Origin of the sequence: Rhizobium sp. BK376 (assembly GCF_004341625.1) — a bacterium.
GTDB lineage: Bacteria > Pseudomonadota > Alphaproteobacteria > Rhizobiales > Rhizobiaceae > Rhizobium.
Window position 1 is genome coordinate 115,343 of the sequence record NZ_SLZG01000006.1, and the last position, 56,973, is coordinate 172,315.

A 56,973-nucleotide genomic window follows, 5' to 3' on the forward strand; every position below is an offset into this window, starting at 1 on the left:
TGCGGCAGGCTTGATGATGACGGGGCAGCCGACGGCGATCGCCGGAGCGATCTGGTGGATGATGAGATTGAGCGGGTGGTTGAAAGCCGAGATCGCCGCAACGACGCCGATCGGCTCCTTTGTGGTGAAGGCCAGGCGGTTGACGCTGGCGGCGGTCAGCCCCATCGGGATTTCCTTGCCGCCGAAATTGCGGAGTTCGTCAGCCGCATTGACGAGCCCGTCTATCGCCCGCGTCACCTCGATGATCGCATCCGTCAGCGGCTTGCCGCCTTCGCGGGCGATCATCACGGCAAAACGGTCGCGGTTGTTTTGCAGCAGTTCCGACGCCTTCCTCAGGATCGCCATACGCTGATGCGCCGGCATCCAGGCATCGCGATCGGAAAAAGCTTTCGCGGCTATATCAAGCTTGCGTTCGAGAGCGGCCGCATCGTCTGCCGGCACCTCCGCGATGACGGCGCGATCAAATGCCTGGTGAACCTTAATGGTAAGTGACATTTCACGACTCCAATATTGCAGGGAGCCGCTCGCGAAGCTCCTTCACTAACACACGTTCGTTTTCAGAATAGTCGACGGGAACGTTCACCAGATGGACGCCACCGCCCGTGAACGCATTTTCAAGAGCCTGCTTGAACTGACCGATGTCATCCACCCTGGTGCCCTTGGCACCATAGGATTCGGCATATTTCACAAAATCAGGATTGCCGAACGTCATCCCGAAATCGGGGAACTCATCGACGGCCTGCTTCCAGCGGATCATCCCGTAAGCGTCGTCCTCGATGACAAGGATGACGAGGTTCAATTTCAGCCTGACGGCGGTTTCCAGTTCCTGCGAATTCATCATGAAGCCGCCGTCGCCGCAGATCGCCATTACGCGCCGCTCCGGGTAGAGCATCGAGGCAACCATGGCCGATGGAAGCCCTGCCCCCATCGTTGCAAGGGCGTTGTCGAGAAGCAGGGTGTTCGCCATCCGCGTCCGGTAGTTTCGGGCGAACCATATCTTGTACATGCCGTTATCGAGCGCAAGGATGCCGTCATGCGGCATGACTTCACGGATGTCGTGGACGAGGCGTTGAGGCGTAAAGCGATCCTCCGTCGCCCTTGCCGCAATCCGCTCGAGAATGCGCTCCCGCAAGTGGATGAGAGCCCCAGCGTTGGGCAGCTTGCCTTCGAGGCGATCGGCCAGAGCCTTCAGTGACGGGCCCATGTCGCCGATGACCTCAGCCTGCGGGAAATAGACCTGTTCGACGGTCGCCGGCTGATATCCCACATGCACGACTTTCGGACCGCCCTTGCCCATGATGAACGGAGGCTTCTCGATGGTGTCATGGCCGATCGTAACGATGAGGTCCGCCTGCTCGATCGCCTCGTGGACATAGTCGCGCTCCGAGAGCGCGGCAGTGCCCATATAGAGCTCGGTTCCCCCCGGAACCGTCCCCTTCCCCATCTGTGTCGTGAAGTAGGGAATGCGGGTTCGGATGACGAACTGCGCGATATCCGAGGTCGAGCGGGGGCGCGAAGCCGCCGCTCCAAACATCAGCAATGGACGCTTGGCGGCTGTGATCAGCGCGGCTGCGCGGTCCAGCGCAACGTCGCTCGCCGTCGGCAGTTCGAGCTGATGCGGCGCTATAAGTGCTACTTCTTCGCATTCTTCGGCCGCGATATCTTCCGGAAGCTCGAGGTGAACCGGTCCGGGTCTTTCTTCCTGCGCAATTCTGAATGCTTCCCTGACCATGGTCGGGATCATCTGCGGCGAAACGATTTGTCGCGTAAGTTTGGTGAGCGGCTTCATCGAAGCAACGATATCAACCACCTGGAATCGTGCCTGACGGGACGACAGGATGCCCTTCTGGCCGGTTATCATCACCATCGGCATCGCGCCAAGCAGCGCGTAGGCAGCGCCCGTCGAAAGGTTTAGCGCTCCCGGCCCAAGCGTGGTCAGGCACACGCCTGGCTTTCCCGTCAGACGACCGTAGGTCGCTGCCATGAATGCAGCGGCCTGTTCATGCCTGGTAAGCACGAGCTGAATTGATGATTTGCGAATGGACTCGACGACATCGAGGTTCTCTTCGCCGGGAATACCGAAGATGCGGTCGACGCCCTCGTTCTCAAGTGCGGCGACGAGGAGATCAGAGCCTTTGGTCATGGATGAATGCCCGTGCTGGTTAGCGGCCGGTCCCTGGAGGCGACCACAATCGGAAGGTTGCGAACCTGAACATAGATACTTTTGCAAGCCGTTCCAATGGCACTTTGGTGCACCGTAACTTTAATCCGGCAACTGCCGGTTCCCGGTCTATCCACCGGGCAAGCGCTGGCGTTGACAAAATGCTCTTTGATTGGAATTTCTTACTGACTTTGAAACGGAGCAGCCGTTCACTATGCAAATGCGAGATGACGTTGCAGTGCTGGTCGACAGACTTTTCCAGGAGAAGGCCACCTGGCCGGCACTGATCAAAGAGATCAGGGCCGCATCGGGGGTGGATATCTCTACGGCCGAAAAGATCGCGCTCTCGCATGAAGGATGGCGACGGCTATGCAACTATCTGATCAATCATGACAGCGCTTGCAGGAAGCAGGCAGTATGGCACATGAAGCATCATGGGCCAGATTCGCTGATCGCATTAATCAGCGGGAATTTCGTCATCATAGAGTCGAAAGTAAGTTAGTAGAGGCTCGGAAAGGTGCCGCCGCACGGTTTCCCTCTGACTCACACCCGCCGCTAGCGTCCCTTAACGCAATTTGTCGCATGGCTCCGGTTTCTGAGCATATTCTTCCATAATCGTTCCCAAACTTAGCAAACCACGTTACGTTCGTAACCGACTCGGTTGTGCTGGCGACGTTGCGCCGCAGCAACGAGGACCAGCAACAACGACAATCCCTCATGCCCAAAAGAATCTCTCCGCTCGTCGCGTTCCAATCGAACACATTTCGTCTGCTTTGGTCGGCAACGCTGATTTCAAATCTCGGCGGCCTGGTCGAGGGCGTCGGTGCCGCCTGGCTGATGACAAGCCTGGCGACCTCCCACGGGATGGTGGCGCTCGTCCAGTCCTCGACCACCCTGCCTGTCATGATCTTCTCGCTTGCCGCCGGCGCTCTTGCCGATAATTTCGACCGAAGGCGGATCATGCTGATCGCCCAATTGCTGATGCTGTCCGTATCGGCGACGCTGGCGATACTTTCCTATTCCCATGCCCTGACGCCATGGCTGCTCCTCTGCTTCACTTTCCTGATCGGCTGCGGCGGCGCTCTCCACAATCCGTCCTGGCAGGCATCCATGGGAGATGTCGTGCCGCGGGAGCATCTGCCGGGCGCCGTCGCGCTGAACAGCATGAGCTACAATCTTATGCGCAGCATCGGTCCGGCGATCGGTGGCGTCATCGTTGCTACGGCAGGCGCGCCTTTCGCTTTTCTGTTCAACGTATTCTGCTATTTCGCGCTCATTTTCGCTTTGTTACGCTGGAAAACCAACGCCTCGAGAAGCACGCTCCCGCGCGAACCCTTCGGTGGCGCAATGTCGGCGGGATTCCGCTATGTCCTGATGTCGCCGAACCTTCTGACGGTCATGTGCCGCGGATTCGTCTTTGGTTTGACCGCGATTGTCATCCTGGCGCTGCTGCCTCTCGTGGCGCGCGACCACATCAGGGGCACGGCAATCACCTACGGCATCATGCTCGGCTTTTTCGGCCTCGGCGCAATCTGTGGCGCGATGTTGATCGGGCGCATTCGCGATCTCCTGAGCAATGAATGGGTCATCCGCGGCGCCTTCTTCACGCTCGCAGTCAGCTGCGCCTGTCTGGCGCTGAGCCATCAGCTATGGCTGAGCTGTCTTATTCTCATGCCCGCAGGGGTCGCCTGGGTCCAGGCTTTCTCCCTGTTCAATGTCACGGTGCAGCTATCCACGCCGCGCTGGGTCGTCGGACGTGCGCTCTCGCTCTATCAGACGGCGACCTTCGGCGGCATGGCGGCGGGAAGCTGGGCCTGGGGCGCGCTCGCCGACATTCACGGCGTGACCGGCGCGCTTCTTGTCGCCAGCTGCGCACTGGCAGTCGGCGGGCTGCTCGGTCTTGTCCTGCGCCAACCCGATTTTGAGTCGCTCAATCTCGATCCGGCAAACCTGTTCAGCGAACCGCAATTGCAGCTCGATTTGCGATCGCGGAGCGGACCGATCCTCGTCATGGTGGATTACAATATCGACCAGGAGGACATTACAGACTTCCTCTCGATGATGGCCCTGCGGCGCAAGGCGAGAATTCGCGACGGCGCGAAGCAATGGGCATTGCTCCGCGATCTCGAAAAGCCAAGCGTCTGGACGGAAAGCTATCACTTACCGACATGGGTAGACTATGTGCGACACAATCAACGTCAAACCTATGCCGATGCGGAGATCGCCGAAAGGCTGAACGCGCTGCACTGCGGTGAACAGTCGCCGATAATCCACCATATGATTGAACGGCAGACCGTACCCAGGCACGACGACATGCCGCTGAAGCCTTATCTTGACGCGACCTGATCGCGCGACAGCATCCGCTTCAGCCCGCACATTTATTCTTGAAACACACCCATTAGCCGCGGCGGAAACCTTGGGGGGCCGTGGCCAATCGATTCGAACCGTCAGGCCCGTGTGAGAACGTGGTTCGACCTCAGCCAGAAGGGAGGCAGATAGAGCGGCGTATTGGCAAGCGGCAGGATATTCTCGTTGACCGACACGCCAAGCGCGTCCGCCATGAAGGCCCGGCGAGCGGAAATTCGGGCGTGCATTTCGGGATAGCGCGTGCGGATGGCCTCCCGCAGATCGGTATCGGCGAAGGCAACGGCGTCCTCGCAATTCAATGCCCAGCCGGCCGGCATCGGCACGGGAATAACATCCACCTGAAACGGCATGCCGGATCGCAGCTTCTCCGTCGAGCCTGGACGCACAGGAGAATGCAGCCACTCCTCGTGGCTTCCGAGATGGCCTGGATTCAATGCGGAATCGAGCCCGGCAGACTTCAGCTTCTCGGTGACCGCGCTGAAAAGCGTGCCGCCTTCGACACCGATATCGGCCGTCTCGTACCATGTGATCAAGGCCTCGAAATAGGCCTTGGCGGGCGTCAGGAAGCTCTCGTCGTGATCGGTCAGCAGACCCGCGCGCGAGGAGAGCGCACCCCAGAAACCAAGGGCAGTCGTTACACCGTCGCCCTTCTTCATCCGGCGAGCCGTCGGGCTGCGCAGCCCGACGATGTTTTCTCCGGCACTGACCGATGCAAACATGGTGTGGACGTTCAGCGGATCACCCTCGTAGCCGAGACGTCGGAGCGCCTCGAACTCGCTATCGCCCTCGCGCACGCCTGCCACAACGCGCCAGAGTGCAGTAGAGCAGCGCGCCGCCGCCCATTCGAACGCAGCGAGCTGGTCTAGATCGACAACCGCGCGCAGACCTTTCTCCGCATGCATGAGGACAGGGGTCGCGTCCTTCAGCGTGCTGTTCGGCCCGATCAACCGTCGAAGGACCGCGACGACAAAGTCCGGCACGAAGAACAGGTTGGAGTGATCCTGATCCTCGTCTGCGCCGAGATATTTCCAGCCGACGAGCCCTATCGAGTCGCCCGGTTTCAAGCCGGCGTCGCGGAGGCGATCGCTGAGACGTGGATCGTCCGCACGCGTCTGGCCCATCAAGCTGAAGGTCTGGGCGCGTAAGACCTCGATGCCGGGCAGGCCGGCAAGCACCGTGTAGGAGACCGATTCATTGCCCGTGATGATGATCCGCTTGCCGTTCGGTCCGAGCAGCAACAGAGCTTCCTCGAAGCGCGGCTCGAAGCCGGAGAGGAATATGATATTTCCGAAATGCTCACGGTCAGCATAGACGACAAGCCAATCCGTGCCGGACGCCTTCAACGCCGCATCGGCGCGGGCGGCATAGGTCTGCGGCGGTATCTTCGGCTGTTCACCGAGCGGTCCAAAATCCGGCAAGGCGACCGGGGCAAGCTTAATTGGCATATTGGTTCCTCCCTTTAGGCGATCTTCGAACTTTGATGAGATGTAGCGGATAGCGAGGCGCGAGTTGCTTTCCGCTGTTTCTCTATGGATGAATGCGTGTTTCCGGTGACGGAGATACTGGTGCGTGTGCTATCACGCCATGACAATTGAGAAAGCGTAGCATGAACGACAGACCAGGCCGCCACTCCGCTCCGACGATTGCCGATGTTGCGCAGCTTGCGGGTGTCTCGCGCGCGGCCGCAAGCAGGGCGCTTTCGAACGAGCCGAGGCCGATTTCGGCCGAAAAGCGCGAGCGCGTGATCCAGGCCGCAGCCTCGCTCGGTTACAAGCCGAACCTGCTCGCGCAGAGCCTGACCACCAAGACGGTCAATCTGGTGGCTGTCGTCGTCAACCATATTCACGATCTTTCCGATCTCGATCTTTTCGACCGGCTGATCGACCAGATCCAGGCGATCGGCAAGCAGGTCGTCATCATCCGCATCGGCTCGGTCGGCCACGTCGAGGAATTTTTGCGCAACGGTGTCGCTTATCATGTCGACGCGGCACTGGTCTTTTCCGATTTCGCTGATGCGGCGACCGTGCGGCGCATGTTCCGCTCTGATCTCGTGGTCATGCTGAACGGACTGCACGACAACCTTTCGCCCGTCGTCATTCCCGACGAGGGCAGCGGCATTGCGGAAGCAGTTTCCGATGCAGCCGCCAAGGGCGTCAAGCGCGCCGGGCTTGTGACCGGCCGTGCATCCTCGCCCGTCGAGCAGGCACGCATAGCCTTTTACAAACGAGGCTTTGCCGAAAACCACATAGAGCTGGTGAGGACGGTCCAAGGCGATTATTCCTATGAGAGCGGTCATGCCGCCGCGGCTATCCTTACCGGCGATGACTGTCCGGAGGCGATCTTCTGCACGTCGGACGCGATGGCAATGGGTATTCTCGACGTATGCCGCGCGGATTTTCCCAAGAACAAGCCAAGCCGCTTCAGGCTTTACGGGTTTGACAATCTGTCGCTGACGGATTTCGACGCCTATCCGATTTCCTCCATCGGCTACGACAAGAATGTCTATGCGCGCCAGATGGTCGAATTCATCGCCAATCCCGGCGAATTCCACGCCGGCCAGCCGCCTGTCATCGTACCGACGCGCTTCTTTCCGCGATTGACGTCGTAGAGGGACAGGCCGCCCGAAAGCGGCCTGCCCCTCACATTACCACTGCGGGTTCAATGCCGGCGGGTTGGATTCCGGACCCCACCACTTCTTGTAATTTGCCTGATAGGCGCCCGACTGAATGTAGTCGGAGACGAACATGTCGAGCCAGCGGACGAACTCCGGGTCGCCCTTGGCGACGGCAATGCCGATCGGATCGTTGGAATAAAGACCCGGCAGGGTCACCAGCGACGGGTTTTTGGTGGCAAGGTAGTCGAGCAGCGAAGAGTCCTCGATTGCCGCATCGACACGCTTCTGCTGAAGCTGGAGAACGCCATCTGGCGCGAACTGATCGACATAGACCAGCTGCGCATCCGGCACGGCCGTCTTCAGGAAGGTTTCACCCGTCGTGCCGCGACCGACGACGACCTTCTTGCCGGCGAGATCCTTGAGATCCTTGATGCCGGCATCCTTCTGGACGATGACACGCAGGCCGGCGCGGTTATAGGGAATCGAGAAATCGACGACCTTGGCGCGCTCGAGCGTGGCCGAGGTATTGGCGATCGCCACGTCGATCTGGCCTGACACCAGCATGGAGATACGCGCATCGCCGGAAACGTCGGTGAATTCGACAGGCACGCCGATCTTCTCCGCCAGCCGCTTGGCGACGTCGACGTCATAGCCGACAGGATTGTTCTGATCGTCGCGGAAGCCGATCGGCTCTCCGCCAAGCGAAACACCGATACGGATCGTACCGCGGGAGCGAATATCGTCCAGCATGCCGGCAACGGACGGCAGTGCCGAACCGACAACGATTGCCAGCGCTGCCACAGCAGTGAGAATGCGTTTCATTGATTGATTTCCCTCTTTTGTTTATGCCGATTTCGCTGCCCGCAGTTCAGGTTCGGGCATCGAGTCCTCCCAGAGCCAGTAGCGAATCTCGCCCTCGCATCTGAAATTCACCACCTCATGGTTTCCCTTTGCATCGACGGCGTGAATGACAACGCCTGCCAAGAAGCCGGAGGTCAGTTCGTTGAGCTCCTCGACCGCCAGCTTGACGGCGTCGGAAAGCGAATAGCCGAATTTGAGCGCGAGAACGACCGTCCGTGCCGTCGAGCAGCGCATGGTCATCTCGCCGGTATGGGTGCAGGCCGCCGCGCCGTAACGGCTATCGGCATAAAAGCCGGCGCCGGGAATGGGGCTGTCGCCGAGGCGACCAGGATATTTCCAGGCCCAGCCGGAGGTTGACGTGGCCGCATGAATGCCGCGCGCCGGGTCGGCCGAGAGGAAGACGGTCGTATCACGCACGCGCTCGGGATCGGTGATCGCCCGGCTGAGCGGCGCGAGCGGGATATCCGGGAACTTCGCTAGATCCTCCGGCGACAATTCCTTTTCGAGCCGCTCCCACCAGACGCGCTTGCTATCGGCAAACAACACGTCATCTTCGGCGAAACCGATTTCACTTGCAAACCGCCGTGCGCCATTTCCCGTCAGCATGACATGCGGCAGGCGCTTCATCACTTCGTGTGCAAGACGGGCAACGGGAAGCGTGTTCGGTACGGCGCCGACGGTGCCGACATCACGCGTGTTGCCGTCCATGACGGCCGCATCGAGCTCCATGTCGCCGATCATATTGGGCCAGCCGCCGTAGCCGACGCTGCGTACCTTCACTTCGCTTTCCACCTTGCTGATGCCGGCGACCATGGCGTCGAGGCTGATGGCGCCATCTCGCAGCATCTGCACCGTTGTCGGGAAACCGGGCCAGGCTTCTTTATTGGCCAAGAGCAGCATGAATACCTCTAATCTTTGCGCATTTTGGAAAGGAACTGGGCGATGCGCGAATTCGCCATGCCGCCTTCGGCGGAAAAGAAATCCTTGGTGGGCAGGTCGACGAGCAGCTTGCCCTTGTCGAGGAAGACGACGCGGTTGGAAATCTGCCTGGCAAATTCGACCTCATGGGTGACGAACAGCATCGTCGTCCCCTCAGCCGCCAGCTTGGCGAGGATCGTCAAGACCTCTGCCGTCATTTCCGGATCAAGCGCGCTCGTCACTTCGTCGAGCAGCAGATAGCGCGGCTGCATGGCCAGCGCCCGGCATATGCCGACGCGCTGCCGCTGACCGCCGGACAATTGCGCCGGATAGGCCTCGGCGCGGTCACCGAGGCCAACGGACTGTAAGAGCGCACGCGCCGCAGCTTCGGCCTCGGCCCGTGGCTTCTTGAGCACCTCGATCGGCGCCAGCGTGATGTTTCCAATCACTGTCATGTGCGGATAGAGATTGAAGAGCTGGAACACCGTGGCGGAGCGCTTGCGCGCTTCGGCCAGCTCATTCGGCTTGCTCACATCGAAATTGTCGACGGTGATGGCACCGCCATTCAGCTTCTCCAGCCCGTTGATACAGCGGATCAGCGTCGACTTGCCGGAACCCGAGGATCCGAGGATAGAGACCACTTCGCCGGGATTGATCGTCAGGTTAACTCCGTCAAGAACGGTAGCGGAGCCGAAGGATTTCCGGACATTTTCGACTTTCAGCATATCAGAGCCCTCTCCAGGCGGCATGCGCCCTGAGCCGGTTTTCAAATCGGGTGCCGAGCTTGGCAAGAAGCTTCGCGCAGACATAGTAGAGCAAGCCAACGGCGGTCCACACGATGAAGGGCTTCAGCGTGCGCATGTTGAGGATGTTGCCGATCTTCGTCAGATCGACAACGCCGATGACAGATATCAGCGAGGTGACCTGCAACTGGTTGACCATGAGCGCCGTCAACGGCCCGATGGCAAAGGCCATAGCCTGCGGCGCTACGACATGGCGCAGCACCTGCCATCGGGTAAGGCCGAAGACACGTGCGGCCTCGATCTGGTCGCGGCCGATCGATTCGATAGCCGAGACCGCGATGACATAGACGAAGGCGGCAGTATTGGCCGAAAGCGTGATCGTAGCAGCCGTCGCCGGCGTGACGCGGATATGAAGAAGGCCGGGAAGCCCGAAAAAGACGAGAAAGAGCTGCACCAGCACCGGCGAATTCTTCAAAAGCTCGGTCAGGAAGCCGATGACCGCAGTCAATATCGGAATGCGATAGAAGCGGCAGACAGCGAAGATGGTGCCGATGAGAAGCCCGATCGCCGACGTGACAAGGAACAGACCGACGCTGACGCCAAGCCCCTGCAACAGCAGCCAGATATCATAAGGCGTGAAATCCGAGAAGCGCATCAGTCCACCGCCTCCATCATGTCGCGGTTGAGACGGCGGTGAAGCAGCGCAATGCCGAGCGAGACGAGATAGGTCAGCGCGGCGTAGGCGACCAGAAGCACGACATAAACCTCAAAGGGCCGATAGGTTTGCGAGACCACAATCTGCGCCGAGCCCGTCAACTCGTTCAGCGTAATGGTCGAGAGGATCGAGGAAGTCAGGATCATGTTGATCAGCACCGAGCCGAGCGGCCGGATCGACGTACGCAGCGCGATCGGCAGCACGATCTTCGTGAAGATGATCCGCCGCGAAAGACCGCTCACCTCGGCAGCTTCGATAATGCCTTGGTCTATTGCGAGAATACCGGCGCGAATGACATCCGAGGCATAGGCGCCACCCGCAATCGAAAGCGCGATCACCCCCGTTGTAAAGGCGTCGACGTAGATCCCGATTTCGGGCAGGCCGTAATAGAAGAAGAACAGCTGGACGATGAACGGGACATTGCGAAAAATATCGACATAGACGAAGGCGGCGTTACGGACGGACTTCGAGGCTGATGTGCGGGCAATGGCGACAAGAGCGCCCATCACGACGCTGCCTATCAAAGCCAGCGCGCAGGCTTCCGCTGTCAGAAGCGCACCCTTGGCAAGGAAGCCAAGATGGGGCCAAAGAATCGAAAGGTCGAACCGCACGATCTCCTCCTCGATCCCGATTGAAACCGGTTTCACCGTGGCTGGCGCCAATGCTTATGTCAAGACATCGGGCGACAAATGCGGGCTGTTTTGAACGGGATTTCGACGATTCTGCGATCAGATGCAAAGCCTGAGGCGCAAGAGGCAGAGCCATCCAGAAAGACTTGCGACGAGGGACCAAAATCCCGCGCCGCTGCAATCGATAGATGGAATCGGAAGCTACAGCCTCCTCTCCCTCGGTCAGTTTTCCGAAAAGATCGGATCCTGCGTGAACTGGCCGCCCTGATATTTGGCGATCGGCGCATCCGGATCCGGCCTCGGAACGGTGGCCTCAAGCTCGGCGCGGAAACGTTCCGCATTGTCCTTCGGACGCCAGCCGAGGAAGCTTGCTGCGGAATTATCCCACCAGCGGCTATTGTTGTCCGACACACCCCAGATAACAGGGCAGCAGAGCATCGGCGCGCGGAAGACGCAGCCGATCAGGTCGGTGAAATCGTCGTAGGACATCCAGGTGGAGAGCATGCGGTAGTTGGTCGGCTTCTCCATGCAGCTGCCGATCCGGACGATCGCCGTCTCCTGCCCGAATTTTTCGAAATACATTCTCGCAAGTGCTTCGCCGAAGCATTTCGACACGCCGTAAAGCCCGTCCGGCTTCATCGGATCGGTCACGTCGAGATGCTCGTCCTGTCGATAGAAACCGACTGTGTGGTTGGAGCTTGCAAAGAGAATGCGCGGCTTTCCATGGGCGCGTGCCGCCTCATAGAGATTGTAGAGCCCAAGAAGATTGGCGTTGAGAATCTTGGAAAACTTGTCCTCGACGGAGATGCCGCCGAGATGCAGGATCGCATCGCAGCCCTCGACGAGCCGATGAACGGCCTCTGCATCGCCGAGATCGCAGGTGACGATCTCCTCGTTGGGACCAGCCTCCCCGAGATCGACGATGTCGGAAAGACGCAGCGTTTCGGCCATGGATGCCAGCCTGTTGCGCATAGCACGGCCCAATCCCCCGCCTGCACCCGTGATCAGCAAACGTCGCACAATAATCCTCCTTCGAATATGCAATCTTGTTATCTGAACTCATCATACATGTTGATACGCCTCCGTCAACAAACTGACGGTGCAGAGGTTTATGAGATCAACTTGACATATGAGTTCCCCCAGTGTTTTCCTTCTCAGCCACACTGGGTTTGGGAGAAGCAAGCGTGGCCATCCAGGCAAAGCCGCAGACGGAATCACGATCGAAGACCCTGGTTGCGCGGCTAAGCGACACCCTACGCCATGCCATCGTCACCGGACAATTCCCGCCGGGCGGGAAACTGCCGAGCGAATCGCAGCTGACGGAGACGCATGGCGTCAGCCGGACAGTGGTGCGCGAGGCGATCGCGGCCCTACGCGCTGACGGCCTGGTGGAAGCCCAACAGGGTGCCGGCGTCTTCGTTCTGGAGCAGCCGGCCCAACCTGTCCTACAACCCGACCTAGCCCGGGTCTCCTCCATCATCGAATTGCTGGAGTTGCGAACCGCTGTCGAAGTCGAGGCAGCAGGGCTTGCAGCGCTTCGACGCTCGCCGGCGCAAGAGGAGACGATCTTCGAGCACCATCACGCGCTGCGCCAATGTCTTGAGGCCGGAGCTCCGACCAGCGAGGCCGATTTCGCGCTCCATCTCGCCATCGCCGAGGCGACGAACAACCCGCGCTTCCGGGAGTTTCTCGCCATGATCGGCCCGCGCGTCATTCCGCGCGCCGCTGTCCGCGACGGGGATACCGAAGCGGACCAGATCAACTATATCCGGCTCATCGACGCCGAGCACCACGAGATCGTCGTTGCCATCTCGGACGGCGACGAAGAGGCGGCCCGCAACGCGATGCGGCGCCACTTGCGCGGCAGCCAGGAGCGCTATCGCGCCCTGCTCCGCGAGCAGCGGAAACCTGTATGATAAATTATTGACAGGAATCTTGCGTGCCTATATGACAAATCCTGCCTGAGGAGGCAGAAGAGGAAAGCCAAATGACCCCGCAAGAAATCAAGGAAGCGCTCGGCGCAGGCCTTTTGTCGTTCCCCGTGACGCATTTTGACGACGAAGGAAAGTTTCGTCAGGACACCTACCAGCGCCACATTGAATGGCTTGCCGGCTATGATGCTCCTGTCCTGTTCGCCGCCGGCGGCACGGGCGAATTCTTCTCGCTGTCTCCCGATGAAATCCCCGGCATCGTCAAGTCAGCCAAGGAAGCGGCCGGCAAGACGGCGATCGTTTCCGGCTGCGGCTTCGGCACCCATGTCGGCGTCGAGCTTGCCCGCAATGTCGAAAAAGCGGGCGCCGATGGTATCCTGCTTCTGCCGCACTACCTGATCGATGCCCCGCAGGAAGGGCTCTATGCCCATGTGAAGCGTATCTGCCAGTCGGTCGGCATCGGCGTCATGGTTTATAACCGTGACAATTCGGTGCTGTCAGTCGATACACTGAAGCGTCTTTGCGACGAATGCCCGAACCTCGTCGGCTTCAAGGACGGCACGGGCGATATCGGCCTCGTGCGCCAGATCACGGCGACCATGGGCGATCGCCTGACCTATCTCGGCGGCATGCCGACGGCGGAACTTTACGCCGAAGCCTATCTCGGCGCCGGCTTCACCACCTATTCTTCGGCCGTTTTCAACTTCGTGCCAGCCCTCGCCGTAGAGTTCTACAAGGCGTTGCGCGCTGGGGAACGTGCCCGTTGCGAGGAAATCCTGAAGGACTTCTTCTATCCCTTCATGGCGATCCGCGCCCGCCGCAAGGGCTATGCGGTTGCCGCCATAAAGGCGGGCGTGCGCCTGCAGGGTTTTGCCGCCGGCAAGGTTCGCCCGCCGCTCGACGACCTGACAGCGGAAGAAGACGCCATGCTCGACAAGCTGATCGCGCCCTGGAAGCGCTAAGACCATGAAGATCTCAGCCGTCCGCACCCATCTCCTCGACTACAAGATGCCGACGCCGTTCGAAAGCGCCTCCATGCGCTTCGACCGTCGCTCGCACATCCTGGTGGAGATCGTCTGCGACGACGGCACGACGGGCTGGGGCGAATGCCTCGGTCCGGCGCGGCCCAATGCGGCCGTGGTCGAAGCCTATGCTTCCAGGCTGATCGGTGCCGACCCACTCGAAACCGAGAAGATCTGGGCCACTCTCTACAATGCGCTACGCGACCAAGGCCAGCGCGGCCTGACGATCACGGCGCTGTCGGGCATCGACATTGCGCTCTGGGACATCAAGGGCAAGCATTTCGGCGTGCCGGTCTCGACCCTCCTCGGCGGTCGTTTTCGCGAGAGTGTGCGCGCCTATGCGACGGGCAGCTTCAAACGCGACGGCGTCGACCGCGTCGAGGACAACGCTGCCGAAACCAAGCGCCACGCGGAGGCAGGCTTCCACGCCGTTAAGATCAAGATCGGCTTCAATGTCGAAGAGGATCTGCGCGTCATCCGTGCTGTGCGCGACGCGATCGGTTCCGATCTCAGGCTGATGATCGACGCCAACCATGGCTATGATGCGATGGAGGCGGTCGAGCTCGGCCGCCGCGCGGCGGAATACGGGATCGACTGGTACGAAGAGCCCGTCGTGCCTGAGCAGCTCGGCGCCTATCGCCAGGTTCGCGCCAACCAGCCGATCCCGGTTGCCGGCGGCGAGACCTGGCACACGCGCTGGGGCATGCGCGAGCCGATCGAAACTCGCGCCGTCGACATTGTCCAGCCGGATCTGGCCGGCGTTGGCGGCTTTACCGAGGCCAAGCGTGTCGCGGATCTTGCCGCACTTCATGGCATTCGCGTCGTGCCGCACGTCTGGGGCACGGCCGTTCATATTGCGGCCGCCCTTCAATTCATGGCGGCCATGATCCCGAGCCCGGTTCGGGTCAATCCGATCGAGCCCATTCTCGAATTTGACCGGACCGACAATCCCTTCCGTCAGGCGATCGTCAAGACGCCGATCGAGCATGTGGGCGGTGTGGTTGCCATCCCTGACGGCCCGGGCCTCGGCATCGAGATCAATCGCGATGCGCTCACCGAATTCCGTATGAAGGACGCCTGAGATGCTCGTTCGTCCCCTTACCGGCCGACTGCCTCGTCTTCCTCTACCCAGGGGTGCTGTAGATACGCAGATACACATATATCTGCCCGGTTATCCCGCCCAGCCGGGCGGTCCCGGCCTGCCAGTCGGATCGCTGCCCACCCCTGAGCAATACCGTCAGTTCATGACCTGGCTCGGCATCGATCGCGTGATCGTCACGCAGGGCAACGCGCACCAGCGTGACAACGGCAACCTCATTGCCTGCCTCGCCGAGATGGGATCGGTCGCCAAGGGCGTCGCCGTCATCGATGAGACAGTGCCGGACGCCGAACTCGATGCATTGGCCGCAGCCGGCGTCGTCGGCGCGCGGATCATGGATCTGCCGGGCGGCGCCGTCGGCCTCAGCGCGCTGGAAGCCGTCGATGCTCGGGCCAGCGCCCGCAACTGGATGGTCGCCGTGCAATTCGACGGCAGCAACATTCTCGACCACGAAGCGCGGCTTTCGAACATGCAGTCGCGCTGGGTCTTCGATCATCACGGCAAGTTCTTTTCAGGCGTGACACCCGACAGCCCGCAGATCGATGCGCTGAAGCGGCTGATCGACAGGGGCCGCTGCTGGTTCAAGTTCGCCGGCTGCTACGAGTCGTCCAAGTCAGGCGGGCCGGACTACGAGGATATCGCGGCCGTTGCGCGCGAACTTGCCGCCTATGCGCCCGAGCGGATCGTCTGGGGCACGAACTGGCCGCACAATCTTGCCAAGCAACAGGCCGACTATCCTGACGATGCCGACCTGACCGACACCGTACTCGGCTGGCTGCCGGAAGAGCATGCAAGGAAGCTGGCGCTGGTCGACAATCCGGAAGCGCTTTTCGGGCTGACGGCTTACCAGGAATAACAACATCTTACCGGAACGAGGGGGTTCCGGTGCCCAAGGGAGGAAGACATCATGACAATAGACCGCGTAGCGGGAGTTCCGCCGAACCCGATTTCAAGGGTTCGGGCGGCTGATCGCAACTAGCCGCGCCGATCCTATCCTTTCGATCATCATTGCAGCATTCCAACCGGCCGCCTGCCTCGCTGGGCGCGGAGGGGTCGGGTCATGTCTTTTCATAGGGAAAGGGGAACCATCCATGTTTCGCAATACACTCCTGAGCACTGCGTTTGCCGGCCTTCTGGCCCTCGGCGCATTTACCGCCGCAGAAGCACGTCCGCTGCGTTCGGCCGACGTTCAGCCGCCGGATTATCCGACCGTCAAGGCCGTGCAGTATCTGAGCGATGAGCTCGGCAAGGCAACCGATGGCAAGTACACGATCAAGGTGTTCCCGAACTCCGAGCTCGGCTCCGAGAAGGACACGATCGAACAGGTCAAGCTCGGCGCGCTCGATTTCATCCGCGTCAATGCCGGCACGCTGAACACCATCTGCCCGGCCATGATGGTCCCGGTCCTGCCTTTCATGTTCCATGACCAGGCACAGATGCGCACCGTTCTCGACGGCCCGATCGGCGACCAGATCCTCAGCGATTGCGATGCGCACGGCCTCGTCGGCCTCGCCTTCTACGATTCTGGTTCGCGTTCCTTCTACACGACCAAGCCGGTTCGCAAGCTCGAAGACCTGAAGGGTATGAAGATCCGCGTCCAGCAGTCGGATGTCTGGGTCGCCATGATGAAGGCACTCGGCGCCAACGCTACGCCGATGGCAACGGGCGAAGTCTTCACCGGCCTCAAGACCGGCCTGATCGACGGCGCAGAAAACAACTGGTCCAGCTTCTACAACTTCCACCACTTCGAGATCGCCAAGTATTACGAGCTCAGCGAACACTCCATGTCTCCTGACGTGCTGCTGATGTCGAAGCATCTCTATGACAGCATGTCGCCGGACGAGCAGCAGCTGATCCGCAAGCTCGCCAAGCAGTCCGTCACCTACATGCGCCAGCAGTGGGACGCGATGGAAGCGACCTCGAAGGCGAAGGTCACGGCAGCCGGCGTCGAAGTGATCACGCTCGACAAGGCACCCTTCGAGCAGGCGATGAAGCCGATCTACGATCAGTTCGTCACCGACCCCAAGCTGCAGGACATGATCAAGCAGATCAAGGCCACGAAGTAATCCTGCCCGCCGGGGTCGCACACAAGCGGCCCCGGCTTTTCCTCTTCTCTCAGTCTATTCGAGGAGAAAGCTATGGTCGCGCATGCGCATGTCACGCCCGATGGGGCCAGCATTGAATCCGGCGAGATCCGTACGACCGTCAATACAACAGGCGCCCTCGGTGTCTATTTCGCCATTCACGCGTGGCTTTCCAAGATCTGCCTCATGGTCGCGGTGGCAGGCACGCTGCTGATCGTCGCTGCGGTGCTCTACCAGATCTTCGGACGTTACATTCTCAATGACTCGCCGGCCTGGACCGAAATCTTCGCGCTGGTGCTGATGCTCTACGTGACCTGCTTTGCCGCCGCCGTCGGCGTGCGCGATGGTCGCCACATCGGCATGGATTCGCTGCTGAAGCTGGCGCCGCCCTTCTTTCATCTCTGCGCCGAGATCATCGTCTATCTCGGGATGATCGCCTTCGGCCTCGCCATGGCCTGGAGCGGCGGTGAGCTTGCCATGGAAATGGCCGCCTATATCAATCCCGGCCTGCCGATCTCGCAAGCATGGAGCTACGTGCCGCTGGTCGTCGGCGGCCTGCTGATCGCCCTCTTCGCAGTCGAGCGGATCGTTGCTGCCGTCCTGCATATCAAGGTTATCCCGTCATGGCACTGATCCTTCTTTGCGCCACCTTCATCGTCGGGCTGCTGCTCGGCATGCCGGTCATTTTCGCGATCGGGCTGTCGTCCATTGCGACCGTGCTTTACGAAGGCCTGCCGCTCGCCGTCGTTTTCCAGCGCATGGCGTCCGGCATGAGCACCTTCTCGTTCCTGACCATTCCGTTCTTCATCTTCACCGGCGAGTTGATGATGTATGGCGGCATTGCAGACCGCCTCATCCGCTGCTCGAAGGCGATGGTCGGCCATGTGCGGGGTGGTCTCGGCATGACCAACGTCGTCGCCTGCACCATGTTCGGCGGCGTCTCCGGCTCGCCGGTCGCCGACGTCTCGGCCATGGGCTCGGCGCTGATCCCGCTGATGAAGCGCGAAGGCATCGATTCCGACTATGCCGTCAACGTCACCACCTATTCGTCGCTCGTCGGCGCGCTGATGCCGACCAGCCACAACATGATCATCTATTCGCTGGCCGCCGGCGGCGTCGTATCGATGAACGCGCTGATCATGGCCGGCGCCGTACCTGCGCTCATCCTCACCATCGCCAACGTGCTGACGGCCTATTTCGTCGCTCGTTCGCGCGGCTATGCCCGCGGCGAGTTTCCGGGCTGGGAAGAGGTCTTCCGTAGCCTTGCCTCGGCAGTGCCGGGCCTTTTCATCATTGTGATCATCGTCGGCGGCATTCTCTCCGGCGTCTTCACGGCCGCCGAAGCCGGTGCAGTCGCGGTTCTCTACGCACTGCTGCTGACTATCTTTGTCTATCGCAGCCTGTCGCTCGACAACTTCCTGAAGGCGGTCGCAAAGGCCACGAAGACGACGGGTGTTGTCCTGCTGCTGATCGGCATTTCGACGATGTTTGGCTACCTGATGAGCATCTACGGTGTCGCCGACATGGTGGGCGATGCGCTGAGCGATATTTCCAGCCAGCCCTGGGTGATCTTCATCCTGGTCAATATCGCGCTCTTCATCTTCGGCATCTTCCTGGACATGGCGGCCCACATCCTGGTCTGCACGCCGATCTTCCTGCCGATCGTCACGCATTACGGCATGGACCCGGTCCAGTTCGGCATCATCGTACTCTTGAACTCCACCATCGGCCTCAACACCCCACCTGTCGGCGCTGCCTTCTACCTCGGCTGCGCAATCGGCGAAGTGCCGGTCAGCAAGGTCGTCCGTTCGATCTGGCCATTCATGGTGGCACTCTGGACGACACTGATGATCGTGACCCTCATCCCTGGCGTGTCCATGTTCGTTCAGAACCTGTTCCACTGAGATGCGAAGCCCAATGATACGAAGCCGCCCGACAAGGGCGGTTTCTTGTTTTGTGAGAGCCTGAACTCGCTACGGTTACCTGCGGCGCATCACATTGACGACGACGACTCCGAGAATCGCCATGGCGCCGCCGATCGCGCCAATCAGCGAAGGGGTTTCGCCCAGCCACAGGAAACCGACCAGCGTTGCTGTTGGCGGCACGCCGTAGAGGAAGTTGGTGGCACGCGCAGCGGACAGCCGCTTCAAGGCGATCGCCCAGGTCACATAGCCGATCGCTGTCGGAAAGATTACCAGATAGGCGACGCTCCAGTTCACGATCGCCGGCGCTGCAATGAGCGCCTTGACGGTCGTGGGAACCGCGGGGAAAAGCGGAACCGAACCGATCAGCAGAACCCAGGCGGTGACGGTCAGCGCCGGCATGCGGCCAAGAACCGGCTTCTGAAGCACGCTTGCGACCGCGGAACAAAGGGCAGCGCCGAGGATCAGGACGGCATTGGGATCAAGCCCGAACCCGCCATCCGCACCAACTGCAATCAGGGCAACGCCGCCGAAGGACACGGCTGTGCCGAACCATCCCCAGTGGCCGAAGCGCTCTCCAAGGACAAAAGTCGCGATCAACGCGGTGAAAACAGGCATCGTATTGATAATGAAGCTCGCAGGCCCGGCCGGCACGGTTTGCTCGCCGGTATTGAGGAGAACGGCGTAAGCTGCGATGAACAGAACCGCGGCGACCGAAATGCGCAGAAAATCCTGCCTGCTTGGCGCAATCCATCGGAACGCCAGATAGCCAAAGGCAATGAGACCGGCCGTCACATAACGCGCGGTCGCAAGTTCAACCGGCGTCAAAGGCCCGAGGCAGACACGGATGACGACGAATGACGAGGCCCAGAAGACGATCGTCACGACGATTGCCAAAAAGGCCACGACGTCAAATCTGCTTTTTGCCCCGGTATCACCGGTTATTGCGGTCATGCTCTCCTCCCACCCGTTTGGAAAGCTGAATAGGCGTTCGGCTACGGCTTGAAAAGCACCGCAATCAGTGATCTGATGTGCCTATGGTTCACAGCTCGCAAAGCCTGCCGCCACTCGATACGCTCGAGACCTTCGCCCGTGCCGCACGCCTCGGTTCCTTTTCGGCGGCGGCGGAGGAAGGCGGCATCACCCATGGCGCGGTCTCCCGGCAGATATCTCGGCTGGAGCGCTGGCTGGGTTTGCGGCTCTTTGCGCGACAGGCCCGTGGCGTCAGCCTTACCCCGGAGGGCATCCGCTTTTTCGCCCGTACGCAAGAGGCGCTTGCCCTGCTCGGCGACACGGATGAGCGCTGGATCCCCCGTCGGCACAAGACGACGGTTCGTCTTTCGCTGATACCGTCCGTGGCTTCCCTCTGGCTCTTCTCCCGACTGCCTGATCTCGAAGGCGATGACATTCATCTCGATCTCCTGCTCGAACACCGGCTGGCGGAGTTCAGCGAGGGAACGGACCTTGCGATCCGTTGCGGAAAGGGACCCTGGGCCGGCGTGCGCGCAGTGGCCCTGTGGCACGAGAAATCGTTTCCGGTTGCGGCTCCCTCGATAGCGAAGCGGCTCGGGCAGGGCTGCGATGCACGATCGCTGCTAACGATGCCGATCCTGCACGATTCAAATATCGAGGGCTGGCGCCGCTGGCTTGCGGCCGAGGATGTCGAGTATCTGCCTCGCGGCCAGGATCGCCGCTTCGAAGACTACAATCTCGTTATCGATGCCTGTATCCAGGGCGTCGGCATTGCCTTGGCGCGGCCTCCGCTTTCGGATGCAGCGCTTGCGTCCGGCCGCCTTGTCCCGGTTTCTGACCGGACCCTGGACTACCACGTGGCATTTCACCTTGTCCGGCCTGACGGCGCCCTGAGCGGGCCGGCGATGGAACTTGCTCGGCGGCTCCTCGTGGAAGCAGGGCATGACGAGACGGCAATCGCTGCCTTTACGGCGCCGGCCAGGGCAAGAGCATAGGTTTTCGAAGGCTCAGGATGCCAAGGAAGGTTGGAGTGTTCCGACCAGTCGCCGATGACTGCGCTTAGGCGGGATGACGTGCCCAGGCTGCCCGGCGCGTGCGAACCGTGCCGTTGGCGATATGCGCATAGCCCGCCGCAAAGGCGCGCTGTTCGTCATGCGCTTTGACGGCGTCGAGGATCTCTCGATGCTCGGCATTGGACGTGTTCAAGACATCGCCGCTGGCGAGCGCCCTGTAGCGCTGAATATGGAGCTCGCGCGCAAGCCCGAGATACATTTGTGCCAGGCGCCGGTTGCCGCAAAGCGTCGTCAGCTCCGAATGGAAGGCGAGATTGACTGGATAATACTCGCTGACCTCCCCCATCTCTGCGATCTGATCCATGCGGTCGACGAGGCCGGCAAGCGTTGCAATACCACTCTCGCCGGCATTCTTTGCCACGCCCATGACGATGCAGGCAAAGAGATAGGCCCGCGCTTCGGAGACTTCGCGGGCCTCCTCGTCGCTGAGTTCCCTGACGAAGAAGCCCCGGTTCGGGATGACCTGAATGAGGCCTAGCGCGGCCAACGCGCTGCAGGCCTCGCGGATGGGGCCGCGGCTGACCTTCAGGCGTTGCGCAAGGGCGTTCTCATTGATCCGCTCGTTCGGGGTGAACTCGCCTTCCACGATCATCCGCTCGATCTCCGTCTGGACTGCGTTCGCCAGGGAACGCGTCCTGAGGAAGTCGATAGGCGAAAGCCCGGGTGTCTTTTCGGTGCCGTTCGTCATGAGCCGTAGATCCGTCGTGAAGTTTATCGCGCGGCTTAACCCAACTTCCCTATATCCGGCAAGCCGGCAACGCCTTGGGCCATTCCGCAATCAAAGGTTATATTCCTCCGTCCAACGCCTTGCTGCCTCAAACACCGCTGTTCTTCGGTCCGGAGCCGCCAAGGACCGGGATCTTGTTGGCGATGAAGACAACGCCGAAGGAAACGATCAGAAGCAGGATGCCGAGAACCGAGATCGCGCCGTAGTCACCACTTTCGTTCAGGTCGTAGATGATGACCGAGACGAGCTTGGTCGGAGCCGTGGTCAGAAGGATCGTCGCCGACAGTTCGCGAATGGTGCCGATGAAGACGAAGCACCAGGCCGCGATGATGCTGGTTCGCAGGAGCGGCGCCGTGATCTGCCACAGGCTGCGCAAGCGTGTCGCGCCGAGGATGCGGCTTGCCTCTTCCAATTCAGGATGCACGCCGTGGAACGATGCGGAAAGCTGCTGATAGCCTGCCGGCAGTTCCAGCGTCAGGAAGGCGATCAGCAAAATCCACAAGGTTCCGTAGAGATGGAAAGTCGTATTGGCATAGGCAAGGAACAATCCGACACCGAGCACGATCCCCGGCACGGCGATCGGGGCCATGGCAAGCACTCCGAGCCACGAGGAATATCTCACCGCCCGGCGTGCCACCAGATATGCCACGACAAGCGCGATACCAGTGCCGATCGTCGCCGTCAAAATCCCGACGATAAAGGTGTTCCAGATCGCAAGCCGTGTACTTGAAAGCTCGAACAGCACGAATTCGAAATTGTGGAAGGTCAGCGAGCTCCAGGAGAGCGGCTCGGAAATATTATGCGTCAGCGCGACCTTCAGCAGAGCGAGGTAGGGAAAAATGATGGTCACGCAGAGGATCACCAGCACGAACAGTCCGGCCAGCCACTTCCACCCGCCCAGCTCGACTCGCCGCGGCACGCCGCTCTTGCCGCCGACGACAGTGTAGCCACGGCGGCCGAGCAGCCACTTCTGCAGCCAGAGCAGGAACATTGTCACGATCAACAGCGGCACGGCGCTGGCCGCGGCGAGATCAAGCCTCGGGGGGAATTGGAAATAGCTCCAGATCTTCGTCGTCAGAACATGGAAGCCAGCCGGCAGCGCCAGGATAGCCGGAGAGCCGAACATGGTGAAGGCCTGGACGATTGCGATCAACGAGCCGGCGAGCATGGACGGCAGCACCATCGGCAGCGTCACGCGCCAGAGCGTCGTTCCCGGCTTTCCGCCAAGGATTGCGGACGCTTCCTCCAGATCCGACGGCACCTTGTCGAAGGCATTCGCGACAAGTGTGAACACGAAGGGAAAGGAATAGCAGGTGATCGTGAACACAAGACCGGTGAAGGTGTAGATGTTGAACAGCGCTTCCGACTGATCGAGGCCGAAGGCCCAGCGATAGATATTGTTGAGAATGCCGCTGTTGGGCGCAGCCAGCATCGCCCAGGCAATCGCCCCCAGGAAAGGCGGCGTCACGAAGGAAGCGGTGACGAGGCTGCGAATGAGCTTTTGCCCGGGCATATCGGTGCGCGCGACCAGCCAAGCGAGCGGCGTTGCGACCAGGCAGGAAAAGAAGCCGACGCAGGCGGCCATCGCCACCGAAATCGAAAAGGCTTTGCGGATCGTTGGATCGGAAAAGAGCCGGATGAAATTTGCGAGAGTCGGCGATCCGCTCTTGGTGGTAAAAGCGTAATAGCCGAGCCAGAAAAGCGGCAAGATGACAAGCACGCACAGGACAAGCGCCAGAAAGATAAAGAGCGGCGTCGACAGATCGAACCTGACGAGGCGCTGCTTTTTAGAGGTCGCAGCAGAGAGTGCGAGGTTTGTCACCGTTTCACCTTTGGTGGTTTGCGCGTTCATCCGAGACATTGCTTGCCGATCCGAATTTTCGCGGAACATCATCGGCAGGGCCGATCGGTTCCGACACAGGGTCAGTGGCTGCTAGTGAGTACCAGGCACCGGGAAGTCGGGCGCAGTGTCGCAGGATGCGTTTCTTCCCGGGCCTGATCTCGATGGACCTTGGGGAAGGCGCCGCCTGAAGCAGACGCCTCCCCTAGAGGTCACGTTCCGAAATACTGCTCGTATTTCTGCTTGATGTCCTCGACGGCATCGCGAACAGCCGAGGGGTCGGACTCGATGATCTTGATCTGCGACAGCGGCGTGCGGGTCGACTTTTCCTTCACGTCGGGACGCACGGAGCGTAATCCGCCGATATCGTCGTTAAGCTGCTGTGCCTGCTGCGAGAACATGAACGAATAGAAGAGTTTCGCAGCATTCGGGTGCGGAGCGTATTTGAGAATGGCCGCATTGCCGTAGGCGATGGATGTGCCTTCCGGCGGATAGATTGCCTTGATCGGCACGCCCTTGTCCTGAAGAATGAAGACATTGTACTCGTTGCCGTCAGCTTCGATCGGACGCTCGCCCTGGGCCAGCACCTTCGGCGGCTCGGTCGAGGACTGGACCTGCATCACGCTCTGCTGGCCAAGTTTCTGGAAATAGTCCCAGCCGAGCAGCTGGCTGAGCGCGTAGGTCGCCGTCATGACGTTGCCGCTATAGCCGGGATGCGACTTGACGAGCTTGCCCTTGTATTTGGGATCCAACAGGTCCTTCCAGGTCTTGGGCGCATCCTCTGCCTTTACCAGGTCCGTACGATAGGCCATGACCGTAAGCGTCGCGCGGAAGGCAGCGTACATCCCGTCGGGATCGCGATCCTTTTCCGGCCAGAGCTTGGCAACATCTTCCGGAACGGCCGGCATCAGCCAATCCTGATCCTTGAAGACCAAGAAGTTCGATGCGTCAGACGTCTCGATGACGTCGGCATTGTGAATGCCGCTCGAATATTCCTGCCCGATACGCTGATAGACGCGCTCGGAACCGGCGCGCTCGACCTGCACCTTCATGCCCGGATATTTCTTCTCGAATGCCTCGCCAAGCTTTTCGGCGACCTGAACGTCGGTTGAGGTGTAGTAGACGACCAGCCCCTCCTTCGTGGCCGCACTCACCAGATCCGGCGTCGCCTGGTATGGTTCGGGCGCTGCCGCCCAGACGGCATGCCCCCATCCCAGTGACGCGATAACTGCAACAGCTGCAATCCTCATTCTCGTCATGTCATTCTCCTCCCTTAATGTACGAGCGCCCGACAACGATCAGGCGGGCAGTGAAGCCAGACTTGCTGGTTTTCCGGGATCGCGACGCTGACGGGCGCAATCGCGCGCACGGTCTCGCCGCTTGGCAGACTGATCAGGTAATCGCGGTGCGAGCCGAGATAGACCTGGCGCGCGACTTTGCCGGTCGCCCAGTTGTTGGGATCGCCAGCGGGCTTCTCAGCTGTCAGATGCATGTCGTGATGGCGTACCGAGACCGCCACCTCGTCGTTGCCCTCAAACTCGCCGCTGCCGCAATCGAGGATCAGGCCACCGCAGTCGACGCTCCTGTCACCGACGCGCTTACCCCTGAAGATGTTCGATCCGCCGATGAACTGGGCCACGAATTCGGACCGCGGCCGCTCATAGATGTCTTCCGGCGAGCCAGCCTGCTCGATATTGCCCTGCTTCATCACGACGATGAGGTTGGCAGCGGTCATGGCCTCGGTCTGGTCATGCGTCACATAAACGGTCGTGTAGCGGAATTCGTCGTGCAGACGACGGATTTCGAAACGCATCTCTTCGCGCAGGTTCGCATCCAGATTGGAGAGCGGCTCGTCGAGGAGGAGCGTTTCGGGCTCGACCACCAGCGCACGCGCCAGCGACACGCGCTGCTGCTGGCCGCCCGACAATTCGGACGGATAGCGGGCTGCAAGATTGGCAAGCTTGGTTGCCTGCAGAATGCGATTGGTGCGCGTTTCGATCTCGGCCTTGCCGAGCTTACGCAGCTTCAAGCCGTAAGCGACGTTTTCGGCGACGGTCATGTGTGGCCAGAGCGCGTAGCTCTGGAAGATCATCGACATGTTGCGCGCTTCCGGCGGCTCGCTGCCAGACGCCGATGACATGACCCGGCCTCCGACCCTGATCTGTCCATCTGATGGTTTGATGAAGCCGGCAACGAGGCGAAGCGTGGTTGTCTTGCCGCACCCCGAAGGGCCGAGCAAGCAAACGAGGGTTCCCTTTTCTATGGCAAGATCGACGCCGTTGACCGCCGTCATGGCACCATAGCGCTTGGTAAGCTTATTTAGCTCCACAAAGGTCATCGTTCCTCCCGAACCTTTCTGCAGGCAGCGCGGCCTGACATAACTCATGGTCGATTGTTTTCAGAAAATTGTCAACAGTTAACTAAACGGTCACGTAAGAATGATTTAATCTATTGGGCAAGCGGTCATCGATGGATCACCCGGCAACTAGAGCAAGACCACAAAACAACAGGGATCCCGCCCCCATCAGCGCCAGGGCTCCGAGCCGCAGCCTCTGCGCGGCAACCGCAATGACCAGCGCGACAATCCAGGCGATCCAGCCACCCCTTGCATTGCTCAGCAGGAAATAGGCACTGGAGAGCACGAGAGCGGCGGCAAGCGGCGACAGACCGTAAATCAGGGCGCGCTGCCAGATCGCGTTGGGCCTGCTATGCCAGAGATGCGCGACGATCAGAATGAGTAGAGACGAGGGCGCGAAGATGGCAATTGTCGCGACAATGGCGCCCGCCAGGCCATCAATCTTCCAGCCGATCAGCGTCACGATCAACGTGCCCGGGCCGGGCGCAACTCGTGAGATGGCAAAGATGTCCAGAAACCCCTGCTTGGTCAGCCAATGAGATTGGTCGACGACAACAGCCTGCAATTCGCCGAGGATCGAGGCGCCGCCGCCGATCGCCAGAAGCGAGAGCGGAGCAAATGTCAGACAGAGCGCGATCAGCAGATTATCGTCCTTCACGCCAGGCCCTCAGGAAACCGATACCGATGCCAACAGGCGCCAGAACGCCGACAAGCGCGATTGCGGAGAAATGGAAGACGCCGCCGGCCAGGGCTGCTATGAAAAGCACGCCGGAAAACCAGTCGCGATAGGCATGGCGGGCGGCGCGATACCCCACCGACAGCGAGAGACCCGCAGCAGCCGTCGCAAGACCGGCAAGCAACGCGCCGATGACAGGATTGGCGCTCAGCCGTAAAAGCGACCCGCCGATAAGTACGATGATAACGGCCGGCGGCACGACCACGGCGGCCAGCGCGACAAGCGCCCCGGCGATCCCGCGCTGCTGGTAGCCCAGCCAAAGCGCCAGGTTGGCGATATTGACGCCAGGCATCGCCTGGCTGACCGCAAGACCGGAAAGGAACTCGTCTTCGCTCAACCAGCGTCTGGCAACGACAAGCTCCGCATGCAGCATGCCATTGACGCCGTTGCCGATGCTTGTCACCCCGAGCTTGGTGAAGACGATGAGAAGGGTCCAAAGGCTGGGCGCTCCACCCTGCGGCGCATTATCTCTCGCCGTTCGCCCCGTCTCGTTCTCGATTTCAACCGAGATTTGCACAGAATCCGACTCCGTGGGAAAATGCGTCTCGCGCTCACCCGGCCCAGACTGGAACCGCGAGGGTTTGTTGACAGTTGCCAGTAAATGATGGATTGGCCTTTTCATGAACACTGAGCTCGAATTTTTAAAGAAGCATTCGCTAAGCAGCCTGGTCCGCCGCGAGTTGGAAAAACTGATCCTCTCGGGTGAATTCGCGCCGGGTGAAAGGCTGAACGAATATGCGCTCGCCGCGCGCTTTTCCGTGAGCCGGGGTCCGGTTCGCGAGGCCTGCCGCGCGCTTGCGGAAAAAGGCCTGCTCGACCTTATTCCCAATCGCGGCGTGTTCATGCGGACGATAGATGAAAGCAATGCGGCGGCTCTCTATGACGTCCGCGCGGGCATCTTTGCCTCCGCCGTCCGCCTGCTGGCGACCAAGATCACGCCCGAGCAACTGGCTGTGCTGGACGGGTTGCTGCAAGGCATGGACAAGGCGGCCGCCACGCAGTCGCTCGACGAATACTATCCGCTCAACCTGGAATTCCACGACTCCCTGATGCGTTTTGCCGGCAACAGCCGCCTGCACAGCCTTTACGGCGAGCTGATCCGGGAGCTGCATCTCTTTCGCGAACGAGCGCTGCTTCACGATGGCGGTCTTGCCGTATCGAATGCCGAGCACCGCCGGATTGTTGCAGCCCTGCGGGCGCGGGACCCGGCCGCCGCTACGGAGGAAGCGTTCAATCACGTGCTGAGCGGCAAGGTGCGTATGGCTATACCGGATACGCACGCGCCGAAATAACGGCGTCGTTGGCATTACAACCTCTCTCCTCCGCATAGGGACACGCAACTTTTGCCGGATTGGAACGGCTCAAATTGCGTGCCCCGTCGTCATTAGAGCGCGCTTGCGATAGCCGCTCCACATTCCTTCGTATTCGCCGAACCGCCGAGATCGCGTGTTCGCAGCGATGGGTCTGCCAGAACCTTCTCGATTGCCGCGACGATGGCAGCCGCCGCCTCGGGATGACCGAGATGGTCGAGCATCATCGCAGCCGACCAGATCTGGCCGACCGGATTGGCGATGCCCTTGCCGGCGATATCAGGGGCCGAGCCATGCACCGGCTCGAAGAGCGACGGGAACTTGCGTTCCGGATTGATGTTGGCGCTCGGCGCAATGCCGATTGTCCCGGTGCAGGCAGGGCCGAGATCGGACAGGATATCGCCGAACAGATTGGACGCGACGACGACGTCGAACCAATCCGGATGCAGCACGAACTGCGCCGTCAGAATGTCGATGTGATATTTGTCCCAGGTGACATCGGGATAGGATTTGGCCATCTCCACGACACGTTCGTCCCAATAGGGCATGCTGATCGAGATGCCGTTCGACTTTGTCGCCGAGGTCAGATGCTTGCGGTTTCGCGTCGCCGCCAGCTCGAACGCAAACTTGAGCACGCGATCGACGCCGATACGCGTCATCACGGTTTCCTGAACGACGACCTCCCGCTCCGTTCCCGGGAAGATGCGGCCGCCGATGGACGAATATTCGCCTTCGGTGTTTTCACGCACGACCCAGAAATCGATGTCGCCAGGCGCGCGACCCGCAAGCGGGCTCGGCACACCCGGCATCAGCCGGACTGGCCGGAGGTTCACGTACTGGTCGAACTCGCGCCGGAACTGCAGAAGAGAGCCCCATAGCGAAATATGGTCGGGAACAGTGTCCGGCCAGCCGACCGCGCCGAAAAAGATCGCGTCATGCGAGCCGATCTTTTCCTTCCAGTCGTCGGGCAGCATTTTGCCGTGGCTGAGATAGTAGTCTTGGGAGGCGAAATCGAACCAGTCGAACTGCATCGCAATGTCAAAGCGCGCCGCTACCTTTTCCAGAACGCGCACGCCCTCGGGAACGACTTCCTTGCCGATCCCATCACCGGGGATGACTGCGATGCGAAAGCTGTTGGATTGTGACATCGATGCTTGTCCAAGGATTTCAGTTGAATGGAAATGCTAGTTTGCCGCTGCGTTTCGCTTGCGTCCCGCAAGCTGCGCTGCAAGACGCACCGCGCTCTCAAGGGCGCCGGTAGAGGCGACACCCTTGCCGACGATATCGAAGGCGGTTCCATGCGCGGGCGTCGTGAAAACGGTGTCGAGACCGGCGGTAACCGTCACGCCGCGATTAAAGCCGCGGAGCTTCGTCGCGATCTGTCCCTGGTCGTGATACATCGCAACAACGCTGTCATACTCGCCGGCAAATGCCTTGATGTAGACGGTGTCCGATGGAAACGGACCCTTGCAATCGATGCCGGTTTCGGCAGCAGCGCGAACGGCTGGACCGATCAGGTCGATCTCCTCCCGGCCGAAAAGCCCGTTTTCCCCGGCATGGGGATTGAGGGCTGCAACTGCAATGCGGGGATTTTCGATGCCTGCGAGCTGCATCGTGCGGTTTACCAGTTCGATCGCCTCGATGATGCTGTCGTGTGTGATCATGTCGAGCGCCGTGCGCAGCGAGACATGCGAGGTGACGCGCGACATCCACTGCCCGTCGAGCACATTCATCTCCGAGAAATAGCCTTTGTGCTCCAGGAGATGGGCAAACATCTTGTGCTCGTCGGGGAACTTCCAGCCCCCGGCATGCAGAGCCGCCTTATTCAGCGGCGCAAAAGTAATCGCTTCGAATTTCCCCTCGAGCGACTGCCGTATGGCTGCCGCCAACGTATCGCCCGTCAGCTTCCCGGATTCCGGTGAAACTTCCCCACGCGGGAGCGTTTGCGGATCAATATTGCCGAGATCGATGACAGGTGTCTCCGGCGCGGTCCAATCGATCTCGGCCGCATCCGCCACCTTTTTCACCGACAGATGCACGCCGGCGTCGCGCGCGCCCATTTCCAGCACGCGCAGATCACCGAATACCGCAATGCGCGCAACATCCGTCAGGCGGCGATCGGACACCACGCGGGCGACCAGCTCCGGACCGATCCCGGTCATGTCACCCAAGAGAAGCGCAAGTCGAGGAAGTGTAGTTGGGGCGTAAGATGTGCTCGCCATGAAATGATCCCTACAGAAGGACGGCTTCGAACTCGTCTTCTGGAATGTTGAGGCGAACGAATAAAAAGTCAACTGAAAACTGTTGACAATTTTCAAGAGGACGACGACGATACCTCTGCCATCTCGTGGAGGAACGCATGGTAGATCAGATTCAGACCGCGATGCCGTCGGAAATGCCGGCTCTCGAAACCAACCATAAAAGCCTCATGGAAGGCTTCTCCTATCGCCGCATCAAGACCCGCGGCGCGGAGATCAATGTCGCGATGGCCGGCAACGGTCCACCGCTGCTGCTCATTCACGGAAATCCTCTGACGCATGTCAGCTGGCACTGCATCGCGCCGTCGCTGGCAAAGAGCTTTACCGTCGTTGCCATGGATATCAGGGGTTACGGCGACAGCTCGAAGCCAGATGGCGGGCCTGACCATGCCGCCTATTCCTTCCGCGCGATGGGCGAAGATGCCTTCGATGTCATGACCGAGCTGGGCTTCGAAAAATTTGCCCTCGCCGGTCATGATCGCGGCGCCCGCGTCGGCTTTCGAATGGCTCTCGATGAGCCAAACAGAGTGACCCGCTTCTGCGCTCTCGACATCATCCCGACCTACCACCTGCTGACGAACGTTACGCTCGGCTGGGGGCTGGAGAGCTATCACTGGTTCTTCATGGCACAGAAGGAGCCCTTCCCCGAGAAGCTCATCTGCGCCGATCTCGACTATTACATCAACTACAAGCTCAACAAGAAGGGCGTCGGCCTGCAGATCTTCACGCCCGAGGCGTTCAAGGAATATGCGCGCTGCACGACGCCGGAACAGATCCACGCCGTCTGCGAGGATTATCGGGCAACCGTCACCCTCGATCTCGCGCTTGATACCGAGGATTTCGGCAAGAAGAAGATCCAGTGCCCTGTCCTGGTCCTTTGGGGCAGCAACAGCCATGTTGGCCGCCACCTGAAGCCGATCGAGGCCTGGTCTCCCTGGGCCCCCGATCTTAGAGGGTGGGCAATCCCGACCGGCCACTACCCGGCCGAACATCGACCGGATCTGGTCTATGACGCCTTCTGGTCGTTCTTCACCGGCAAGGAACCGAAACCCTATCAGGAGTAGCAGCGGCATCCTGTCCCTTTGCGGGAGACCGTTGCAACATGCGGGTGTCCAAAAGACACCCATAAAGAAGAAGAGCGGCGCGGGACAATCAATCCCGCGCCGCTCTGTTTTTCCTGCCGGGATCGCCGAGGGAACGAGCGATCCCGGCAAGGTCAATATTTCAGGCCCCACCCGAAACTATCTGCGATCTGATCGCCGCACCCATCTGGCTCGTCGACGCCGTGCCGCCGAGATCGGGGGTGACCTGATCCCGGGTCTCGATCACGTGATCGGTTGCCCGCTTGATCAGTTCTGCAGCGGCCACCGCTTTGGGCTCCTGCTTCTTCCGGCCGAGCCAGTCGAGCAGCATCGCGCCGGAAATGATCATGGCGAAGGGATTGGCGATGCCCTTACCGGCGATATCAGGTGCCGAGCCATGAGTCGCCTGCGCCATTGCCAGGTTAGGCCCGGCGCAAAGTCCGGGCGCCATGCCGAGACCGCCGACGAGACCGGCCGCTTCGTCGGAGAGAATGTCGCCGAACATGTTTGTCGTGACCACGACGTCATACTGCTGCGGCTTCATTGCCAGCCGCATCGCAAACGTGTCGACCATGGTTTCCTGATATTCGACTTCAGGGAATTCCGCGGCGACCCTGCGGCACTCTTCTGCGAACATGCCGCAGCCGAGCTTGAAGACAGTGTCCTTGTGAACAGCCGTCAGCTTCTTCCGCCGGGCCTGGGCGAGTTCGAAGGCGGCGCGAGCCACCTTCGAAGAGCCCTGCCGGGTGATGACGCGAACCGAGATCGTCATGTCCTCGCTCGGACGGAACTCTCCCGACCCTGCAACGACGTTACGATCCGGCTGAAATCCCTCGTTGTTCTCCCGGACGATGACGAGATCGACGTCCTGGTGAACGCAAGGCAGGCTCCTGTAGGAGCGCGCCGGACGGATATTGGCGTAAAGATCGAAATGCTTGCGCAGGATGGGATGCGGGTTTATGGCCGCCGGATTTTTCGGATAGGCCTGATGGCCGATCGGTCCGAGCACCCAGCCATCCAGCTTGGACAGGCGATCCAGCGTATCGCCGGGCATGCTCGTGCCGAGTTCGTCATAGGCCTTGCGACCGATGGGCAGGTTTTCCCATTCTATGCCGAGCCCCACTCTCTCGGCCGCTGCCCGCATGACAGCCACCGTCTCCGGAACGATCTCGTGGCCGATATCGTCACCATTGAGAACACCAATCTTCAGCATCAGACTGCCCTCGCCTAATTCTTCTTCGAGAGGTTTGCGCCGGTGCGGGCAATCTCGCCAACATCCGAAAGACCTTCCAATGCCCAGCAAAGCTGAATGAGCTTGGCCGTAACATCTGCGCCAACGACCGGCTCGGACAGATGGGTGAACTTGGCTTCAAGATCGGCGTCGCTCATCGGCCGCTCCAGGCTGCCGATCGCGTGTGCGACGTGCTTTTCGATGATGGTGCCGTCACGCTTCGTCAGACGGATCTTTACTTCGTCTTCGCGAATGCTGGAGCTTGCCGAGGCAGTGATGCGATCACGCAGCGCAATGACTTCAGGGTTGGCGACCACGGCGTCATCGTATTCCGTTTCGCCGGCAGCGCCATGGATGATGGCGACTGCGCAGGAGTGATAGACGCTGAACTTGCCTTCGAGGCCGGTGCGCGGCGTCTTCTTGCCTGTCAGTTCCAGAACCAGCGGGTGAACTTCGAGCTCGATCGAGGCGATATCCTCGGCGACCAAGCCGTTCTCGTTGCGCAGCTGGACGCAGCCGTCAATCGACGGATGGATGACGATGCCGCAGGCAAAGGGCTTGTAAGTGTTGAGGCTGATTTCGAAATGATCGCCAAGTCCTTCGGTAATCTCGCCGAAATTCCGGGCCGTCGACATGACATGGGCAAAGCCGCGCGGAGCTTCGATCACGCGGTCGGAGCTGGTGAAATTGCGCTTTGCGAGAAGCGCTGCCGTCAGACCATTCTGAGCGGCACGGCCGGGGTGGAAGCTCTTGCACATGGTGCCGAACATCTCGCGGAAGCCGGAAGATTGTGTGCCGGCGATACCGAGCGCCCAGACCATCTGCTGTTCGTTCAGGCCCAGGAGCTTGCCGGCTGCGGCAGCTGCGCCGAAGACGCCGGCGGTGCCGGTGATGTGCCAGCCGATATCGTAGTGGGCGGGATAGACGGCATTGCCGATCCGGCATTCCGTTTCGACGCCGAGAATGAAGGCATGCAGGAAATCAACGCCGGATACCGGCTGATGTTCGGCCAGCGCCAGGATCGCAGCCGCCACCGGACCGGCCGGGTGGATGATCGTCTTCAGATGCGTGTCGTCGAAATCGAAGACGTGTCCGGAAATGCCGTTCAGCAGCGCAGCATTCAGGATATCGACACGCTCGCTACGGCCAAGCACCGTCGCCTGCTCCTGACCGAAGAAGGCGCCGAGCGCGTCGACCGTCCGATCGAGAGTCGGATGGATCGAACCGCCGACGGCACATCCGAGCCAGTTCAGGAATGAACGCAAAGCCTCGCGCTTGACGGCGGCCGGGACATCTTCCGGCTTGGCTTCGACAATATAGCGCGCAAGAATTCGTGTCACTTCAGTCATGGATTTTCCTCTGCAGAGAATTTCAAACAAGGGTCAAGTGGCCGGCGTTTGCGCCAGCAACGATAAGGGTCGAATGGTGCAGCTGCGGACAGCCGTTACGGCATGAAGACGCCGCCGTTGGCGTGGATCGTCTGGCCGGTGATGTAGCGGGCGTCGGGGCTTGCCAGGAATTCGACAAGCGCTGCGATTTCACTGGGTTTTCCGCGACGCCCGACCAGCGGATTGTGCACGGCGTGATGGCTGGGCTCGGCGGCGGCCGAACGTCCGCGCACGGTGCCGATCATGCCCGGAACCACACAGTTTACAGTAATGCCGTCGGATGCCAGATCATGAGCAAGCGCGCGCGTCAGCCCGACAAGGCCAGTCTTGGCAGTCACCACATGGGCGCGGTTGGCGGCGCCCGTGTGCGCCGACATGCCGCCGATGTTGATGATCGCCGCATTGTCGGATTTCGAAAGCGCCGGCTGTGCTGCCTTTGACATCAGGAAGGCGCCGTCGAGAATAATGGAAAGCACCTCCCGCCATTCCTGAAAGCTGAGTTCAGCAAAGGGCGTCTCGCGGCGCACCGCCGCATTATTGACGAGGCAATCGATCCTTCCGAAGGCATCGAGTGCGCCCGATACAATCGCGGCAGCCCCCTCTTCGGACGAGACGTCACCCTGAACGACCGTTGCCTTGCCGCCAGCCGAGCGTATTTCTTCTGCAACGCCCTCGGCCTCGCCGACCGAACTCAGCGTATTCACGACGATTGCCGCGCCCTCGGATGCAAGCCGCAATGCGATCTCGCGGCCGATGTTGCGGGCGGCACCGGTGACGACAGCAACACGGCCCTCAAGATTCCGCTCCGTCACAGCGCGTACTCCTTGAAACCGTTGACATCCTTGCTCCCGAAAATCGTATGGGAGAGCGCCAGAAAGGCTTCTGCTGTTTCACGCTTCCAGCCGCCGTAAATCGCGTTGTCGGTGAATTTCTCTTCGATTTCCGCAATGGTCAGCGGCGCATGCTTTCCGCCCCTCATGTGGGGCTGACGGATCTCGATCTCGCTTCCGTCCTTGAGATGCGCCTTGAGCTGGCCGGTGAAATTCGTCGGATATTCGTCGTTCGGATCGATGACGTAGCTGATCTTCGAAGCAAGCTCCCGTACCGCCGGGTCGAAAATCCGCTCCTCGGTGAATTGCGCAAGGCCAGCCTTGCGATCGATGAAGCCCAGCGCCATGCAGATCGGAGTCGAGAACTTGGCTGCATAGGTCGTCTGGGGGGCGTGCTTGGAAGCGAGCGGCTCCCAGAGGCGATGCACAGTGCCCTCGCCCACCTGGCAAACGATCGTTTCAATGTCCGAGGCTGCGATGCCGCGCTCTGCGAGCTGGATTGCGCAGTCGATAAACGGCTGGGTCATGGTTCCGCAGGCATAGGGCTTGAAGGCGATCGTCTCCATTACCCACTCCTGGCCGAGAGTATCCAGCACCGGCGAGAAATCCGGCGCCCTCGACGGAGCAAATGCCTGGAAGAACCCATGCGTGCCCTCGAACACCGATCGCGGTCCGAGGAAGCCGCCGCGAGCGAGCAGTGCTGCGCGGATGCCTGATTGCGCGGCGTTGCCGGCATGCATGCGCTTGGTCCACGTGCCTTCGGCCAGATATTCGATGATCCCTGCCGCCATGCTGCCGGCGATGCCGATCGCAGAAACCGTGCGCTTTTCGTCGAGGCCCAGTGCAGCGGACACGGCAGCAGCAGCGGCAACCGTCCCGATCACTGCAGTCGGATGAAAGCCGGCCTTGTGGATCGCCTTTGGCGCCACCAGGCTTAGACGGCACAGCAGTTCGACACCGACCACGATTCCTTTGAGGAGAGCTTCGCCTCCCAGGCCTTCGCGTTGGCAGGCTGCCAGAACTGCAGGAACGATAACGGCGCCGGAGTGCACCGGGCCACCTTCGAAGGTATCGTCGTAATCCTCGCCATGTGCTGCGGTGCCGTTAATAAGGGCAGCGCTGAAGCTGTCGAAGCCGCCCTCGTGGCCGATGGCTGTCGCCAGTCCCGGTTCGGCAGCGCCGACGCAGGAGGTCACATATTCCTCGCCGCGTGCGGCGACCGCCAGGCCGGCAACGTCGACAACAAGCATTCGGGCGATTTCGCGCGACTTGGGAGAGACGCGGGAAACATTGAGATTCACGATCCAATGGGCCAGTGCCTCGGCGACCGTGTCTTTGATGGGGCTATGCTGGTTCACGAGTGGCCTTTCACGATATGAGAATTTGATGCGCCCTGGGCTGCCTTTCCGCGTGCGCGGAAGTGACCAACGATAGAGCCTATGACGAAGATTGCCGCGACCCCGAGAAGACCCGCTGAAATCGGGTCGGTCAGGAAGGTCGAGTAGTCACCGGCGGACAGAACAAGGGCGCGGCGGAAATTGGATTCGATCAGGAAGCCTAGGACGACACCAAGCACCATCGGCAGGAAAGGTAGGCGGAAGTAGCGCATGGCATAGCCCAGCGCACCGAAGCAGAGCGCCACGCCGACCTGAAACAGGCTGTATTCGATGGCGTAAACACCAGAGACGAGCAGCGCGAAGATGAAGGCCATGAGATAGGATTTGGGCCTGTTCACCAGCCAGATGCAGGGCGGCATGAAGGCATAGCCGACGACCCAGAGCGCAACGACACTGATGCCGAGACCGACATAGAGGTCGAACACGATATCCGCGTGCTGCACGAAGAGCATCGGGCCGGGGATGAGATCCTGGATCAGGAAGCCGCCAAGCAGAACGGCCGTCGAATTCGTTCCGGGAATTCCAAGCCCGAGCAGCGGTATCAACGCGGTTTTTGAAACCGTGGTATTGGCGGTCTCCGGAGCGGCGATGCCTTCCGGCGCGCCATGGCCGAACTCATCCTTATAGCGGGACCAGCGGCGAGCCTCGTTATAGGAAAGGAAGGCAGCTACCGTGCCGCCTGCACCTGGAGTGACGCCTTCGATGGTGCCGACGATCATGCCGATCAGCTGCGCCGGCCAGATTCGCTTCCATATGGCGGCGCTCGGAAACTTGATCTTGGCAGCACCCGCGTCGGCCTTGTCCCAGGCCGGCTCACTGGCACTGGTCATCAGCTCGCTCAGCGCATAGAGGCCGACGAGAACGAGGATCGGCGGAATGCCGGAAAGCAGTTCCGGGCTGCCGAAGGTGAAGCGGTTGAGGCCCGTCACCGGATCGGTTCCGACCGCAGCGATCATCAATCCCAACACCGCGGCCATCAGGCCCTTGATCAGGTTTTCTCCTGCAAGCGAGCCGATGACACTGATGCCGAGGATGCCGAGCGCGAAATAGGACGCGGGATGAAACGAGAGCGCCAGCCGCGAGAGCGGCTCGGTCAGGAGGACGAGAACAGCCAGGCCGAAGATACCGCCGAGAATACCGGAATAAAGCGATATCCCGAGGGCTTCGCCCGCACGCCCCTGCTGCTTCATCGCAAAGCCGTCAAGAACCGTGGCTGCGGCTGCGTTGGTTCCCGGCGTACGGATCAGGATGGCGGGAATGGAACCACCATACTCGGCGCCAAAATAGGCCGAAGCGAGCAGCACGATCGCCATGGACGGCTGCATGCCATAGGTGAAAGGCAAAAGAAGTGCCATTGTGATCGAGGCGGCGATGCCGGGCATGGAGCTTCCGACAACGCCCCAGGCAACGCCGGCAAATGCGGCGATGATGATGCCCGGTGTTGTGAGAACGTCAAACAAATGGGAAAGAGTAGACATGATACGCCCCTCAGATCAGTGAGGGCCACAGCCCGGCGGGCTGGGGAACCTGAAGAATTTCGACAAAAATGATCCAGAAGGCCACGCCGCCGCAGGCCGCGATCGGGATCGCCCAGCGGTTCAGGCGGCCTTCCATGTAGCAGATGATAGCCAGCAGCAGCAGGGCGATGGAGACGATGTAGCCGAGCCACGGCAGCACCGCCACATAGACGACACCGATCGCCAGCATGCCGATGGCGCGCAGCGCGGCATAGAGATCGCTCTTTTCAGCGCTCTTTGCCGCGCCGACAACCGCCTGGATGCCGCCGCCGCGGCCAAGCATCGTGTTGATGATCAGAAGAATGGACAGTATCCCAAGGGCGATCGCGTAGTTGAGCGGAAGGCCCTGCGGACCAACCGCATCAGCAAGCGTGCTTTGCGGTATCGCCGCTGCAACACTGTAATAGGCAATGGCAAGTGCGAGCATAAGCACGCCGCACGCAAGGTCACGTTTCATCCTACGGGAGCCCTTTGATCAATTGGAAGTGCGTGGGAGGGCCGTTAGGCCCTCCGGCTTACTTGATGACGCCGGATGCCTTCAGGAAGGCCTGGGTGTCGTCGCCGAATTTATTGATGAAGGAAACGTACTCGTCGTGCTTCATGAAGCCCGGCTCGAGGTCGTTTTCCGTATAGATCTTCTTGTATTTCGGGTCTTCGAGAAGCTTCGGGATGGCATCTTCCCATGCTGCAATCACAGCCGGAGACATGTTTTTCGGACCAGCCAGACCGCGGAACTTCACGGCTGCAACGTCGATGCCCTGCTCCTTGGCAGTCTTGACGTCAGGGAACAGCGACAGGCGGTGATCGCCGAGGACCGCCAGCATTCTGATCTTGCCTGCATCGAGCTGCGCGCGAATTTCTCCGATCTCGCCAACGCCGATGTCGAGCGTGCCGTTCAGGACGCTGATCTGCATGTCGCCGCCGCCTTCAAAGGTGACAATCGAGGCGTTGACGCCAGTCTTCTGCTTCATCTGCTCCAGGAGCTGACGCTCGAGAGAGGCCGGGTTGGCGGCGCCCCACTTGCCACGGCCTTCCTTTGCGGCGGCGATGACATCGGGAAGCGTCTGGAACTTCGAATCGACCGAGGTGTAGACGACTTCAGGATCGTAGAAGACGTTTACCAGCGGCTCCATATCCTTGTAGCTCGCATCCGGCTTGCTGAGCAGCGAGGTGTAGATATAGGTCGGCGTCGTCGCATAGAGCCAGCTGCCGTCGGTCGGAGACGATGCGACCGTCGACATCGCCTTTGCGCCGCTGCCGCCCGTCACGTTCTCGACGATCAGCTTCGGCGAAAGATAGTGCTGCAGATACGGCAGCATCTCGCGAAGGAAAACGTCGCTACCGCCGCCGGGGCTGGAGTGCGTGACCATCTTGATCAGCGGTGCCGGATATTTCTCCTGCGCCAAAACAGCGCCTGCCGGCAATATGGCCAATGCGGCAGCAATACAGATTGCCTTGATACCAAATGTCTTGTTCATGCGATTTTTCCTCCCATCGCATTCGAACCAATGATTGATGTTGACTAGCCTTCGGTTCCCGATCGACGGGGGTCTTTGCCTTCGGCATGCAACATGCGTTCTTTTCCGTTCTGGACGTGCTCGAAGGCAGTCCTGAACGCCATCTCAGCGTCGCGGGCACGGAATGCCGCGATAATATTCCGATGTTCCAGATTTGATTTGTGAAGACCGCCGCCGTGCAGCAGTCCACGGGCTCGAAACAGATGCAGTTCCTTGATGAGTGCGGCGTAGTCGGTCACCAGCCGCTTGTTCATCGAGGCTTTCAGGATCAATTGGTGGAAGTTAAGGTTTACGTGATAATAATCTTCAAGCAGTTCCTTCTCGGCGAGGCTGTCCATCTCGTCCAGCATCTCCTCGAGGGTATTCAAGTCGTCTGTCGATATGCGCTGCGCCGCAAGCCTGGCAGCAAGCCCGAACAATGCGGCGCGAACCTCGTAAGCATCGGCCGCCTCTTCTTCGCTGACGCTTCTAACGAAGACGCCGCGATTGGGAATTAGCTCCAGCAGTCCAGTCTCCGCGAGTGCGCGGCACGCCTCGCGTATCGGCCCCCGGCTCACCTGAAATCGGGTCGCCAGGGTATTTTCGTTCAGCCGCTCCCCGCTTGCGAAATGTCCCGACAAAACCAGCTGCTCGATCTCATGCTTGAGAACGCTGGTCATTGACTGAAATCGCAAAACGTCGAGGTCCGGTGTCTTCATGACGAGAAGGATTAGATCGTAGTCTGTAAATTGTCAACGATTTTCGATTTACATATTTTCACTTCGAATGCATAAATTCTTGGACGTGCCAGCGACATCAGAAGCTGCTATCGAAGCCTTCCAACACATCCCGAAAATCGGATCCGCTGATGGAGAATCAACAAGACCGGCCCACCGCCTGGGGCCTCTTTTTCATCTTCGCCCGCATTGGGCTTACCAGTTTCGGCGGAGGTCTTAGCGGCTGGTTCATGCGGGAATTCGTCGACCGCCGGCAGCTGATATCCCGCGATGAATTTCTGAACGGCCTCGCGCTGTCGCAGGCGCTGCCCGGGGTCAACGTCAAGAACCTGGCGATCTGGATCGGTTATCGCGTGTGCGGACGATGGGGAGCGGTTGCCGGCTTCTTCGGGACGATCGCGCCTTCGGCGATCTTCATCATTCTGCTTGCCACCGTCTTCGCATCGCTGACGAAGTTCACTCTGACCGAAATGCTGCTTGAGGGTGCTGGCGCGGCGGCAATCGGCCTGTCCCTGTCGATGGGATTCATTGCCTGCCGGCATCTGCCGCGAAAACTCTTTCCCCTGGGGCTCGCCGCTGCGACCTTCGTGTCGATCGGCATTCTTCACTGGTCGCTCGTCTACACAGTCATTGTCGGCGGCGCAGTTGGGTTTGCCCATTCCTACTTCTCCGAAGGAGCCTGACGGTCATGCAAAATCCGCTCTGGAACCTCGCCGTCGTCTTCCTGCCGCTGTCGATCGTCACCATAGGCGGCGGACAGAGCGCCGTTGCGGAGATCCACCGGCAGGTGGTCGATCTCCATCACTGGCTCACGCCGAACCAGTTCGTCGACGCCTTCGCCATCTCCCGCATGACACCCGGGCCGGGCTCGCTGCTGGTCACATTGATCGGATGGCAAGTCGCCGGTTTTTGGGGCGCGGTCGTTGCAACGCTTGCAATTTTCGGTCCGACGGCCTTCCTGATCTATGGCGTCGCGCATGTCTGGTCGCGCTATCGGGGCGCCCGCTGGCAGGTCGCGCTGGAAACGGGCCTGCGTCCTGTCGCGGCCGGCATGATCGTGGCCTCGACCTATGTCCTGATGCGATCGATGGACGGCGGATGGCAGGCGTTACTGGTATGCCTCACCGCAGCGGTCGGACTGACGATGACACGGATCAATGCCGTCATGGTTCTTCTGCTCGGAGCGCTCGGCTTTATCGGCCTGACGATGCTCGCCTGAACCTCAGGCCTTCACGTCTGCGATTTCTGGCCGCCAGCCGCGGTGATAACGCCGACGATGATAAGACCGGTCAGAAGAAGACGGACGCCTGCGCTGACACCGAAGGTGTTGAGCATGGTCAGAAGCAGCACCAGAAAGAGCGCCGCCCCCCATACGCCGGGCACATTTGCCTTGCCTCCCGCAACCGAGGTCCCGCCGATAACGACGACGGCGATGGAAGCGAGCAGATATTCGTTGCCGATATCGACATTGGCGCCGCGGAAATAGCCGGCAAGAAGGGCTCCGTTCAACCCGGCCAACGTGCCTGACAGTGTGTAGGTGAGGAAGCGCACCCAGCCGACATGGACGCCGGCGAGCCACGCGGCGCGCATATTCTGCCCAATCGCAAGGACTGAGCGGCCGTAGATCATCCGGCGGAGTGCAACGGCTGCCCCGACCGTGAACAATGCGATGAGAATCGCAAGCAACGGAATGCCGAGGACCTGCACATTGGTGAAAGCAGCAAAGCCGGGCGGCGGCTTGATCTGCAATCCGCGTCCATAGCTGATATCGATCGACTGGATGATAAAGCTTGCCGACAGCGTGGCGATGATCGGCGGGATACGCAGCGCCCAGATCAACAGGTAGTTGACGGCGCCGATCACAGCGCCGCTGGCAAGGGCCGCCAGAAGTCCAACTGCGATCATGCTGTCCTGTCCGTCCATGACCTTCATGGCGACGGCGCTGGCAAGACCGATATTGGCCGGCAGGGAAAGGTCGACATTTCCGGGACCAAGCGTAATGACGAACATCTGGCCGACGCCGGCAATGACCATGAAGACCGCGAGGGAAAGCGCTGCCGTGATCATTCCCCCGGCACCATAGCCGCCGGTAAAGATGATCGTGGCGAGCCAGACCACCAGCGCGCCGATGAAGGACCATATCCAGGGCAGTGCTGCGAGTGCCTTGATCTGCCGCATGCTCTTCAAGCCTCCCTTCGGCTGATCAGAACGCGCGCCGCAAGCACGATGATCAGGATCGCGCCGTTGGCTGCCACCTGCCAGTCCGGCGGAATATGCATGAAAGTGAGAAGCGAGGAGGCGGCAAGCGCAAGCGTCAAAGCGCCGAGAACCGCGCCGATCGGCGAGACCCGCCCGCCCATGAATTCCCCCCCGCCTAGGATGACACCGGCAATTGCCAGCAACGTGTAGCCGTTGCCGATATTGGCGTCGCCCGATGAGGTGATGCCGATCAGGGTCATGCCGGAAAGAACGCCGAAGACGCCGGCGAGTGCAAACAGGGTCACCTTGGTTCGCAGCAACGACCAGCCGGCGCGGCTGAGCGCTGCGGGATTACCGCCGGATCCGCGCAGGATGACCCCGTAAGAGGTCTGCATCAGCCCGAAATGCACGACAGCCGCGATCACCACGGCCGCGACAATCGGAAAGGGTACGAAAGGTGGCTTGAAGGAGGTGATTGCCTGGAGCCATTCCGGCGCCTTGCCGCCGGGCTTGGGCAGCACCAGGATCGCCAGACCCTGCCAGACGAAACTCATGCCAAGGGTAACGACGATGGAGGGAAGATTGCGCAGGTGGATGAGCGCGCCCAGAAGCGCATAGACCCCGATCGAGCCAAGCAGGACGACCACGCCAAGCAGCGGCGCGTCGCGCAGCCACGTCGCCGTGACGCAGCCGACGAAACCGACGAATGTTCCGATCGACAGATCAAGTTCGTTACCGGCAATGACGAACATCTGCGCAATCGTTGCCAACGCGATCGGAATGGCGAGGTTGAGCATCAGGCTGAAGCCGAAATAGGAGATCGCCCGCGGATTGAGCCAGGCGATGGCGATCAGCACCAGCGCCAGCGACAGTGCCGGCAACAGCGCGCGCAGGGCCCGGGCGCGCCCGGCAGACCCGCGGGCCGTCTTGAAAGTATTGTACGGAGAGACAACCGTCATATCAGCCCGCCTCCACGAAAGAGGATTGAATGATCTTCTCCTCGGTCAGTTCGTCCCTGCGCAAATCGGCGACGATGCGGCCGTTCTTGAAAACATAGACGTGATGGCAATTGTCTAGTTCCTCGGTCTCGGTCGTGTACCAGACGAAAGTCCTGCCCTTCTGCGCTTCCTGACGGATAAGGTCGTAGACTTCGAGCTTGGTGCCGATATCGACGCCGCGCATCGGATCGTCCATGAGAATAATGTCCGCATCCGAACCCAGTGCGCGCGCAAAAAGCGCCTTCTGCTGATTGCCGCCGGAAAGCGACAGGATATTGTTGTTCAGGTCGGGCGTGCGGATGCCGATCTTCTTTTGCCAGAGTTGCGCAAGCTCTGCCTCCCGTTTTGGCGAGATCAACAAACCATTGCGCAGCCGCGATAGCGAACGGATGCCGATGTTCTCGGCGATCGACCACTGCGGGAAAATGCCGTCAGACTGCCGGTCGCCCGCAACAAGCGCAACCGGCGCGTTGACCTCGACGCCGGCCTTGCGGCGGCTGGCAGCCTTGTAGATCGAGAGAAGAAGATCGGTCTGCCCATGTCCGGCAAGGCCGGCAAGTCCGATGATCTCGCCCGCATGGGCAAGAAGTTCGACCCCATCGCTTTGACGCGCTGGCCGGGCTTTGACACGAAGCGCACCGACGGGTCTGTCGTCGAGCCTGGTCTCGGCGCCCGCCCTCTCGCGATGCTCCGCCCCGCCCATGGCCGCAACCAGCCGATCGCGGTCGAACCTGTCGGCTGAATCTGCGGCAACGACCTTTCCGTCACGCATCACGACGATACGGTCGGCATTCTGCAGCACCTCGCCCAGAACATGCGAAATCAGAATGCAGCTGCCGCCGCTTTCCACGAAGCGTCGGACGAAGGAAAGAAGCTGGCCGGCCGTATGCGCATCCAGCGAAGAGGTCGGCTCATCCAGGATCACGAGGTTGAGCGGGCTGTCTGTCACCGTGAAGGCGCGGGCGACCTCCACCATCTGGCGCCGGCCGATGGATAGATCGGAAACGATGTCCGACGCATCGATGGTGTGGTCGGGGAAAATCTCATCCAGTTTGGCAGCAACGAGAGCTGACGCCCTTCGGCGCCAACCGAAGCCACGCAGCGACGGATGATTGATCCGTGTATTCTCGGCAACCGAAAGGTTCGGGCATAAAGAAAGCTCCTGGAATACGCAGCGGATGCCAAGCTTCTTGGCGCGGCTGACGGAATAGCTGTCCTCTATGGCATCCCCGACTGTCATCTGGCCCCGGTCGAGCGGCAGAGTTCCGACAAGCATATGCATCAAGGTCGACTTGCCGGCCCCGTTGTGGCCGACAAGCCCGACGCACTCGCCACGTTCAACTTTGAAATCGACCCTGTCCAATGCGCGAACGGCGCCGAAATGCTTTTCGGCGTCGTTCAGCCTGATGAAGCTTTTGGGAGCGTCAGCCAGCACCTGCATACCCCAAACTGTCATCACGAAGGGCAAAGATCAAAGCAGCAGCCATCACTTGATGTTCGCCTTGATCGCTGCGATGGCATCCTCCTGCGAGTATTCCTTGCTAGCGACGCCGCCGACCGGAATATCAGGCAGATGCTGCTCGAAATCGTCCTGCGTATAGGCAAGATAGGGAACGAGCAGGTCGTGCGGAATGTCCTTGCGGCCGTCAAGAACCTGCTGGGCGACCCAGAAGGCGAGCGTCGAGACACCAGGGGCGATCGAAGCGGACCAGGTCTTGTATCCGTCCTTCGCCTTCTGCTCCTTCCAGTATTCAAGCTCATCCTGGCGATTGCCCATGATGATAGTCGGGCGCGGCTTGCCGCCGGCAGCAAAGGCCTGCGCAGCGCCATAACCGTCACCGCCCTGGGTGACGACGCCGACAACGTCAGGCAATGACGGCAGCACGGTTGCGACCGCCTTCTGCGCGGTGGTCTGGTCCCAATTGCCCGTTACGGAGTTGACGATCTTGAACTGCGGATTGGCCTTGACGCCTTCCAGTAGGCCCTTGTGGATGGAATCGTCGATCGAGGTGCCGGCGAGGCCGCGGATCTCGAGCAGATTGCCACCGTCCGGATGGATCATCTTCATCTGTTCGATTTCCTGCTTGCCCATGTCCTCGAAGTCGACGACGACGCGGTAGGCGCAGGGTTCGTTGACGATACCGTCGAAGGAGACGACGACGATGCCGGCATCGCAAGCCTGCTTGATCGCGCCGTTCAAAGCATCGGGCGAAGCAGCGTTGATGACGATGGCGTCATAGCCCTGCAGAATGAGATTCTGGATCTGGGCTGCCTGTGTCGGCACTTCCTGGTCCGCCGTGGTAAAGACATCGGCAGCACCGACGGCCTTGTCGGCCACGGCCTTCTTGGTGACGATGTCGTAGCTCTTCAGCATCGCCTGTCGCCAGGAATTGCCGGCATAGTTATTGGAAAAGGCGATCTTCTTGCCGCTGGTATCAGCAAGAGCCGTACCGGAAGCGAGCGTCGCAGCAAGGACGCCAAGAACGAATAGTTTACGCATTTCGATCCTCCCTAGAGTAATTGACCTCTCTCTGTCTCCCTTCGGCCATCGGCTCCTCTTCCGATGTTTTCGCGATCCGCGATTCCAAAGGCACCCCCGTTACCGATCCTTGGATCGGTAACGCCTTGCAACCGGCTTGCCGGCCTCAGAACAGTCTCAGCCCTGGCACGCGCACCCTCAGTCGGTGCAGCGAGCTCGATGCGGTAATATACAGACTCATCAAGTCGTCGTCACCGAAGGCAAAATTCGCGCAGGGTTCCGGCGTCCGGATGACGCCGAGCGCGTTGCCCGACGGGTCGAAGACATGAATGCCGCCTGGACCACAGCAATAGAGATTCCCGCGGCTGTCGATCTTCATGCCATCGGGCGCACCCGGCTCCTCGCCCTTGGTTTCCGCCCAGACCGCCCCGCCGATCAGCTCGCCCTGCGGCGTGACGTTGAAAACGCGGATGTGCTGGCGTTCGGTATCATTGACGAACAGCCTGGATTCATCGAGCGAAAAGCAAAGGCCGTTCGGCTGATCGAAATCCGAAGCCAGGAGCGTGAGGCCCGACCCATCCGGATCAACCCGGTAGACACCTCGAAAGGAAAGCTCGGGATCGCGTGGGATGCCATAATATTCCATCCGGCCAAAGGTCGGATCGGTGAAATAGATCGCCCCACCCGTTGCGACCACAATATCGTTCGGGCTGTTCAATTCCTTGCCCTGATAGTGCGTCGCAAGCACTGTCGTCGAGCCATCGGGCTCAAGCCGGGTGACGCTGCTGGTCGCATGCTCGCAGGTGAGCAACCTGCCCTCGCGATCGAGCGTATTGCCATTCGCCTTGTTGCTCGGCCGCCGAAAATCCTCGATGACACCGGAAAGCTGGCGCACATACATGCGGTTTTCCGGCATGTCGCTGAAAACAAGCCATTTTTCATAAGGGTGCCACACCGGCCCCTCGGTAAAGCCAAGGCCGCTTGCAAGCGTTTCCAGCGCGGAATCGCCCACAACGTCGGCAAAGCCCGGATTGCGCGAACCGTTCGACATGTTCAGTTCGCCGGCTTTTCGGTCGTCTTGCCGCCCACATACCAGTCGGACGCCGCCACATCCTCGAATACGACCCATATCGCTTCCTTTGGCAGCTCGGCGACTTCGCTGACAGCCTCGGTAACGCGCCGCGCAATCTCGTTCTTGCGCTGCTGGGAATGACCTTTGAGAATCTGAATATTGACGAACGGCATGCAACACTCCTCCCCTCATGCTTTATTTTTTGTTGCTGCCAGATTAACCACGATCCCCAGGCCCACGATACGTTTCAAAACGCATCGCCGACTGTGTGTTTGCACACTCGTAAAGGTGGCTCACCGTTCCCTCGGCAGCACATCGACCCGATCGAGCCAGTCCTCGAGATTTTGCTGCTCGCGCCGGAGGGCGTCGACATTGATCAGGCCGCGTGCCAGTGCGAGATAGATTGCCCGCGTCCGCGAATTGAATATGGGCAGGTTGTTGTCAGCCGGTTCTTCCAGCGTAGCCACGCCAAGCTTCTCATAGAGATGACGGATGCGGGCCTGAGCGCCTCTCGTCGAAAGCCCCCTGCGCGCCGCAATCGCCTTGTCCGTCAGTCCGAGCGCCAAGTCTATGAGGCTCTCATACTCGCTGTCGGTGATGCCTTCCAATCGGTCCTGAACACGGTGCTGGATGCCGCGCACTTCACGATCAATGATGCAATGCCCCTCAGCAAAGACGCCGCGCAACGCCGACCGCATCCCCTCCTCCGATGCCGACTTCAGCACATATCCATAGACAGTGCCCGGCGGCACGATGCGCGCTACGCCTCGCACATAGGACTCATCGGCGAAATTCGACCAGAACAGGATGTTCGTGTCTGCTCGACTTGCCCAGATCGAGCGTGCGACCTCGATACCGGTCGCCTTCGGCAGCTGAAGATCGAGCACCACATAGGGCGGCTTGCGCTGCCGCGCCATGTCGATGGCGACATCGCCGCTGCTTGCCTCTATGACCTCGACATTGCCAGGCCACAGATGTTCGATCGTGGTCCGCGCAAAGGTGCGATGCAGACTGTCGTCCTCGGCAACCATCACTAACATCTAAAGGCTCTCCATCGCTGCGAACGGGGCTTCCGATGCTGGCGATACTGCTGCCCCCCAGCTCCGCGTGATCTCGATTGCCACCCGCGTGCCACCTTTGCGGCCGACGCGACCGATCCTCAGCCGTGCGCCGATCAGCGCGGCACGGGTATGCATGTGGCTGATGCCACCGGCGGCTCCGGGGTCGATATTGTCGCATCCGATACCATCATCCGTGACGACCACTCGCAGGATTGTCGGTGTTGCGTCGATCCGCACCTCTATGCATCGCGGGGCACCGTGCCGGACCGCATTGTTGATCGCCTCCTGGGCAATTCGGTAGATCGCAGTCAATATGCGCTCGGGAAGCGCGTCGGCAGCGCCATCGCTGGAATCATGCATCCGTACGGCGATCGAGGGCGTCGCGCGACTGACGCTTCGGTTCAGATGCGCCTCGATGGCATCGCGCAGACCGAACAGTTCGAGCACGCTCGGGCGCATGTCGTCGACGATGTGACGCAACTCCGTCAGGCAATTGACCACCTCGCGTTCCAGTTCCGCAAGCTGCGCCGAACCGGCGACGCCTTGCCGATGGAGAGCCGAGACCTGGCGTACAACACGGGCGAGATCCGCCAATGTCTGGTCATGGAGATCCATGGCAATGCGCCGTCGCTCGCGTTCCATACCTTCGGTGAGACGGGCAGCACCCACCCGCAGAAGCTCTTCGCGATTGCGTGCATCGCTCTCCGCGAGCATCGCCCGCCGAGCCTCCTCGCTTTGGATCAGGGCGAAGATATAGGGCGCGATGAACTCGGCACAGTGCTGCGCAATTTCAAGATGGGAATGATCGTAGTAAGCCGGCTCGTGCAGGCTGATGTTCAGGGCACCGATGATATTGGCGCGCGCCCTGAGCGGCACGACGATGCGACTGCGCAGGTTGGCGGCAAAAATTGGACCATCGAGCGCGCCCGGAAAATGAAAGCGTGGATCGGCCAAGGCATCCTGCGTCATCAGGTAGGGCACCTCGCCGCGCAACACGGCGCGCACGGGACTGAGATCGACCGGCAGAGGACGCTGGGCAAGCTCGCTCCAACTTGTACGGCAACCTGTTTCGTAGCAGATGTGCGTGCGTCCTTCGTCCAGGATCACCGCAATATCCATGTGTTCATGCGGCAGAAGCGTTCTGATCTCCACGGCGACCTCACCCAGCGCGGCACCGGGATCGGTATGGCCGGCAAAGGCACGCGATATCGAGAGCAGCCTGTCCATCAGCTGCGCTGCCGTATATGTCATGGCTCGAAGTCCTCCCTCTTCTCCCATTCGACCATGATGCAGCAACTGATGCCGGTCGCGCTACCTTTCCTTTGATCTAGATCGATGGATGGGCCCGTTGTTATCGTCCGACCGGGAATGCAACGATCTCCAACGTGGTCGCTATCGGACGATCAGTCGAATACCCGTTCAGCTTCCGCCCATCGGGATGATTTCGACCAGTGCCATTTCATGAGGCTGCCATCGGAGAACGCGGCATTAATAACTTTTGAAGTTTAGCTTATACTGATATTATCGCGCTGCAATCACGACAATATGGGGCTCAATATGCGGCGCGGCCTGATATGTGGTGTCCTTTTTGCTGGGGTCGCGGTCTGCGCTCTGGCAGGTTTTGTTGCTGCCAACGAAGACGATATCGTTACAGGCGGCCGGCTCGCTGCAATGTTGAGCGCCGGAAGAGCCGTCATTTCGAGCCATCAAACACTGATCAACGACGAAACCCTCGGGAACAAGAACCTGACCGGGCAGCGTGTCGTCGACGAGGCGCTGGCGATATTTGCGCAACGCAAGGGCGATTCCGTAACCGATCAGAATTTCGACCCGCTGGACAAACAATTGTTCGATGCCCAGGTCGCCTCGATCAAGGAGGTCGTCGACGAGCACCAGGGGTTGATCAATACAATGGGCCTCGGCTTCAAGGGGTTCATTCCTTCAACCTTCGCCCGCCTGGTCAACGAGCGGTTCGAGGAAAAGGTCGGCGATATTGCAAAGGTAAAGCTGACGGCCCCGGAGGAACTGATCCGCAACCGCAAGGCCCGTCCCGACAATTGGGAACAGCATGTCATCGAGAGCAAGTTTCTCTCTCCCGATTGGCCAAAGGGCAAATCCTTCACGGAGCAGGTGGAGGTGAATGGCCGCCCATCGTTTCGCATGCTCATTCCCGAATATTATTCGCCGTCCTGTCTGACATGCCACGGCAAGCCCAAGGGCGAGGTCGATGTGACGGGCTATCCCAAAGAGGGAAAAGCCGAAGGTGATCTGGGCGGTGCGGTCAGCATCACGCTGTTCAAATGAGTGCGCTCGCGACCATTCCGACACGGATCGGACATCTCACAAATCGCAAGATACCGCTCCGGCTGATCTGTCTTTCCGCCGGTCTTCTCGGCGCTCTGCTGCTGACCATCGCCTTTATGGCGCACGACCTGCGTGAAAATCAACGGCGTGTGGAGGAAGCCAACGCACGCTTTCACATGTTCGACGATGCGGCAAAGGCACACCGGCATTTCGGCGAGTTGCGCTATTGGCTGACGGACCTCTCGGTCAGTCTTCTGACACTCTCCGAGCGGAGAGCGGAAGCGGCTCGCAAAGCACTGGAAGGGGATCTGACCCATGTCAGGCTGTTCGCACCGGCCGAAGCGGACACCATCCTCGAGGGCGCGAACGCCTATTACGACAAGGCGATGGAAGCGGTCGATGCCTATACCAACGACAATAGAGTTGTCGGCAACACGCGCCTGGCCGCCGCCAGAACCCACAGCGATGAAGTCGATGCCGTCCTCATGTCCCTCGAACAACGGCTTGAGAACGAGGCCGATCTGGCACGGGACGCAGCCGATGCGACAGCGCGCAACACCTACATCCGCGCCCTGATTGCCGTTGGTGTGACGACGATCGCCTGCATTGTCATGACCTGGCTGGTGCTTCGCTCGATCCTCGTCCCGCTCGGCCGCGTCGACAGGGCAATGACGCAATTGACGAAGGGCCAGGAAGACGTCGAGCTGCCGCCTGAGGGCGCCGACGAATTCGGGAAACTTTCCACGACGCTGCGGCTGCTACGCGACAGCCAGACAAGGCGGCGCGAACTTGAGGCCATAGCAGAGCGTCAGCGCAATACTGTCATGACAGCAATGGAAACCATCCCCGATGGTTTCGCCTTGTTCGATCCAGATGATCGGCTGGTCATGGTCAACCAGCGTTATCTGGAATTGTTTCCGGAAACGGCAGAGTTCATGACGCCCGGAAGACCCTTTGAAGACATCGTTCGTGCACAGGTCGAACGCGGTACGGCCAAAGTGGGAAGTGCGGGGGTCGAGAGCTGGGTGGCTGACGCCATACACCGCCACCATGAGCCTCAGGGCATGATCGAACGGCAATTCTCCAATGGGAGCTGGGTGCGCATAGCCAAACGCAAAACGCCGGAGGGCGGTACCGTGGCCGTCTATACCGATATAACGGATCTGAAACGCCGTCAGACCGAACTCGAGACAGCCCGTCGAGGAGCAGAAGTCGCCAGCCAGGAAAAGAGCCGTTTCCTCGCCTCGATGAGCCACGAACTGCGCACGCCGTTGAACGCGATCATCGGATACAGCGAAATCCTCATGGAGGATGCAAACGAGCTTGGACAGACCGATTTCGTTGCTGACCTCAACAAGATCATGGGATCGGGCCGCCATCTTCTCTCGCTGATCAATGACGTGCTTGATCTTTCCAAGATCGAGGCCGGCAAGATGGAGCTCTATGTCGAACGTCTCAGCCTGCGGCAACTGCTGATCGAGGTCCAAAGCACCATTGCTCCCCTGATCGCCAAGAGACGCAATCGACTGGTGGTGACTGCCTCGGTCGAACCGGACGAGATTGAAACCGACAAGACCAAGCTGCGGCAGAACCTCTTCAACCTGCTGTCGAACGCCGCAAAGTTCACGGAAGACGGCGAGATCAGGCTTGCGGTGAGACGCTACGGTGACGAAGGCGGAGACTGGTTGGAGTTCGCCGTCAGCGACAGCGGTATCGGCATGACCAAAGAGCAGCAGCAGAAGCTATTCCAGGCCTTCGTCCAGGTCGATTCATCCACCACCCGCAACTACGGCGGAACCGGGCTCGGCCTGACGATCACACAGCATTTCATCACGATGATGGGAGGTACGATTACGGTCGAAAGCGAGTTCGGCAAGGGTTCGACTTTCCGGTTCGTAATTCCGGCCGTCAGCAAGACCGAGGTCGTTCCCGAAGCGCCGCCACGGAACGATGGGGCGGAAATTCCATGCTCTCGTGCCGTTGTCATGGTGATCGATGACGAGGCGCAGGCTCGCAAACTGGTCTCCGAGGCGGTTCGCAGCGCCGGATTTGACGTCGTTGAGGCTGCCAGCGGAGAAGAAGGCTTGGCGAAGGCCCGAAAGTTGCGTCCGGACGCGATCGTCCTCGATGTGATCATGCCGGGGCAAGACGGCTGGTCCGTGCTGCGCGAGATCAAGTCCGACAACACGATCTGTGATATTCCCGTCATCCTGGCGACCGTCGTGGCGGATCGCGAAATGGGACTGGCCTTCGGCGCCGTCGATCACCTGATCAAACCGATCGACCCGAAGCAGTTGATCGACACGTTGAACGCGGTTGCCGGTGAAGACCGGCATGACGTGCTCGTCGTCGATGACGATCCGCCGACCCGCGAACTTTTCCGCAGGCTGCTGATAAGGGAAGGCTGGCGAGTGCGGGAGGCCGTCGATGGCTGCCGCGGTCTCGAACAGCTGGAAGCCGGCCGGCCGACGATCATCGTTCTTGATCTGATGATGCCGAATGTCGACGGCTTCGCCTTTCTCAAAGCGGTCAAGAGCAGACCGGACCTGATCGATATCCCCATCGTGGTCGTGACCTCGAAGGATCTGACGCGAGACGAGCTGGATTGGCTTCACACTCATTCAAATGAAATCGTCAGGAAGGGCACGAAGGGCCGCGCCGATCTGATCGCCGCCGTGAAGCGGCATGTTCCATTGCGCGAAGAGGCATAGGGAGGGACAGAATGGTCAAGATTCTTCTCGTCGAGGACAATGAGATGAACCGCGACATGCTCTCCCGCCGGCTGGAAAAACGGGGATATGAGGTGGTAAGCGCGACGGATGGGCTGGCGGGCGTCGAGGCCGCAGTCACTGCCAAGCCGGATCTCGTCCTGATGGATATGAGCCTTCCCGTGATCGACGGATGGGAAGCAACGAAGCGGATCAAGGAGAACCCTGCCACGTCAGCCATACCCGTGATAGCCCTCACCGCGCACGCCATGTCCGGCGACCGCGAAAAGGCGATGGAAGCAGGCTGCGACGACTATGACACCAAGCCGATCGAATTGCCGGGGCTGCTCGACAAGATCGCTCGACTGACCGGGGGATGACGAACTTGGCTCAATCTCCGGATGTCGATCGCCGCATCTATATCGCCAGGCTCGCTCAGAACATCGTCGATCCGGCACAGGTGATCCTTGGCTATCAAGAGCTGATTACCGAGGAGGTGAGGGAACTTGGCCCCAGCGATGCCTTGCCGGATCTTGAGAGAATATTGAGCGCCGCGCGGCAATTGAACCTGTTGATTGGCAAGCTTTTTGACGTCGAGGCACCGCAGGCTGGGAACGTCCCTGCATTTGATGCCGTGTTGCGGCATGATCTCAAGACCCCCGTGACCGCCATCCTCGGCTATTCCGAAATGGTGATCGAGGATTTCGCGGATGCACTGCCCGTCCATGTGCTCAGCGATCTGTCCAAGGTGGTCTATGAGACACGCAAGCTTCTTGCCCAGATCGACGAGACGCCCGATAGCTCGATCCTCAAAGAGGGGCAGGCGCCTTCCGTCGAGTTCGATGGCATGATTGCCGCAAATCTCGTAAGAACGATGGCGGATCGTTCCCCGATCGCGGCAGAGCGGGCGGGCCGCATCCTCATCGTCGATGACACGCTTTCCAATCGCGACCTTCTGTGCCGCCGCCTTGGTCGCGAGGGACATGTCGTCGTCGCGGCGGCTTCCGGCGAAGAAGCGCTGAGGATCATCTGCGAGCAGGATTTCGACCTCGTGCTGGCCGATATACTTATGCCCGATCTCAACGGCATCGAGCTTCTGGCGCGGCTTAAATCCGACAGGCGTTTTCGGGATATCTCCGTCGTCATGGTCTCCGGGCTTAAGGACGATGCCGCCGTTACCCGCTGCATCGAGGCCGGAGCGGATGACTATCTGCGAAAGCCGATCGATCCCGTCCTGCTGCGCGCCCGCATCGCCGCCTGCCTCGAACGCCGGCGCTGGCGTGAACGCGAAAAGCAATATCTTGCGCAGATAGAATTCGAGAAACAGCGTGCCGACGCGCTGCTGCAAGCTGTGCTTCCCAAACAGGTGGTCAGCCGGCTTGCGGGAGGAGAGGACGTCATCGCCGATCGGATCGACGTTGTAACCATCATCTTCGCCGACATCGTCAACTTCACGGAATTCGCAGCGCGAACGTCGCCCGCTGATCTTGTTCAGAGATTGGGAGATCTTTTCAACCGCTTCGACGAGCTTGCCGACCAATTCGGCGTCGAGAAAATCAAGACCATTGGAGATGCCTACATGGCGGCTGCGGGATTGCCGAACCCACGGCCGGATCATGCCGCCGTCGGCGTCGCATTCGCCCGGGCATTGATCGCTGAAACGTCTGTCTGCACCGATCACAAACCGCCGCTCATGCTGCGCATCGGCATCCATAGCGGACCGGTCGTTGCGGGCCTGATCGGCAGAAAGCGATTCATCTATGACGTGTGGGGCCATACGGTCAACGTCGCCAGTCGCATGGAGTCCTACGGCATGCCGGGGCGAATTCAGATATCCGAAACAACCTTTGACGCCCTTGGCGACAGGCAGTTGGCGGCCCATCGCGAGGTAATGGATATTCGTGGTATCGGCAAATACACGACCTACCTGCTGTAATGGGCGGCCGTCTCGGGCAGGACCTCAATTATAAATCACGATGCTCGGCGTCCGAGGACATCTCGGGTTCATAATGCGCCGTCATGTAGACAACGGTGATGATGATCGCCCCGAGAAACAGCAGGCTGGTATAGACCGTGCCGAAGCCGAGGCCTCCATATTCCGACGGCTGCGAGAGATAGTCTCCGAGCGATGCGCCAAGCGGCCTTGTGAAAATGTAGGCAAGCCAGAATGCCAGGATGCCGTTCATGCTGAAACTGAAATAGGCAATCGCGATCAGAGCGATAACGCTGGCAAAGATCAGCCCTGTCGTTATGTAGCCGAAATCGAATTTCTCCGAGATCAGATCGCCGACCGCCGTCCCCAGAGCGAAGGTGAAGAGGATCGCTAGCCAGTAGAAGGCCTCGCGCCGCGTCGTGAAGATCGAGTGGATCGACAGCGTTCTCTCATAGCTCCACCATATGAAGAAAGTGAGTGCGAGCAGTATGCTGAAGCCGATCGTCGAGGCCTCGAGCGGTACGCCCAGATTGTCCGACAGATTGTCGGTCAGGAGCGTTCCGACAACGCTGATCAGAACCACGGCGATCCAGTAGGACCAGGGAACATATTGCTGCCGGATGAACTGATTGATGAGCGCGGCGATGAGAACGACCGTCATGATCGCCGATGTCGTGGTCAGTCCGAGCCCCAAATTGACCGCCAGGTAGTCGGCGGCGGTCTCTCCCATCGTCACGGCAAGGAGCTTGATCAGCCAGAAGTCAACGGTCACGCGTGGGACGCGATTGATCAAGCCGGCAGTGCTGAAGGATGGATCCGATTTCATTTCGATCACCATGGCAGGACCGAGCCTCACTTGGCCATGAGCTTCATGGCATCCTGCAGGAAGCCATCGGCGCGTTTGTCGTCATCGGCGTTGCAACGTTCGACAGCCTTCGTTTCCAGTGCGTCCACCTTCGATTTGACGTCGGGCGCGAGCGTGGCTGACGCCTTGGTCGCACGCATTTCCTTCAACACGTCTTCGCAGGGCCGTACGGATGCGGCATTCGCCGCCAGAGGGAGCACCGTCATAACGAGGATCGCGGCGCGGACATAGTGGGAGGGCTTGAATGAATACATCGGGTGATCTCCGATTTGCGGCCGTTGCGCGGCCTGGTTGATCATGGTCCGCACCGGATGTGCGCTCTGACGAGGCCGGTTGTAGCCGGCTGGCCATACCGACCCTTTGCCCGGAAAATACGATTTCGTAAGAAACGAGGTTCTCTGCGCGCCGGGCTTACGGATTTGTAAGGCGCCGTTCAGGTTGCAGACACCTTTGTGGAGCATGTGTAGGCCTGATTTTGCCACGCACCCGGAGCCGCGACAGGGGCATGAAAATTCTCGTCGTCGAAGACGATAAAAAAACAGCCGAATATATTTCCCGCGGACTGAACGAAGCCGGCCACATCTGTGACGCCATATCAGATGGCACGGATGCGCTGTTCCAGGTGACTCGGGAGCAATATGACGTGCTCGTCGTCGATCGCATGATCCCGGGGCTCGACGGCCTGTCATTGATCAAGGCGGCCAGAGCAGCGAAAATAAAGACCCCGGCAATGTTCCTGACGTCGGTGAGCGGCGTCGACGATCGGGTCGAAGGCCTGGAGGCCGGCGGCGACGACTATCTTACGAAGCCGTTTGCGTTTTCCGAATTGCTCGCGCGCCTGAATGCTTTGGCGCGCCGTCCGCCGGTCCTCGATCAGAAGACTGTCTTGAAGGTCGCAGATCTCGAGCTCGATCTCGTCAAGCGACAGGTCTGTCGACAGGGCGTTGCCATCGAACTACAGCCACGCGAATTCACGCTGCTGGAAGTGCTCATGCGTGGCGAAGGTCGGGTCCTGACCCGCACGATGCTGCTGGAACGGGTCTGGGACTTCCACTTCGATCCGAAGACAAGCGTGGTCGAGACCCATATCAGCCGCCTGCGGGCGAAAATCGACAGGCCGTTCGAGGTGCCGCTGCTCCATACGGTCAGAAATACCGGATACTGCATCCATGCACCGCGCTAGGCTGCTGCGAAGCACGCCACTCAGGCTCGCAGTCTCCTTCGGCCTGTTTTTCATCGTTGCCTTTTTCATCACGGGTCTCGTCGCCTACGGGCTGATGAGGCGAGAGCTCGCGCGGTCGCTCGACGTCTCGATCATGGACACCTACTCGATCGTCC

At 60.2% G+C, this 56,973-nt stretch carries 57 protein-coding genes (2 of these 57 only partly in view); 21 read left to right on the plus strand and 36 right to left on the minus strand.

The window, feature by feature from the left end; all coding sequences use genetic code 11:
• Together EV561_RS16910 and EV561_RS16915 are read right to left on the minus strand one after the other, a co-directional pair.
• On the minus strand, positions 1–495 hold the 5' end (the start) of the coding sequence (locus tag EV561_RS16910; RefSeq protein WP_132523462.1) for an aldehyde dehydrogenase family protein. 897 nt of this gene lie to the left of the window's left edge; the window shows 495 of its 1,392 coding nt (coding positions 1–495); its start codon is at positions 493–495; its stop codon lies off the left edge, out of view.
• A gap of 1 nt (position 496) precedes the next feature.
• Positions 497–2,143: an acetolactate synthase large subunit gene (locus tag EV561_RS16915; RefSeq protein ID WP_132523463.1), complete on the minus strand. Its 1,647-nt coding sequence runs from the start codon at positions 2,141–2,143 to the stop codon at positions 497–499.
• Positions 2,144–2,333: 190 nt separating this feature from the next.
• Between EV561_RS16915 and EV561_RS16920 the strand changes: the two genes are divergently transcribed.
• The gene (locus tag EV561_RS16920) at positions 2,334–2,663 is read left to right on the plus strand and encodes a hypothetical protein (RefSeq protein ID WP_132523464.1); all 330 of its coding nucleotides are present in this window, start codon (positions 2,334–2,336) and stop codon (positions 2,661–2,663) included.
• Between the two features lie 215 nt (positions 2,664–2,878).
• Positions 2,879–4,507, plus strand: coding sequence for an MFS transporter (locus EV561_RS16925; RefSeq protein ID WP_132523465.1), 1,629 nt, complete (start codon positions 2,879–2,881; stop codon positions 4,505–4,507).
• 101 nt (positions 4,508–4,608) lie between these two features.
• On the opposite strand, the gene EV561_RS16930 is transcribed toward EV561_RS16925, so the two are convergent.
• A complete protein-coding gene (locus tag EV561_RS16930; RefSeq protein WP_132523466.1) occupies positions 4,609–5,973 on the minus strand; it encodes a M24 family metallopeptidase in 1,365 nt (454 codons plus the stop codon).
• 161 nt (positions 5,974–6,134) lie between these two features.
• On the opposite strand from EV561_RS16930, the gene EV561_RS16935 reads away from it, so the two are divergent.
• Complete coding sequence (locus EV561_RS16935; RefSeq protein WP_132523467.1) at positions 6,135–7,136, plus strand: LacI family DNA-binding transcriptional regulator; 1,002 nt, start codon at positions 6,135–6,137, stop codon at positions 7,134–7,136.
• A 36-nt stretch (positions 7,137–7,172) separates the two neighbouring features.
• On the opposite strand, the gene EV561_RS16940 is transcribed toward EV561_RS16935, so the two are convergent.
• From EV561_RS16940 to EV561_RS16965, 6 genes are all read right to left on the minus strand, one after another.
• Positions 7,173–7,964, minus strand: coding sequence for a transporter substrate-binding domain-containing protein (locus EV561_RS16940; RefSeq protein WP_132523468.1), 792 nt, complete (start codon positions 7,962–7,964; stop codon positions 7,173–7,175).
• 21 nt (positions 7,965–7,985) lie between these two features.
• Positions 7,986–8,903, minus strand: coding sequence for an isoaspartyl peptidase/L-asparaginase (locus tag EV561_RS16945; protein WP_132523469.1), 918 nt, complete (start codon positions 8,901–8,903; stop codon positions 7,986–7,988).
• A gap of 8 nt (positions 8,904–8,911) precedes the next feature.
• A complete protein-coding gene (locus tag EV561_RS16950) occupies positions 8,912–9,646 on the minus strand; it encodes an amino acid ABC transporter ATP-binding protein (protein WP_132523470.1) in 735 nt (244 codons plus the stop codon).
• A gap of 1 nt (position 9,647) precedes the next feature.
• Positions 9,648–10,319, minus strand: coding sequence for an amino acid ABC transporter permease (locus EV561_RS16955; RefSeq protein WP_132523471.1), 672 nt, complete (start codon positions 10,317–10,319; stop codon positions 9,648–9,650).
• Positions 10,319–10,990 (minus strand): amino acid ABC transporter permease, encoded by a 672-nt coding sequence (locus EV561_RS16960; protein WP_132523472.1) that lies wholly within the window; start codon positions 10,988–10,990, stop codon positions 10,319–10,321. Before EV561_RS16960 ends, EV561_RS16955 begins: the two co-directional genes overlap by 1 nt.
• 240 nt (positions 10,991–11,230) lie before the next feature.
• On the minus strand, positions 11,231–12,028 hold the full coding sequence (locus tag EV561_RS16965) for an NAD(P)-dependent oxidoreductase (protein WP_132523473.1): 798 nt from the start codon (positions 12,026–12,028) through the stop codon (positions 11,231–11,233).
• 164 nt (positions 12,029–12,192) lie between these two features.
• Between EV561_RS16965 and EV561_RS16970 the strand changes: the two genes are divergently transcribed.
• The 7 genes from EV561_RS16970 to EV561_RS17000 all read left to right on the plus strand — a co-directional run bounded on the left by EV561_RS16970 (position 12,193) and on the right by EV561_RS17000 (position 19,048).
• On the plus strand, positions 12,193–12,924 hold the full coding sequence (locus EV561_RS16970; protein ID WP_132523474.1) for a FadR/GntR family transcriptional regulator: 732 nt from the start codon (positions 12,193–12,195) through the stop codon (positions 12,922–12,924).
• A gap of 71 nt (positions 12,925–12,995) precedes the next feature.
• Positions 12,996–13,901, plus strand: coding sequence for a 5-dehydro-4-deoxyglucarate dehydratase (kdgD, locus tag EV561_RS16975; RefSeq protein WP_132523475.1), 906 nt, complete (start codon positions 12,996–12,998; stop codon positions 13,899–13,901).
• Positions 13,902–13,905: 4 nt separating this feature from the next.
• The gene (locus EV561_RS16980) at positions 13,906–15,042 is read left to right on the plus strand and encodes a mandelate racemase/muconate lactonizing enzyme family protein (protein WP_132523476.1); all 1,137 of its coding nucleotides are present in this window, start codon (positions 13,906–13,908) and stop codon (positions 15,040–15,042) included.
• 1 nt (position 15,043) lies between these two features.
• Entirely contained in the window at positions 15,044–15,916 is an 873-nt protein-coding gene (locus EV561_RS16985; RefSeq protein ID WP_132523477.1) for an amidohydrolase family protein, read from the plus strand.
• A 235-nt stretch (positions 15,917–16,151) separates the two neighbouring features.
• Positions 16,152–17,126: a TRAP transporter substrate-binding protein gene (locus tag EV561_RS16990; protein WP_132523478.1), complete on the plus strand. Its 975-nt coding sequence runs from the start codon at positions 16,152–16,154 to the stop codon at positions 17,124–17,126.
• Positions 17,127–17,198: 72 nt separating this feature from the next.
• Positions 17,199–17,777, plus strand: coding sequence for a TRAP transporter small permease (locus tag EV561_RS16995; RefSeq protein WP_132523479.1), 579 nt, complete (start codon positions 17,199–17,201; stop codon positions 17,775–17,777).
• Positions 17,768–19,048, plus strand: coding sequence for a TRAP transporter large permease (locus EV561_RS17000; protein WP_132523480.1), 1,281 nt, complete (start codon positions 17,768–17,770; stop codon positions 19,046–19,048). Before EV561_RS16995 ends, EV561_RS17000 begins: the two co-directional genes overlap by 10 nt.
• A 75-nt stretch (positions 19,049–19,123) precedes the next feature.
• On the opposite strand, the gene EV561_RS17005 is transcribed toward EV561_RS17000, so the two are convergent.
• The gene (locus tag EV561_RS17005) at positions 19,124–20,020 is read right to left on the minus strand and encodes a DMT family transporter (protein WP_132523481.1); all 897 of its coding nucleotides are present in this window, start codon (positions 20,018–20,020) and stop codon (positions 19,124–19,126) included.
• Positions 20,021–20,103: 83 nt separating this feature from the next.
• Here EV561_RS17005 and EV561_RS17010 point away from each other — a divergent pair, with 83 nt between their 5' ends.
• Positions 20,104–21,033, plus strand: a complete 930-nt coding sequence (locus tag EV561_RS17010; RefSeq protein ID WP_132523482.1) for a LysR family transcriptional regulator — start codon at positions 20,104–20,106, stop codon at positions 21,031–21,033.
• Positions 21,034–21,097: 64 nt separating this feature from the next.
• Here the strand turns inward: EV561_RS17010 and EV561_RS17015 are convergent, their stop codons facing one another.
• From EV561_RS17015 to EV561_RS17040, 6 genes are all read right to left on the minus strand, one after another.
• Positions 21,098–21,799 (minus strand): FCD domain-containing protein, encoded by a 702-nt coding sequence (locus EV561_RS17015; RefSeq protein WP_132523483.1) that lies wholly within the window; start codon positions 21,797–21,799, stop codon positions 21,098–21,100.
• Positions 21,800–21,926: 127 nt separating this feature from the next.
• Positions 21,927–23,660, minus strand: a complete 1,734-nt coding sequence (locus tag EV561_RS17020; RefSeq protein WP_245512697.1) for an iron ABC transporter permease — start codon at positions 23,658–23,660, stop codon at positions 21,927–21,929.
• 230 nt (positions 23,661–23,890) lie between these two features.
• Positions 23,891–24,937, minus strand: coding sequence for an extracellular solute-binding protein (locus EV561_RS17025; RefSeq protein WP_132523485.1), 1,047 nt, complete (start codon positions 24,935–24,937; stop codon positions 23,891–23,893).
• Between the two features lie 14 nt (positions 24,938–24,951).
• The gene (locus EV561_RS17030; protein ID WP_132523486.1) at positions 24,952–26,016 is read right to left on the minus strand and encodes an ABC transporter ATP-binding protein; all 1,065 of its coding nucleotides are present in this window, start codon (positions 26,014–26,016) and stop codon (positions 24,952–24,954) included.
• Positions 26,017–26,152: 136 nt separating this feature from the next.
• Entirely contained in the window at positions 26,153–26,692 is a 540-nt protein-coding gene (locus EV561_RS17035; protein ID WP_132523487.1) for a chromate transporter, read from the minus strand.
• Positions 26,679–27,287: a chromate transporter gene (locus EV561_RS17040; protein WP_165927829.1), complete on the minus strand. Its 609-nt coding sequence runs from the start codon at positions 27,285–27,287 to the stop codon at positions 26,679–26,681. The genes EV561_RS17035 and EV561_RS17040 overlap by 14 nt, the downstream gene beginning before the upstream one ends.
• Before the next feature lie 103 nt (positions 27,288–27,390).
• Between EV561_RS17040 and EV561_RS17045 the strand changes: the two genes are divergently transcribed.
• Entirely contained in the window at positions 27,391–28,062 is a 672-nt protein-coding gene (locus EV561_RS17045; protein WP_132523489.1) for an FCD domain-containing protein, read from the plus strand.
• A 92-nt stretch (positions 28,063–28,154) separates the two neighbouring features.
• Here EV561_RS17045 and EV561_RS17050 read toward each other — a convergent pair whose 3' ends face one another.
• The gene (locus tag EV561_RS17050) at positions 28,155–29,228 is read right to left on the minus strand and encodes a tartrate dehydrogenase (protein WP_132523490.1); all 1,074 of its coding nucleotides are present in this window, start codon (positions 29,226–29,228) and stop codon (positions 28,155–28,157) included.
• Between the two features lie 36 nt (positions 29,229–29,264).
• A complete protein-coding gene (locus EV561_RS17055; protein ID WP_132523491.1) occupies positions 29,265–30,302 on the minus strand; it encodes a 4-hydroxythreonine-4-phosphate dehydrogenase PdxA in 1,038 nt (345 codons plus the stop codon).
• A gap of 137 nt (positions 30,303–30,439) precedes the next feature.
• Here EV561_RS17055 and EV561_RS17060 point away from each other — a divergent pair, with 137 nt between their 5' ends.
• Positions 30,440–31,402 carry an alpha/beta hydrolase gene (locus tag EV561_RS17060; RefSeq protein WP_245512698.1) on the plus strand — a complete coding sequence of 321 codons (963 nt, stop codon included), beginning with the start codon at positions 30,440–30,442 and terminating at the stop codon, positions 31,400–31,402.
• A gap of 160 nt (positions 31,403–31,562) precedes the next feature.
• Here the strand turns inward: EV561_RS17060 and EV561_RS17065 are convergent, their stop codons facing one another.
• The 8 genes from EV561_RS17065 to EV561_RS17100 form a co-directional block, all read right to left on the minus strand.
• A complete protein-coding gene (locus tag EV561_RS17065) occupies positions 31,563–32,633 on the minus strand; it encodes an isocitrate/isopropylmalate dehydrogenase family protein (protein WP_207910550.1) in 1,071 nt (356 codons plus the stop codon).
• 14 nt (positions 32,634–32,647) lie between these two features.
• Positions 32,648–34,000, minus strand: a complete 1,353-nt coding sequence (locus EV561_RS17070; RefSeq protein ID WP_132523492.1) for an MmgE/PrpD family protein — start codon at positions 33,998–34,000, stop codon at positions 32,648–32,650.
• A 95-nt stretch (positions 34,001–34,095) separates the two neighbouring features.
• The gene (locus EV561_RS17075) at positions 34,096–34,851 is read right to left on the minus strand and encodes an SDR family oxidoreductase (RefSeq protein WP_132523493.1); all 756 of its coding nucleotides are present in this window, start codon (positions 34,849–34,851) and stop codon (positions 34,096–34,098) included.
• Positions 34,848–36,227 (minus strand): MmgE/PrpD family protein, encoded by a 1,380-nt coding sequence (locus tag EV561_RS17080; RefSeq protein WP_132523494.1) that lies wholly within the window; start codon positions 36,225–36,227, stop codon positions 34,848–34,850. Before EV561_RS17080 ends, EV561_RS17075 begins: the two co-directional genes overlap by 4 nt.
• Positions 36,224–37,744: a tripartite tricarboxylate transporter permease gene (locus EV561_RS17085; protein ID WP_132523495.1), complete on the minus strand. Its 1,521-nt coding sequence runs from the start codon at positions 37,742–37,744 to the stop codon at positions 36,224–36,226. Before EV561_RS17085 ends, EV561_RS17080 begins: the two co-directional genes overlap by 4 nt.
• A gap of 10 nt (positions 37,745–37,754) precedes the next feature.
• The gene (locus EV561_RS17090) at positions 37,755–38,240 is read right to left on the minus strand and encodes a tripartite tricarboxylate transporter TctB family protein (protein ID WP_132523496.1); all 486 of its coding nucleotides are present in this window, start codon (positions 38,238–38,240) and stop codon (positions 37,755–37,757) included.
• Between the two features lie 58 nt (positions 38,241–38,298).
• The gene (locus EV561_RS17095; RefSeq protein ID WP_132523497.1) at positions 38,299–39,261 is read right to left on the minus strand and encodes a tripartite tricarboxylate transporter substrate binding protein; all 963 of its coding nucleotides are present in this window, start codon (positions 39,259–39,261) and stop codon (positions 38,299–38,301) included.
• Positions 39,262–39,305: 44 nt separating this feature from the next.
• Entirely contained in the window at positions 39,306–39,959 is a 654-nt protein-coding gene (locus EV561_RS17100; protein ID WP_165927830.1) for an FCD domain-containing protein, read from the minus strand.
• A 188-nt stretch (positions 39,960–40,147) separates the two neighbouring features.
• Here EV561_RS17100 and EV561_RS17105 point away from each other — a divergent pair, with 188 nt between their 5' ends.
• Positions 40,148–40,699, plus strand: a complete 552-nt coding sequence (locus EV561_RS17105) for a chromate transporter (protein ID WP_132523499.1) — start codon at positions 40,148–40,150, stop codon at positions 40,697–40,699.
• Between the two features lie 5 nt (positions 40,700–40,704).
• Entirely contained in the window at positions 40,705–41,235 is a 531-nt protein-coding gene (locus EV561_RS17110) for a chromate transporter (protein WP_132523500.1), read from the plus strand.
• A gap of 11 nt (positions 41,236–41,246) precedes the next feature.
• Here the strand turns inward: EV561_RS17110 and EV561_RS17115 are convergent, their stop codons facing one another.
• The 8 genes from EV561_RS17115 to EV561_RS17150 all read right to left on the minus strand — a co-directional run bounded on the left by EV561_RS17115 (position 41,247) and on the right by EV561_RS17150 (position 49,076).
• On the minus strand, positions 41,247–42,194 hold the full coding sequence (locus tag EV561_RS17115) for an ABC transporter permease (protein ID WP_132523501.1): 948 nt from the start codon (positions 42,192–42,194) through the stop codon (positions 41,247–41,249).
• Between the two features lie 5 nt (positions 42,195–42,199).
• Positions 42,200–43,174, minus strand: a complete 975-nt coding sequence (locus tag EV561_RS17120) for an ABC transporter permease (protein WP_132523502.1) — start codon at positions 43,172–43,174, stop codon at positions 42,200–42,202.
• Position 43,175: 1 nt separating this feature from the next.
• The gene (locus EV561_RS17125; protein ID WP_245512699.1) at positions 43,176–44,669 is read right to left on the minus strand and encodes a sugar ABC transporter ATP-binding protein; all 1,494 of its coding nucleotides are present in this window, start codon (positions 44,667–44,669) and stop codon (positions 43,176–43,178) included.
• 30 nt (positions 44,670–44,699) lie between these two features.
• Complete coding sequence (locus EV561_RS17130; protein WP_132523503.1) at positions 44,700–45,713, minus strand: substrate-binding domain-containing protein; 1,014 nt, start codon at positions 45,711–45,713, stop codon at positions 44,700–44,702.
• Positions 45,714–45,858: 145 nt separating this feature from the next.
• Positions 45,859–46,743, minus strand: coding sequence for an SMP-30/gluconolactonase/LRE family protein (locus EV561_RS17135; RefSeq protein ID WP_245512700.1), 885 nt, complete (start codon positions 46,741–46,743; stop codon positions 45,859–45,861).
• Positions 46,744–46,745: 2 nt separating this feature from the next.
• A complete protein-coding gene (locus tag EV561_RS17140; RefSeq protein WP_132523504.1) occupies positions 46,746–46,937 on the minus strand; it encodes a 4-oxalocrotonate tautomerase family protein in 192 nt (63 codons plus the stop codon).
• 120 nt (positions 46,938–47,057) lie between these two features.
• Positions 47,058–47,804 carry a response regulator transcription factor gene (locus EV561_RS17145; RefSeq protein ID WP_132523505.1) on the minus strand — a complete coding sequence of 249 codons (747 nt, stop codon included), beginning with the start codon at positions 47,802–47,804 and terminating at the stop codon, positions 47,058–47,060.
• The gene (locus EV561_RS17150) at positions 47,805–49,076 is read right to left on the minus strand and encodes a histidine kinase (protein ID WP_132523506.1); all 1,272 of its coding nucleotides are present in this window, start codon (positions 49,074–49,076) and stop codon (positions 47,805–47,807) included. It abuts the gene before it with no gap.
• A 306-nt stretch (positions 49,077–49,382) separates the two neighbouring features.
• Between EV561_RS17150 and EV561_RS17155 the strand changes: the two genes are divergently transcribed.
• Genes EV561_RS17155 through EV561_RS17170 form a run of 4 tightly spaced genes read left to right on the plus strand, consistent with a single transcriptional unit; the run spans position 49,383 to position 54,773 of the window.
• Complete coding sequence (locus EV561_RS17155; protein ID WP_132523507.1) at positions 49,383–50,129, plus strand: DUF3365 domain-containing protein; 747 nt, start codon at positions 49,383–49,385, stop codon at positions 50,127–50,129.
• The gene (locus EV561_RS17160; RefSeq protein ID WP_132523508.1) at positions 50,126–52,840 is read left to right on the plus strand and encodes a response regulator; all 2,715 of its coding nucleotides are present in this window, start codon (positions 50,126–50,128) and stop codon (positions 52,838–52,840) included. The genes EV561_RS17155 and EV561_RS17160 overlap by 4 nt, the downstream gene beginning before the upstream one ends.
• 11 nt (positions 52,841–52,851) lie before the next feature.
• Entirely contained in the window at positions 52,852–53,217 is a 366-nt protein-coding gene (locus tag EV561_RS17165) for a response regulator (RefSeq protein WP_132523509.1), read from the plus strand.
• 5 nt (positions 53,218–53,222) lie between these two features.
• Positions 53,223–54,773, plus strand: a complete 1,551-nt coding sequence (locus EV561_RS17170) for an adenylate/guanylate cyclase domain-containing protein (protein ID WP_245512701.1) — start codon at positions 53,223–53,225, stop codon at positions 54,771–54,773.
• 28 nt (positions 54,774–54,801) lie between these two features.
• Here the strand turns inward: EV561_RS17170 and EV561_RS17175 are convergent, their stop codons facing one another.
• Together EV561_RS17175 and EV561_RS17180 are read right to left on the minus strand one after the other, a co-directional pair.
• Positions 54,802–55,596 carry a hypothetical protein gene (locus EV561_RS17175; protein ID WP_132523511.1) on the minus strand — a complete coding sequence of 265 codons (795 nt, stop codon included), beginning with the start codon at positions 55,594–55,596 and terminating at the stop codon, positions 54,802–54,804.
• 26 nt (positions 55,597–55,622) lie between these two features.
• On the minus strand, positions 55,623–55,841 hold the full coding sequence (locus EV561_RS17180; protein WP_165927844.1) for a hypothetical protein: 219 nt from the start codon (positions 55,839–55,841) through the stop codon (positions 55,623–55,625).
• 299 nt (positions 55,842–56,140) lie between these two features.
• Between EV561_RS17180 and EV561_RS17185 the strand changes: the two genes are divergently transcribed.
• Both EV561_RS17185 and EV561_RS17190 read left to right on the plus strand, forming a co-directional pair.
• Positions 56,141–56,818 carry a winged helix-turn-helix domain-containing protein gene (locus EV561_RS17185; RefSeq protein WP_132523513.1) on the plus strand — a complete coding sequence of 226 codons (678 nt, stop codon included), beginning with the start codon at positions 56,141–56,143 and terminating at the stop codon, positions 56,816–56,818.
• Positions 56,805–56,973, plus strand: the 5' portion of a protein-coding gene (locus EV561_RS17190; protein WP_132523514.1) for a HAMP domain-containing sensor histidine kinase. It continues 1,190 nt past the right edge of the window; the window shows 169 of its 1,359 coding nt (coding positions 1–169); its start codon is at positions 56,805–56,807; its stop codon lies off the right edge, out of view. Before EV561_RS17185 ends, EV561_RS17190 begins: the two co-directional genes overlap by 14 nt.

Bases quoted from the DNA above. Each gene is read 5' to 3' on its own strand.
- EV561_RS16915 (WP_132523463.1), bottom strand. From the start codon at position 2,143: ATGACCAAAGGCTCTGATCTCCTCGTCGCCGCACTTGAGAACGAGGGC.
- EV561_RS16925 (WP_132523465.1), top strand. From the start codon at position 2,879: ATGCCCAAAAGAATCTCTCCGCTCGTCGCGTTCCAATCGAACACATTT.
- EV561_RS16930 (WP_132523466.1), bottom strand. From the start codon at position 5,973: ATGCCAATTAAGCTTGCCCCGGTCGCCTTGCCGGATTTTGGACCGCTC.
- EV561_RS16935 (WP_132523467.1), top strand. From the start codon at position 6,135: ATGAACGACAGACCAGGCCGCCACTCCGCTCCGACGATTGCCGATGTT.
- EV561_RS16940 (WP_132523468.1), bottom strand. From the start codon at position 7,964: ATGAAACGCATTCTCACTGCTGTGGCAGCGCTGGCAATCGTTGTCGGT.
- EV561_RS16945 (WP_132523469.1), bottom strand. From the start codon at position 8,903: ATGCTGCTCTTGGCCAATAAAGAAGCCTGGCCCGGTTTCCCGACAACG.
- EV561_RS16950 (WP_132523470.1), bottom strand. From the start codon at position 9,646: ATGCTGAAAGTCGAAAATGTCCGGAAATCCTTCGGCTCCGCTACCGTT.
- EV561_RS16955 (WP_132523471.1), bottom strand. From the start codon at position 10,319: ATGCGCTTCTCGGATTTCACGCCTTATGATATCTGGCTGCTGTTGCAG.
- kdgD (WP_132523475.1), top strand. From the start codon at position 12,996: ATGACCCCGCAAGAAATCAAGGAAGCGCTCGGCGCAGGCCTTTTGTCG.
- EV561_RS16980 (WP_132523476.1), top strand. From the start codon at position 13,906: ATGAAGATCTCAGCCGTCCGCACCCATCTCCTCGACTACAAGATGCCG.
- EV561_RS16985 (WP_132523477.1), top strand. From the start codon at position 15,044: ATGCTCGTTCGTCCCCTTACCGGCCGACTGCCTCGTCTTCCTCTACCC.
- EV561_RS16990 (WP_132523478.1), top strand. From the start codon at position 16,152: ATGTTTCGCAATACACTCCTGAGCACTGCGTTTGCCGGCCTTCTGGCC.
- EV561_RS16995 (WP_132523479.1), top strand. From the start codon at position 17,199: ATGGTCGCGCATGCGCATGTCACGCCCGATGGGGCCAGCATTGAATCC.
- EV561_RS17000 (WP_132523480.1), top strand. From the start codon at position 17,768: ATGGCACTGATCCTTCTTTGCGCCACCTTCATCGTCGGGCTGCTGCTC.
- EV561_RS17005 (WP_132523481.1), bottom strand. From the start codon at position 20,020: ATGACCGCAATAACCGGTGATACCGGGGCAAAAAGCAGATTTGACGTC.
- EV561_RS17010 (WP_132523482.1), top strand. From the start codon at position 20,104: ATGGTTCACAGCTCGCAAAGCCTGCCGCCACTCGATACGCTCGAGACC.
- EV561_RS17015 (WP_132523483.1), bottom strand. From the start codon at position 21,799: ATGACGAACGGCACCGAAAAGACACCCGGGCTTTCGCCTATCGACTTC.
- EV561_RS17025 (WP_132523485.1), bottom strand. From the start codon at position 24,937: ATGACGAGAATGAGGATTGCAGCTGTTGCAGTTATCGCGTCACTGGGA.
- EV561_RS17030 (WP_132523486.1), bottom strand. From the start codon at position 26,016: ATGACCTTTGTGGAGCTAAATAAGCTTACCAAGCGCTATGGTGCCATG.
- EV561_RS17045 (WP_132523489.1), top strand. From the start codon at position 27,391: ATGAACACTGAGCTCGAATTTTTAAAGAAGCATTCGCTAAGCAGCCTG.
- EV561_RS17050 (WP_132523490.1), bottom strand. From the start codon at position 29,228: ATGTCACAATCCAACAGCTTTCGCATCGCAGTCATCCCCGGTGATGGG.
- EV561_RS17055 (WP_132523491.1), bottom strand. From the start codon at position 30,302: ATGGCGAGCACATCTTACGCCCCAACTACACTTCCTCGACTTGCGCTT.
- EV561_RS17060 (WP_245512698.1), top strand. From the start codon at position 30,440: ATGGTAGATCAGATTCAGACCGCGATGCCGTCGGAAATGCCGGCTCTC.
- EV561_RS17065 (WP_207910550.1), bottom strand. From the start codon at position 32,633: ATGCTGAAGATTGGTGTTCTCAATGGTGACGATATCGGCCACGAGATC.
- EV561_RS17070 (WP_132523492.1), bottom strand. From the start codon at position 34,000: ATGACTGAAGTGACACGAATTCTTGCGCGCTATATTGTCGAAGCCAAG.
- EV561_RS17085 (WP_132523495.1), bottom strand. From the start codon at position 37,744: ATGTCTACTCTTTCCCATTTGTTTGACGTTCTCACAACACCGGGCATC.
- EV561_RS17090 (WP_132523496.1), bottom strand. From the start codon at position 38,240: ATGAAACGTGACCTTGCGTGCGGCGTGCTTATGCTCGCACTTGCCATT.
- EV561_RS17095 (WP_132523497.1), bottom strand. From the start codon at position 39,261: ATGAACAAGACATTTGGTATCAAGGCAATCTGTATTGCTGCCGCATTG.
- EV561_RS17100 (WP_165927830.1), bottom strand. From the start codon at position 39,959: ATGACCAGCGTTCTCAAGCATGAGATCGAGCAGCTGGTTTTGTCGGGA.
- EV561_RS17105 (WP_132523499.1), top strand. From the start codon at position 40,148: ATGGAGAATCAACAAGACCGGCCCACCGCCTGGGGCCTCTTTTTCATC.
- EV561_RS17110 (WP_132523500.1), top strand. From the start codon at position 40,705: ATGCAAAATCCGCTCTGGAACCTCGCCGTCGTCTTCCTGCCGCTGTCG.
- EV561_RS17115 (WP_132523501.1), bottom strand. From the start codon at position 42,194: ATGCGGCAGATCAAGGCACTCGCAGCACTGCCCTGGATATGGTCCTTC.
- EV561_RS17120 (WP_132523502.1), bottom strand. From the start codon at position 43,174: ATGACGGTTGTCTCTCCGTACAATACTTTCAAGACGGCCCGCGGGTCT.
- EV561_RS17125 (WP_245512699.1), bottom strand. From the start codon at position 44,669: ATGACAGTTTGGGGTATGCAGGTGCTGGCTGACGCTCCCAAAAGCTTC.
- EV561_RS17130 (WP_132523503.1), bottom strand. From the start codon at position 45,713: ATGCGTAAACTATTCGTTCTTGGCGTCCTTGCTGCGACGCTCGCTTCC.
- EV561_RS17135 (WP_245512700.1), bottom strand. From the start codon at position 46,743: ATGTCGAACGGTTCGCGCAATCCGGGCTTTGCCGACGTTGTGGGCGAT.
- EV561_RS17140 (WP_132523504.1), bottom strand. From the start codon at position 46,937: ATGCCGTTCGTCAATATTCAGATTCTCAAAGGTCATTCCCAGCAGCGC.
- EV561_RS17145 (WP_132523505.1), bottom strand. From the start codon at position 47,804: ATGTTAGTGATGGTTGCCGAGGACGACAGTCTGCATCGCACCTTTGCG.
- EV561_RS17150 (WP_132523506.1), bottom strand. From the start codon at position 49,076: ATGACATATACGGCAGCGCAGCTGATGGACAGGCTGCTCTCGATATCG.
- EV561_RS17155 (WP_132523507.1), top strand. From the start codon at position 49,383: ATGCGGCGCGGCCTGATATGTGGTGTCCTTTTTGCTGGGGTCGCGGTC.
- EV561_RS17160 (WP_132523508.1), top strand. From the start codon at position 50,126: ATGAGTGCGCTCGCGACCATTCCGACACGGATCGGACATCTCACAAAT.
- EV561_RS17165 (WP_132523509.1), top strand. From the start codon at position 52,852: ATGGTCAAGATTCTTCTCGTCGAGGACAATGAGATGAACCGCGACATG.
- EV561_RS17175 (WP_132523511.1), bottom strand. From the start codon at position 55,596: ATGAAATCGGATCCATCCTTCAGCACTGCCGGCTTGATCAATCGCGTC.
- EV561_RS17180 (WP_165927844.1), bottom strand. From the start codon at position 55,841: ATGACGGTGCTCCCTCTGGCGGCGAATGCCGCATCCGTACGGCCCTGC.
- EV561_RS17185 (WP_132523513.1), top strand. From the start codon at position 56,141: ATGAAAATTCTCGTCGTCGAAGACGATAAAAAAACAGCCGAATATATT.